48 protein-coding genes and 2 pseudogenes (1 of these 50 cut by a window edge) are annotated in these 56,753 nt (G+C 67.8%); 39 read left to right on the top strand and 11 right to left on the bottom strand.

The window, feature by feature from the left end:
• The 3 genes from NGK70_RS13060 to NGK70_RS13050 form a co-directional block, all read left to right on the top strand.
• A protein-coding gene (locus tag NGK70_RS13060) for a shikimate dehydrogenase (RefSeq protein WP_251973623.1) crosses the window boundary here: on the top strand, window positions 1–716 show its 3' portion. Its footprint begins 190 nt before the window's first position; 716 of the gene's 906 nt are visible here — the last part of the coding sequence; its start codon lies beyond the left edge, outside the window; it ends in the stop codon at window positions 714–716.
• Between the two features lie 86 nt (window positions 717–802).
• Window positions 803–1,693, top strand: a complete 891-nt coding sequence (locus NGK70_RS13055) for a 4-hydroxyphenylpyruvate dioxygenase (protein ID WP_251973622.1) — start codon at window positions 803–805, stop codon at window positions 1,691–1,693.
• A gap of 21 nt (window positions 1,694–1,714) precedes the next feature.
• Window positions 1,715–2,704, top strand: a complete 990-nt coding sequence (locus tag NGK70_RS13050) for a sugar phosphate isomerase/epimerase family protein (protein ID WP_251973621.1) — start codon at window positions 1,715–1,717, stop codon at window positions 2,702–2,704.
• A 15-nt stretch (window positions 2,705–2,719) separates the two neighbouring features.
• Here NGK70_RS13050 and NGK70_RS13045 read toward each other — a convergent pair whose 3' ends face one another.
• Window positions 2,720–3,835: a patatin-like phospholipase family protein gene (locus NGK70_RS13045; protein ID WP_251973620.1), complete on the bottom strand. Its 1,116-nt coding sequence runs from the start codon at window positions 3,833–3,835 to the stop codon at window positions 2,720–2,722.
• A gap of 18 nt (window positions 3,836–3,853) precedes the next feature.
• The gene (locus tag NGK70_RS13040) at window positions 3,854–6,298 is read right to left on the bottom strand and encodes a PBP1A family penicillin-binding protein (RefSeq protein ID WP_251973619.1); all 2,445 of its coding nucleotides are present in this window, start codon (window positions 6,296–6,298) and stop codon (window positions 3,854–3,856) included.
• Window positions 6,299–6,569: 271 nt separating this feature from the next.
• On the opposite strand from NGK70_RS13040, the gene NGK70_RS13035 reads away from it, so the two are divergent.
• From NGK70_RS13035 to NGK70_RS13025, 3 genes are read left to right on the top strand one after another with little or no spacing between them, the layout of a single operon-like run.
• Window positions 6,570–7,547, top strand: coding sequence for a chemotaxis protein CheX (locus NGK70_RS13035; protein WP_251973618.1), 978 nt, complete (start codon window positions 6,570–6,572; stop codon window positions 7,545–7,547).
• Between the two features lie 15 nt (window positions 7,548–7,562).
• Window positions 7,563–8,735 (top strand): FIST signal transduction protein, encoded by a 1,173-nt coding sequence (locus NGK70_RS13030; RefSeq protein WP_251973617.1) that lies wholly within the window; start codon window positions 7,563–7,565, stop codon window positions 8,733–8,735.
• 5 nt (window positions 8,736–8,740) lie between these two features.
• Window positions 8,741–10,627 carry a putative bifunctional diguanylate cyclase/phosphodiesterase gene (locus NGK70_RS13025; protein ID WP_251973616.1) on the top strand — a complete coding sequence of 629 codons (1,887 nt, stop codon included), beginning with the start codon at window positions 8,741–8,743 and terminating at the stop codon, window positions 10,625–10,627.
• 73 nt (window positions 10,628–10,700) lie between these two features.
• Here NGK70_RS13025 and NGK70_RS13020 read toward each other — a convergent pair whose 3' ends face one another.
• Entirely contained in the window at window positions 10,701–12,674 is a 1,974-nt protein-coding gene (locus tag NGK70_RS13020; protein WP_251973615.1) for an AfsR/SARP family transcriptional regulator, read from the bottom strand.
• A 334-nt stretch (window positions 12,675–13,008) separates the two neighbouring features.
• Between NGK70_RS13020 and NGK70_RS13015 the strand changes: the two genes are divergently transcribed.
• The 8 genes from NGK70_RS13015 (at window position 13,009) to NGK70_RS12980 (ending at window position 20,691) form a co-directional block, all read left to right on the top strand.
• Window positions 13,009–13,881 (top strand): caspase family protein, encoded by an 873-nt coding sequence (locus tag NGK70_RS13015; RefSeq protein WP_251973614.1) that lies wholly within the window; start codon window positions 13,009–13,011, stop codon window positions 13,879–13,881.
• Window positions 13,882–14,042: 161 nt separating this feature from the next.
• Complete coding sequence (locus NGK70_RS13010; protein ID WP_251973613.1) at window positions 14,043–14,933, top strand: hypothetical protein; 891 nt, start codon at window positions 14,043–14,045, stop codon at window positions 14,931–14,933.
• Between the two features lie 443 nt (window positions 14,934–15,376).
• A complete protein-coding gene (gene legP, locus NGK70_RS13005) occupies window positions 15,377–16,609 on the top strand; it encodes a Dot/Icm T4SS effector Zinc-dependent metalloprotease LegP (RefSeq protein ID WP_251973612.1) in 1,233 nt (410 codons plus the stop codon).
• 27 nt (window positions 16,610–16,636) lie between these two features.
• On the top strand, window positions 16,637–17,356 hold the full coding sequence (locus NGK70_RS13000; RefSeq protein WP_251973611.1) for a hypothetical protein: 720 nt from the start codon (window positions 16,637–16,639) through the stop codon (window positions 17,354–17,356).
• Between the two features lie 7 nt (window positions 17,357–17,363).
• On the top strand, window positions 17,364–18,287 hold the full coding sequence (locus NGK70_RS12995; RefSeq protein WP_251973610.1) for an ATP-grasp domain-containing protein: 924 nt from the start codon (window positions 17,364–17,366) through the stop codon (window positions 18,285–18,287).
• A 46-nt stretch (window positions 18,288–18,333) separates the two neighbouring features.
• Window positions 18,334–18,690 carry a YbaY family lipoprotein gene (locus tag NGK70_RS12990; protein WP_251973609.1) on the top strand — a complete coding sequence of 119 codons (357 nt, stop codon included), beginning with the start codon at window positions 18,334–18,336 and terminating at the stop codon, window positions 18,688–18,690.
• An 86-nt stretch (window positions 18,691–18,776) separates the two neighbouring features.
• Window positions 18,777–20,456 (top strand): metallophosphoesterase family protein, encoded by a 1,680-nt coding sequence (locus tag NGK70_RS12985; RefSeq protein ID WP_251973608.1) that lies wholly within the window; start codon window positions 18,777–18,779, stop codon window positions 20,454–20,456.
• Window positions 20,457–20,466: 10 nt separating this feature from the next.
• Window positions 20,467–20,691: a hypothetical protein gene (locus tag NGK70_RS12980; RefSeq protein ID WP_251973607.1), complete on the top strand. Its 225-nt coding sequence runs from the start codon at window positions 20,467–20,469 to the stop codon at window positions 20,689–20,691.
• 30 nt (window positions 20,692–20,721) lie between these two features.
• Here the strand turns inward: NGK70_RS12980 and NGK70_RS12975 are convergent, their stop codons facing one another.
• Window positions 20,722–21,735, bottom strand: a complete 1,014-nt coding sequence (locus tag NGK70_RS12975) for an IS701 family transposase (protein ID WP_251969112.1) — start codon at window positions 21,733–21,735, stop codon at window positions 20,722–20,724.
• 320 nt (window positions 21,736–22,055) lie between these two features.
• On the opposite strand from NGK70_RS12975, the gene NGK70_RS12970 reads away from it, so the two are divergent.
• The 9 genes and pseudogenes from NGK70_RS12970 to NGK70_RS12930 all read left to right on the top strand — a co-directional run bounded on the left by NGK70_RS12970 (window position 22,056) and on the right by NGK70_RS12930 (window position 32,909).
• Entirely contained in the window at window positions 22,056–24,686 is a 2,631-nt protein-coding gene (locus tag NGK70_RS12970; protein WP_251973606.1) for a VWA domain-containing protein, read from the top strand.
• 20 nt (window positions 24,687–24,706) lie between these two features.
• A pseudogene (locus NGK70_RS12965) lies at window positions 24,707–24,913 on the top strand (transposase); the annotation flags it as partial.
• Window positions 24,914–25,113: 200 nt separating this feature from the next.
• Entirely contained in the window at window positions 25,114–26,211 is a 1,098-nt protein-coding gene (locus NGK70_RS12960; RefSeq protein WP_251973605.1) for an ABC transporter ATP-binding protein, read from the top strand.
• An 87-nt stretch (window positions 26,212–26,298) separates the two neighbouring features.
• Window positions 26,299–27,345 (top strand): ABC transporter substrate-binding protein, encoded by a 1,047-nt coding sequence (locus NGK70_RS12955; protein ID WP_251973604.1) that lies wholly within the window; start codon window positions 26,299–26,301, stop codon window positions 27,343–27,345.
• A 44-nt stretch (window positions 27,346–27,389) separates the two neighbouring features.
• On the top strand, window positions 27,390–28,670 hold the full coding sequence (locus NGK70_RS12950; RefSeq protein WP_251973603.1) for an ABC transporter permease: 1,281 nt from the start codon (window positions 27,390–27,392) through the stop codon (window positions 28,668–28,670).
• 16 nt (window positions 28,671–28,686) lie between these two features.
• On the top strand, window positions 28,687–29,511 hold the full coding sequence (locus NGK70_RS12945) for an ABC transporter permease (RefSeq protein WP_428985594.1): 825 nt from the start codon (window positions 28,687–28,689) through the stop codon (window positions 29,509–29,511).
• Window positions 29,511–30,371 carry an isocitrate lyase/PEP mutase family protein gene (locus NGK70_RS12940; protein WP_251973602.1) on the top strand — a complete coding sequence of 287 codons (861 nt, stop codon included), beginning with the start codon at window positions 29,511–29,513 and terminating at the stop codon, window positions 30,369–30,371. Before NGK70_RS12945 ends, NGK70_RS12940 begins: the two co-directional genes overlap by 1 nt.
• Entirely contained in the window at window positions 30,371–31,357 is a 987-nt protein-coding gene (gene speB / locus NGK70_RS12935; RefSeq protein WP_251973601.1) for an agmatinase, read from the top strand. The genes NGK70_RS12940 and speB overlap by 1 nt, the downstream gene beginning before the upstream one ends.
• A 61-nt stretch (window positions 31,358–31,418) precedes the next feature.
• The gene (locus NGK70_RS12930; protein ID WP_251973600.1) at window positions 31,419–32,909 is read left to right on the top strand and encodes an NAD-dependent succinate-semialdehyde dehydrogenase; all 1,491 of its coding nucleotides are present in this window, start codon (window positions 31,419–31,421) and stop codon (window positions 32,907–32,909) included.
• A 41-nt stretch (window positions 32,910–32,950) separates the two neighbouring features.
• On the opposite strand, the gene pqqE is transcribed toward NGK70_RS12930, so the two are convergent.
• The 3 genes from pqqE to pqqC are packed head-to-tail and all read right to left on the bottom strand — an operon-like array spanning window position 32,951 to window position 35,209.
• Window positions 32,951–34,159, bottom strand: a complete 1,209-nt coding sequence (pqqE, locus tag NGK70_RS12925) for a pyrroloquinoline quinone biosynthesis protein PqqE (RefSeq protein ID WP_251973599.1) — start codon at window positions 34,157–34,159, stop codon at window positions 32,951–32,953.
• A 10-nt stretch (window positions 34,160–34,169) separates the two neighbouring features.
• Window positions 34,170–34,496 carry a pyrroloquinoline quinone biosynthesis peptide chaperone PqqD gene (pqqD, locus tag NGK70_RS12920; protein WP_251973598.1) on the bottom strand — a complete coding sequence of 109 codons (327 nt, stop codon included), beginning with the start codon at window positions 34,494–34,496 and terminating at the stop codon, window positions 34,170–34,172.
• Window positions 34,493–35,209 (bottom strand): pyrroloquinoline-quinone synthase PqqC, encoded by a 717-nt coding sequence (gene pqqC / locus NGK70_RS12915; protein ID WP_251973597.1) that lies wholly within the window; start codon window positions 35,207–35,209, stop codon window positions 34,493–34,495. Before pqqC ends, pqqD begins: the two co-directional genes overlap by 4 nt.
• A gap of 339 nt (window positions 35,210–35,548) precedes the next feature.
• On the opposite strand from pqqC, the gene NGK70_RS12910 reads away from it, so the two are divergent.
• Window positions 35,549–36,775, top strand: a complete 1,227-nt coding sequence (locus NGK70_RS12910) for an IS110 family RNA-guided transposase (protein ID WP_251969340.1) — start codon at window positions 35,549–35,551, stop codon at window positions 36,773–36,775.
• 13 nt (window positions 36,776–36,788) lie between these two features.
• Here NGK70_RS12910 and pqqB read toward each other — a convergent pair whose 3' ends face one another.
• Entirely contained in the window at window positions 36,789–37,739 is a 951-nt protein-coding gene (gene pqqB, locus NGK70_RS12905; protein ID WP_251973596.1) for a pyrroloquinoline quinone biosynthesis protein PqqB, read from the bottom strand.
• 86 nt (window positions 37,740–37,825) lie between these two features.
• Window positions 37,826–37,900, bottom strand: a complete 75-nt coding sequence (gene pqqA / locus NGK70_RS12900; RefSeq protein ID WP_251973770.1) for a pyrroloquinoline quinone precursor peptide PqqA — start codon at window positions 37,898–37,900, stop codon at window positions 37,826–37,828.
• A gap of 417 nt (window positions 37,901–38,317) precedes the next feature.
• Between pqqA and NGK70_RS12895 the strand changes: the two genes are divergently transcribed.
• From NGK70_RS12895 to NGK70_RS12875, 5 genes are all read left to right on the top strand, one after another.
• A complete protein-coding gene (locus NGK70_RS12895) occupies window positions 38,318–39,718 on the top strand; it encodes an ATP-binding protein (protein WP_251973595.1) in 1,401 nt (466 codons plus the stop codon).
• Window positions 39,715–40,377 carry a response regulator gene (locus NGK70_RS12890; RefSeq protein ID WP_251973594.1) on the top strand — a complete coding sequence of 221 codons (663 nt, stop codon included), beginning with the start codon at window positions 39,715–39,717 and terminating at the stop codon, window positions 40,375–40,377. The genes NGK70_RS12895 and NGK70_RS12890 overlap by 4 nt, the downstream gene beginning before the upstream one ends.
• Before the next feature lie 97 nt (window positions 40,378–40,474).
• On the top strand, window positions 40,475–41,212 hold the full coding sequence (locus tag NGK70_RS12885; RefSeq protein WP_251973593.1) for a riboflavin synthase subunit alpha: 738 nt from the start codon (window positions 40,475–40,477) through the stop codon (window positions 41,210–41,212).
• Window positions 41,209–41,829, top strand: coding sequence for a DUF1415 domain-containing protein (locus tag NGK70_RS12880; protein WP_251973592.1), 621 nt, complete (start codon window positions 41,209–41,211; stop codon window positions 41,827–41,829). Before NGK70_RS12885 ends, NGK70_RS12880 begins: the two co-directional genes overlap by 4 nt.
• A gap of 96 nt (window positions 41,830–41,925) precedes the next feature.
• Window positions 41,926–42,480 (top strand): PaaI family thioesterase, encoded by a 555-nt coding sequence (locus NGK70_RS12875; RefSeq protein WP_251973591.1) that lies wholly within the window; start codon window positions 41,926–41,928, stop codon window positions 42,478–42,480.
• A 34-nt stretch (window positions 42,481–42,514) separates the two neighbouring features.
• On the opposite strand, the gene NGK70_RS12870 is transcribed toward NGK70_RS12875, so the two are convergent.
• Window positions 42,515–42,859: a zinc ribbon domain-containing protein YjdM gene (locus NGK70_RS12870; protein ID WP_251973590.1), complete on the bottom strand. Its 345-nt coding sequence runs from the start codon at window positions 42,857–42,859 to the stop codon at window positions 42,515–42,517.
• A gap of 85 nt (window positions 42,860–42,944) precedes the next feature.
• Between NGK70_RS12870 and NGK70_RS12865 the strand changes: the two genes are divergently transcribed.
• The 8 genes and pseudogenes from NGK70_RS12865 (at window position 42,945) to NGK70_RS12830 (ending at window position 51,001) form a co-directional block, all read left to right on the top strand.
• The gene (locus tag NGK70_RS12865) at window positions 42,945–43,286 is read left to right on the top strand and encodes an ArsR/SmtB family transcription factor (protein ID WP_251973589.1); all 342 of its coding nucleotides are present in this window, start codon (window positions 42,945–42,947) and stop codon (window positions 43,284–43,286) included.
• 122 nt (window positions 43,287–43,408) lie between these two features.
• Window positions 43,409–44,452, top strand: coding sequence for an ArsJ-associated glyceraldehyde-3-phosphate dehydrogenase (locus NGK70_RS12860; protein ID WP_251973588.1), 1,044 nt, complete (start codon window positions 43,409–43,411; stop codon window positions 44,450–44,452).
• A gap of 7 nt (window positions 44,453–44,459) precedes the next feature.
• Entirely contained in the window at window positions 44,460–45,722 is a 1,263-nt protein-coding gene (gene arsJ / locus NGK70_RS12855; RefSeq protein ID WP_251973587.1) for an organoarsenical effux MFS transporter ArsJ, read from the top strand.
• Between the two features lie 2 nt (window positions 45,723–45,724).
• Window positions 45,725–46,762: pseudogene (arsB, locus tag NGK70_RS12850) on the top strand (ACR3 family arsenite efflux transporter); the annotation flags it as partial.
• Window positions 46,763–46,860: 98 nt separating this feature from the next.
• Entirely contained in the window at window positions 46,861–47,913 is a 1,053-nt protein-coding gene (locus NGK70_RS12845) for a permease (RefSeq protein ID WP_251973586.1), read from the top strand.
• 49 nt (window positions 47,914–47,962) lie between these two features.
• The gene (locus NGK70_RS12840; RefSeq protein WP_251973585.1) at window positions 47,963–48,196 is read left to right on the top strand and encodes a thioredoxin family protein; all 234 of its coding nucleotides are present in this window, start codon (window positions 47,963–47,965) and stop codon (window positions 48,194–48,196) included.
• A 51-nt stretch (window positions 48,197–48,247) separates the two neighbouring features.
• Window positions 48,248–49,702: a permease gene (locus tag NGK70_RS12835; RefSeq protein ID WP_251973584.1), complete on the top strand. Its 1,455-nt coding sequence runs from the start codon at window positions 48,248–48,250 to the stop codon at window positions 49,700–49,702.
• A 60-nt stretch (window positions 49,703–49,762) separates the two neighbouring features.
• Entirely contained in the window at window positions 49,763–51,001 is a 1,239-nt protein-coding gene (locus NGK70_RS12830) for a Bcr/CflA family efflux MFS transporter (RefSeq protein ID WP_251973583.1), read from the top strand.
• 10 nt (window positions 51,002–51,011) lie between these two features.
• On the opposite strand, the gene NGK70_RS12825 is transcribed toward NGK70_RS12830, so the two are convergent.
• Window positions 51,012–51,782, bottom strand: a complete 771-nt coding sequence (locus tag NGK70_RS12825) for an FCD domain-containing protein (protein ID WP_251973582.1) — start codon at window positions 51,780–51,782, stop codon at window positions 51,012–51,014.
• Between the two features lie 260 nt (window positions 51,783–52,042).
• Between NGK70_RS12825 and NGK70_RS12820 the strand changes: the two genes are divergently transcribed.
• The gene (locus tag NGK70_RS12820) at window positions 52,043–54,871 is read left to right on the top strand and encodes an FAD-binding and (Fe-S)-binding domain-containing protein (protein WP_251973581.1); all 2,829 of its coding nucleotides are present in this window, start codon (window positions 52,043–52,045) and stop codon (window positions 54,869–54,871) included.
• Window positions 54,872–54,996: 125 nt separating this feature from the next.
• Window positions 54,997–56,694 (top strand): lactate permease LctP family transporter, encoded by a 1,698-nt coding sequence (locus tag NGK70_RS12815; RefSeq protein WP_251973580.1) that lies wholly within the window; start codon window positions 54,997–54,999, stop codon window positions 56,692–56,694.
• The last annotated feature ends 59 nt before the right edge of the window (window positions 56,695–56,753 follow it).

The following is a 56,753-nucleotide window of genomic DNA, read 5'->3' as shown; positions in this document are numbered from 1 at the left end:
CGGGCCTGCTGGACGCCGCGCGCAAGATCGGCTTCGCCGGCCTGAACATCACCTACCCCTGCAAGCAGGCGGTGATCCCCCTGCTCGACGAGCTCTCCGACGAAGCCCGGGCCATGGGCGCCGTCAACACCGTGGTGATCCGCGACGGCCGCCTCACCGGCCACAACACCGACGGCTCCGGCTGGGCACGGGGCTTCCGCCGTGCGCTGCCCGAGGCCGATCTGTCACGCGTCGTGCTGCTGGGTGCCGGCGGCGCGGGTGCGGCGATCGCCCATGCCGCGCTGCGCCTGGGCGTGGGTGAGCTGCGCATCGTCGATGCCGACCTCGCCCGTGCCACCGCCCTGGCGCTGGAGCTGAACGCCCGCTACGACGGCCAGCGCGCCCGTGCCTGCCAGAGCGCCGAGGAGGCCATGCCCGGCGCCACCGGGCTGATCCACGCCACGCCCACCGGCATGGCCAAGCTGCCCGGCCTGCCGCTGGATGCGGCGCTGCTGCGACCGGACCTGTGGGTCTCCGAAGTGGTGTACTTCCCGCTCGAAACGGCCCTGCTGCAGGCCGCGCGTGCCATCGGCTGCCCGATCAGCGACGGCGGCGGCATGGCAGTGGGCCAGGCGCTGGGCGCCTTCGAGCTGTTCACCGGCCGCACCGCCGATGCCGCCCGGGTGGAGCGCCACTTCCACCACCTGCTCGCCGAGCGCGAGCGCCAGAACGGTTGACGCCACTGCGCACCGGTGGCACCTTGCCGCCCACAGCCAACCCGGCTTGACCGGTCGACGACACCCAAGACGAGGATCTGCCCGACATGAACCGTCCCGCCCCCCTCCCGAAGGATTCCCGCGAAGCCCTGGGTGAGTTGCCCAACCCGCTCGGGCTGCAGGGCATCGAGTTCATCGAGTACGCCACGGCCAAGCCGCAGACGCTCGGCCAGAGCCTGGAGCGGCTGGGCTTCCGGCCGGTGGCGCGCCATCGCTCGCGCGAGGTGCTGCTGTACCGCCAGGGCGACATGAACATCATCGTCAACGCCCACCGCGCACCGGAGGACCCGCCGCTGCCGGACCGTGCCGCCATAGCCGCGGTGGCCTTTCGCGTGCGCGACGCCGCCAGCGCCTACCGGCGCGTGCTGGAGCTGGGCGCCTGGGGCGTGCCCACCCAGGTCGAGGTGATGGAGCTGAACATCCCCGCCATCCATGGCGTGGGCGCGAGCCGCATCTACTTCGTCGACCGGGTCGGCGAGTTCTCGATCTACGACGTCGATTTCGTGCCCATCCCCACGGTGGACCCACGCCCGCCGGCCATCGCCAACCTGCACCTGTTCGGCATCGTGCAGTACATCGGCTTCGACCGGCTGGCCGATTGGTGCGCCTTCTATGGCGAGCTGTTCGGCTTTGCCGAGCTGCCGGCGGAACAGAGCTTCGGCGTGCTGACCCAGGGCCGCATCCTGGCGAGCCCTTGCGGCACGCTGTACTGGCAGCTGATCGAGCCGGCGCCGGATGCGATCGACATCGACCCGGAGGAACTGCTGCAGCGCGTGGCCTTCGGCACGCCGGATGTGCTGGCCTCGGTGGCCGTCCTGAAGGCGCGCGGCGTGGACTTCGTCGAGTCCCCCTCGGGCGTGCACAGCGGCAGCCGCGGCGCGCTGACGCGGCCGTCGGACACCGGCCCGACCTTCGAGTTCGTCCACGACCCGCGCTGAGCAGCCTCCGGAGAACGCACCATGAACCTGCAGCGCAGCGTCGCTTCGGCCCACATCGCCGATTTCGGCATGGACACCATCACCCTGGCCGGCCCGCTGGAGGCCAAGCTGGCGGCGATGAAGGCGGCCGGCTTCGGCCAGGTGATGCTCGCCGCGCGCGACATCGTCGGCCACCCGCAGGGCATCGACGCCGCGGTGGCGGCGGTCAAGGCCTCGGGCCTGCGCGTCACCGGCTTCCAGGTGCTGCGGGACTTCGAAGGGCTGAGCCGGGGGCCGGGCCGCCCCAACCCCGGCGGTCCCCCTCGGGGGGCGGGCGCCGCAGGCGACCTGGGGGCCACGGATACCGGGCACCTGCACGGCTACAAGGTCGACATCGCCAAGCAGATGATCGGCATGGCCCGCGCGCTGGGCGCCAAGGTGCTGCTGGCCTGCAGCTCGACCTCCCAGCACGCCAGCGGCGACCTGGACGTGATCGCCCGTGACCTGCGCAAGCTGGCCATGCTGGCCCTGCCGCAGGGCATCAAGGTGGCGTTCGAGGCGCTGTCCTGGGGCCGCCACATCAACGAGATGCACCAGGCCTGGGAGGCGGTGGAACGTGCTGACATGCCCAACCTCGGCATCGGTGTCGACTCTTATCACGTCTTCGCCACCAACACGGCGCTGCAGTGCCTGGACGACGTCGACCCGGCCAGGATCTACCTGGTGCAGCTGGCCGACTTCATGTGGCAGGAGACCCGCACCGCGCAGGAGCGCATGGAGACGGCGCGGCACTTCCGCGTCTTCCCCGGCGAGGGCGTGCACAGCCAGGCGCTGGCCGAGCTGGTGCGCAAGCTCGACGCCATGGGCTACCGCGGCGACTACAGCTTCGAGGTCTTCAACGACGACTACCAGCAGCTGCCCCTGCCCTACGTGGCCGAGCGCGGCCGCAACTCGGCCATGTGGCTGGCAGAGAGCGTGCTGCGCCGCAGCGTGCCGCTGCCGGGCCAGATGCGCCTGCGCAGCGTGGCCTGAACAGCGGGGCCCGGGTCAGCCAGCGCACCCAGCCAGTGGCCGCACCCGGTCGATCGGGCAGCCGGCCGCGATCCAGGCCTCGAACTCGTCGGCCAGGCGCTGGCTCTCGGCGACCGCCTGGCGCCAGTGGCGCACCCGCTGCTCGGTGGGCAGGGCTTTGAAATCCTGCCGGTCGGGCAGCTTGCCGCCGGGCAGGGTCGCCACCCAGGCCGGGTCGGGGCAGAGCACGATCAGGTTGTCCAGCCACGGGCTGGCTCGGTGGCGGCGCTTCCAGGCCTTGTCCAGCCAGCCGGGGATCAGCTGCGGCGAGAAGTGCGGGTACAGCACCAGCCCGGCGCTTGCCTCGTCCACCGCCAGGCCGGACCAGGGCCAATGCAGGTGGTAGTCGGTGATGCCGCCATCCCAGTAGGCGCCCGATGGGCCGCCCGGGATGTCGTGCACTGCGCGCAGCCAGAACGGGATCGAGCCGGATGCCAGGATGCTCGGCTGCAGGTTGTCGGCCGTGAGCGCCACCTGTGCGGTCGGGTAATCCGACAGGACCAGCGGCAGCGGCTCGCGCGGGTCGGAAAACACCACCCGCTGCAGCCAGGCGCCCAGGGCGCGGCGGCTCATTGCATTGGTCGCGTAGGCGCCCAGATAGCCCGCGACGGTGCGCCCGCGCTGCTCGCGGTGCAGCAGCCCATGCCGGCCGCGGCTCGTGACCACGTGCAGGCGCAGCCGGGGGTGGTTCAGGATCTCGCCGGCACGGTCGTCGAAGTGGGCGCGCAGCAGCTCGCCGAAGCGCAGGCTGACGTTGGTGGCGGTCTGCGCCTGCCCGGTGGGCGGGTCGTAGCTCTCGGCGATGTAGTCCTCGGCCAAGCGGCGCAGGGCGGCGTCGGCATCGTCCAGCATCGCGCAGGCCATGCGCCAGGCGCCGATGCTGGCACCCACCAGGTGCACGCTCGGGCCCGGGCCGCGCAGCCAGCGGCCGAACAGGAAGCGGTCCAGCGGGTTGAGCGCGAGGCCCTTGGGCCCCCCTGCCGCCGCAGGCACCGCACGCACGTCCTGCGGGCGCAGGCCATGTTCACGCAGATGAGCCAGCGCGCGCGGGCCGGCATGCAGGCTCAGGGCCGGGGGGGCAGCGATCGTCACAGGCGCATTCGGCGCGAATCAGTGGCCACTGGCCGCCGGGGGCGCCAGGGGGACCGCTGAAGCCGGAAGGCCGGCCGAGGGCGCACTCGCTGCCTCGGCAGCCGCATCCGCGGCGGTATCCATGCCGATGCTGCGTACGAAGCCGCCACTGACGTACTCGCTGTAGAGCCAGTCGCCGCCGCTGTCGGTCACGCCGTCCGGCACGGGCATCGAGGCCACCGGCACGCCGCGCAGCGCCCGGTCCATGTAGCTGATCCAGATCGGTAGGGCCAGGCCACCGCCGGTTTCTTTCGCACCCAGGCTGCGCGGCTCGTCGTAGCCCAGCCAGACGACCGCCGCCACGCTGGGCTGGAAGCCAGCGAACCAGGCGTCCACCGAGTCGTTGGTGGTGCCGGTCTTGCCGTAGAGGTCCGGCCGGCGCAGCGCGCCCTGGGCCCGTGCCGCGGTGCCGCTGCGCGTGACCTCCTGCAGCAGCTGGTTGGTGAGGAAGACGTTGCGCGCCGGCAGCACGCGCAGCTCCTCGCTCAGCGGTGGCGCAGGCGGCGCCTCGTAGACCACCCGGCCCTGCACGTCGGTGATGCGCTCGATCACCAGCGGGTCGACCTTGAAGCCCCCGTTGGCCAGCACCGCAAAGGCGCCGGCCATCTGCATCGGCGTGGTGCTGCCCGCGCCGAGTGCCAGCGTGAGGTTGTCGGGCTGCTTGGCGGCATCAAAGCCAAAGCGGCTCACCCAGCCAAGGGCCTGCGTCAGGCCGATGTGGCGCAGCAGGCGGATGCTCACCAGGTTCTTGGACCTGGCCAGCGCCTGGCGCAACGTCAGCGGGCCGGCGAACTCGCCGTCGTAGTTCTGCGGGTTCCAGGCGCCTTCGACATCGGCGTTCTCCAGCGGCGCATCGTTGATCAGCGTGGCGGGCATGATGCCGTGCTCCAGCACCGCCGAGTACAGGAAGGGCTTGAAGCTCGACCCCGGCTGGCGCCAGGCCTGGGTGACGTGGTTGAACGGCTGGCGCGTGAAGTCGAAGCCCCCCACCAGCGCGCGCACCCGCCCGGTCGCCGGGTCCAGCGACACCAGCCCCCCCTGCACCTGCGGCCACTGCGACACCGACCAGGCCGGCACCTGCGCCGCCGTTCCCGTGGCCGCCTTGCCGCCCTTGGCGCCCTGCAGCACCACCCGCAGGATCGCACCACGCGTGATCGCCAGCGGCTTGGTCGCCTTGGGCGCCAGGGCCGCCTGCACCCAGCGCAGGCCATCGCCGGTGATCGAGATCACCTCGCCCGTGGCCAGCTGGGCGCTGATCTCCTTCGGGCTGGCCTGCAGCACGATCGCCACGCGCAGCTCCTCGTCGTCGCGGTGGTCCTTCAGCGCCTGCGCCACCGCCGCGCTGCCCGGGCCGGCATCGGCGCTCAGATCCTCCTGGTCCTCCGGACCGCGCCAGGCCTGGCGGCGGTCGTGGTCCAGGATGCCGCGCCGCAGTGCCGCCCAGGCGGCCTGCTGGTCCGCCGCGATCAGCGAGGTGGTGACCTTGAAGCCCTCGGTGTAGGCCCGCTCACCATAGCGCTCGAACACCGAGCGCCGCGCCATCTCGGCCACGTACTCGGCGTGCACCGAGGTGGCCTGACGCGGCCGGATTACCAGCTTCTCGGCCCGGGCGGCGTCGTGCTCGGCCTGGGTGATCTTGCCGGTCACCAGCATGCGCTGCAGCACCACGCGCTGCCGGTTGGTGGCGCGCTCCAGGTTGGTGATCGGGTTGGCGTAGGCCGGGTTCTGCGGCAGCCCCGCCAGCATGGCCGATTCGGCGATCGACAACCGGTCCAGCGGTTTGCCGAAGTAGGCCTGTGCCGCCGCGCCAAACCCGTAGGAGCGGTGCCCGAGGTAGATCTGGTTCAGGTACAGCTCCAGGATCTGATCCTTGCTCAACTGCTGCTCGATGCGCAGCGCCAGCATCACCTCCTTGAGCTTGCGCTCGACCGTGCGCCGCGACGACAGGAAGAAGTTGCGCGCCACCTGCTGCGTGATGGTGGAGGCGCCCTGGCGCATCCCGCCGGTCAGCGCGGCCCAAGCGGCCCGCCCCAGTCCAACCGGGTCAACGCCGTGGTGCTCGTAGAAGCGCGCGTCCTCCACCGCGATCACTGCGTCCTTCATGCGCTGCGGGATCTGCGCGACCGGGATGAACTGCCGCCGCTCCGAGCCGAACTGGGCGATCTCCACGCCATCGCGCGTCACCACCTGCAGCGGCTGGCGCGGCTGGTAGTTGATCACCTGGTCCAGCGAAGGCAGTTGCGGCAGGATGGCCGCGGCAGCCACCCCCAGCAGCAGCAGGCTGCCTGCGGCCAAGCTGCCCAGCACAATGGCCGCCCGCCGCGCCCGCGGATCGGCCTGCAGACGCCGCCAGGCAACGGCCAACCTCTCCCTCCACGACGGGGCTGGAGAGAAGTCGGAACGCGGATTTTCTTGATCGGACATCGAGGGCGCGTGAAAGCTGGCCAGGGAAACGGCCCGCGGATTGTCGCCGCTGCGGGCCACACGGCAGCCAGACCCTGGGCGGGGCAGCAACCAGAACGCACCCCACGGCGCCCGCCCCACCGGCCATCAGGCGACGGCTGCCACAGCCCCTCACACTTTTTTCGTATCAGGCGCTTCAGCTTGCCGCCGCAATGGCCGATGTCGCGTCATCGACCCGTCAGAGCGGCCGGCCCGCCGGGCACGCCCCGCAGGACTCAACAGGAACCCACGCATGAACGACACCGCGCAACTCATCAGCAAGGTCCTGGTGCTGGAAGGCGACAGCGCCTGCCACGACCGCATCAAGGCCTTCTGCGAGGACAACCACCTGCTTCCGCTCAAGGCCTATGCCGACAACGTGATGTCCGTCCTGAAGAGCAACGTGGATCTCGGCGCGATCTTCCTTTCCGAGCGCTTCAACGACCAGAGCGACGGCGGCATCCTGCTCGGGCGCAGCATCCACGCCGCCCGCCCCGAGCTGCCGATCTTCCTGCGCCGCAACGAAGGCACGCCCATCGACCTGAGCGACCTGCCCGAGCCGGACCGCGACTGCTTTAGCGCCGGCTACACCGCCGCGCGCATGCACGAGCTGCAGCCCAGCATCGACCGCTGCATCTTCAGCCTCGTCTACCCCCACGCCCTGGTGCGCGGTATCGAGGAGCTGACGCTGGTGGCGCTGCGCAACCAGTTCATCGACATCGAAGTCGACGTGCAACCTCCGCAGGTGGTGCGCGACCGCATCATCTTCGGCGAGCTGTTCAGCCTGATGCCGCTGGAGAGCGACTGGGGCCGCGGCTACCTGATGCTGCAGACCGAGGAACAGGCCCTGATGGACTTCGTGCGCCAGGGCAAGACCCTGCTGCCGGCCGACTACGACAGCTTCCGCGACGTCAACAACGTGCTGGCCGACATCACCAACCTCGTCTGGGGCACCTTCAAGAACCGCTTCGTGGTCAACGACACCGGCTCCGGCCACCTGACCCAGGTGCCCATCATCGTCAACCACCAACATCGCTACATCTCCTTCGGCAGCGACGACCCCCAGCTGTGCTTCCGCTACACCCTGCGCGACCCCGACCCCGCCAACCCCGTGCGCGTCGTGCTCGACCAACGCTTCGTCTTCAACCTGCGCTGGCTGCCGGACAACTTCCGGGAGAACGAGGCGGCGATCGATGCGCTGGTGCACTCGGGGGGGTTGGAGTTGTTTTGACACGGGTGATCTGCCATGCACATCGAACTGTCACGCCGCCTCGCCAGCCAGGGCTGGTCCTTGCAGGGATCCGCGCTCTCGGCGCCCGCCCAGTGGGTGCTCTACTTCGGGCCGACCGACGCGCTGCATGACGGCGCCATCGCCCGCGAGCTGCACGAGTGCCACCCGCAGGCCATCATCACGGGCTGCAGCACCGGCACCACCCTGCTGGGTGCGGATGTTGCGGACGACGAGGTCTGTGCCGCCGCGCTGCGCTTCGACCACACGCGCATCGCGGCGGCCAGCGCGCCGCTGGCCCGGGCAGCCGACTCCCGCGGCTGCGGCCAGCACCTCGGCCAAGCGCTGACCGCACCGGACCTGGCGCTGGTCGTGGTGCTTTCACAGGGGTCGGTGGTCAATGGCAGCGAACTGCTGGCCGGGCTGAGGGACCGCCTCGACGGCCCCGGCAGGGCGGTCCCGATCGTCGGCGGGCTGGCGGGAGACGGTGGCCGCTTCCAGACCACGCTGGTGGGCCTGGGCGAGCACGTCGCCGCCGACCAAGCCGTGGCCATCGGCCTGTATGGCCAGCGCCTGCAGCACGCTGCGAGCGCCGTGGGCGGCTGGGAGTCCTTTGGGCCACCTCGTCGGGTGACCGGTGCAGATGGCAACGTGCTGCGTGAGCTGGACGGTCGCCCCGCGCTGGACCTGTACGAGCGCTACCTCGGCGAGGAAGCTGCCGGCCTGCCCGGCACCGCGCTGCTGTACCCACTGCGCATCTGGCCGCCCGGGCAGCCCGAGCTGGGGGTCGTGCGCACCGTGCTGGCCATCGACCGCGAGGCACGCACCATGACCTTCGCCGGTGACCTGCCGCAGGGCTGGTCCGCCCAGCTGATGCGCGGCCACCATGAGCACCTGGTCGACGGCGCCGAGGCCGCCGCCCGCACCGCCGGGCAGGCGCTGGCCTGTCCGCCGGCCAAGCCGACCACCGGCGACACCCTCGCCCTGGTGGTCAGCTGCGTGGGCCGTCGCCTGCTGATGGGCCAGCGCACCTGCGACGAGGCCGAAGTCACCGCCGCAGCGCTGCCCGCCGGCGCACGGGCGATCGGCTTCTACTCCTACGGCGAGCTGGCACCCAGCGTTCCTGGCGGTGCCTGCGACCTGCACAACCAAACCCTGGCGGTCACCCTGATCGCCGAGTCGGCCGGCTGAGCCCCATGCACAAACTCCTCGTCAAACAACTGCAGCGTGCCCGATGCGGCGAGGGCCAGGTCGACCTCGACCGCCTGTGCACGTTGGTCTCGTCCGCCTACGACGACGATGAGCGCGACCGGCAGCGCATCGCCCGCGCCAACCGCCTGATGGGCGAGGAGATCGACGAAGCCCACCGGCGGCTCGAAGCCGTGGTCGACTCGCTGCAGGTGCAGAACACCCGCTTCGAAGCCGCCCTGGAGAACATGAGCCAGGGCCTGTGCATGTTCGACGTACAGCAGCGACTGGCAGTGTGCAACCGCCGCTTCGCGGCGATGTTCGGCCTCGACGCCGCCGCCCAGGTCGGCCGGCGCCTGGTCGAGGCGCACAGCGACTGCGATCCACAGGGCCAGCCGATCTCGCCCTATCTCGCCCTGATGCACAGCGCACGCCGCACCGCCCTGCAGCGCGACTGCACCGACGGGCGCATCCTCGTGGTCACCCACGAGCCCCTGCCCGACGGCGGATGCGTGCAGACCTACGACGACGTGACCGCCTGGCGGCTGGCCGATGCCCGCATGGCGCGCATGGCCTCGCACGACGCCCTGACCGACCTGCCCAACCGCGTCCTGCTGCGCGACCGCATCGACAACGCGCTCGCCACGCGGGCGGCTGACCGCCACGTAGCGCTGATGTGCCTGGACCTCGACCGCTTCAAGGCCGTCAACGACAGCCTGGGGCACCCGGCCGGTGACGCGCTGCTGCTGCAGGTCACCCAGCGGCTGCGCCAGCACGTGCGCGCCAGCGATACCATCGCCCGCCTGGGCGGGGACGAGTTCGCCATCCTGCTTGACCAGCTCAGCCCGGTAGCGAATCCTGAAGAACTGGCAGAACGGCTGGTCCATGCGATCGAGCAGCCCTATGACCTGGACGGCCAGACGGCCAACATTGGCGTAAGTATCGGCATCGCCCTGGCACCGCGCGACGGCGAAGACGCGGTCACCCTGGTCAAGCGCGCCGATCTGGCCCTCTACAACGCCAAGGCCAGCGGTCGCGGCCGCCACAGCTTCTTCGACCCAGCCATGGACGAAGCCGCCCAGGACCGTCGCACGCTCGAGATCGATCTGCGTCGTGCGCTGGAGGTGGGTGAGTTCGAGTTGCACTACCAGCCCTTGTTGCACGTAAACAGCCAACAAGTCAGTGGTTTCGAAGCGCTGCTGCGCTGGCGCCACCCCCAGCGGGGCCTGGTGCCACCAGGCGACTTCATCCCGATGGCCGAGGACCTCGGCCTGATCGTGCCCATCGGCGACTGGGTGCTGCGCCGCGCCTGCCGGGATGCCGCCCAGTGGCCCACCCCGCTGCGTGTGGCCGTCAACGTCTCCGCGCGTCAGTTCACCCTCGGCCAGGGGCTGGTCGACAGCGTGCGAACGGCGCTGGCCGACGCCGGCCTGCGTGCCGAGCGGCTGGAGCTGGAGATCACCGAATCGGTGCTGATGGATCACAACGCGGCCACCCTGGAAGTCCTGCACGCACTGCGCGGCGACGGCGTGCACATCGTGATGGACGATTTCGGCATCGGCTACTCCTCGCTGGCCTACCTGCGCAGCTTCCCCTTCGACAAGGTCAAGATCGACCGCTCCTTCGTCCACGAAGTCAGCCACAAGGCCGACGCGCTGGCCATCATCCGCGCCGTCAGCGGCCTGTGCAGCAGCCTGGGCATCGCCAGCACCGCCGAGGGCGTCGAGACCGCCGAGCAGCTGAACCTGGTGGCGAGGGAGGACTGCACCGAGGTGCAGGGCTACCTGTTCAGCCGACCGGTGCCTGAAGGCGACATCCCGACCTTGCTGGCCCGGCTGGCCGGGTTGGGTGAGGTGGCCCTGGCGGTCGTGGTGGCCAGCGGTCAGGACAGCTGACCGCCACACACCCGGCCCTGGGCACAGCTCGCCGGGCAGGGAAAGGCCTTCCAGGCAGCCCGCCCCCCGTCGGTCAGGCCGAAGGCAGAGACGCCCCCCAGCGCTCTACACCGGCCAGCCGGTCGGCCGCGAGACTCTTCAGACGCAGCAACGCCTGGTAGCCGGCTCCGTCTTCCCGCCCGTGGAACCGCTGCTGCGCATGGTGGAACACCAGGATCGCCTCGGTGGCCTGCTGGTTCTTCAGGTGCAGCGACATCAGCAGCTCATAGCCCCGTGCCTGGTCCGGTTGAATCGCCACAGCACGCCGAATCAACGCGATCCGGTCTGGCCCGATGGCGTCACTGCCCAGCAGGCTGGCCTGCGCGGCGGTCCACGTCGAGCGAACGAAGTCCTGCCGCAGGCGCTCACGGAAGGTCGTCACCGCAGCGCTGTCGTCTTCGGGCAGAAAATCTCCCGCGTAGGTCGCCAACACGGCCCACAGCTGCTGAGCATCATCGCCAGCGTGCCGCAGGGCGGACTGGAATCGCAGCGCGTCGACCCCACAGCACTGCGGATCGATCGACACCTCCCCCTGCTGCAAGTGCAGCCAGGGGATCACATCGGCCTCGGCAGGACTGCCGAGCCGCCTCAGCCTCCACAGCGCCACCTTGAGGTTGTGACGCGCCTGGTCACCCTCCGCATCCGGCCACAGGCAATCACACAGACTTTCCGCACGCACGTGCAGCCCACCCAGCGCAATCAGGGTGCGCAGCAACGTCGACGCCCGTCGCCCACGACCCCAGCCCCGATCCGGCAGAACGCGGCCGTCCACGGCCAACTGAAAAGAGCCCAGCGTCGTGATCTCGACGCGACAGCGAACGGGCCAAGCGCCTGTTGTGCCGCGACTGCACCCGGAACGCCACTCAGATGCCCAGGCGTTTGACCGATGCAGAGGCAGCGGCAGCGGATGCCCCGCGAACACCTGAGTTGCCTCCTCGCGCGCAGCCGCAGCTTCCCGCTGCTTGCCCTGGAGCTCCTGCCAGCGTGCGCGTTCCAGAAGCGCGGAGATCAGGTGGAGTCCAAACCCACGACGGCGCCAGTCCTGCTCATGCTGTTCGAGGACCACCAAGGCCTCGGCTCCTAACCCCTGGTCGAACAGACTCTGTGCAAGCAACAGGGCGGGCACCAACCGGGCCGCGGCGCTTCCGCTCGACACACCCTCCTCCATCGCCAGGCGCGCATGGGTCGCCGCATCGACCGGGCGGCGTGAGACCAGATCGGCCACACCCAGCGCGTAGTGCATGTAGCTCTGGTAGTAGCTGCGTTGGGCTGGAATCACAAGTGTGCGGAGTCCATCGGCGGCCCGTTCGCATGCCTCGCTGTCGCCCCGCCTGGCCAGGTCGAGTAGCCGGTGCGCCTCGAACATGAGCCGAAAGTGCATCGGCAGACCTGCCTGGATGCGTCCCTCGTCGAGGTCCTGGAGCAACTCGACCTCCCTTGGGCCGCATTCAGCACCCAGCGCGCGCGCCAGAAGCGCCGCGCTGCCGAGGTACAGGGCAGGAATCGAGGCGCGTTTCTCGGGTGGAACCAAGTACGCGGCATCGCGAATCACAGCCTGCGCCGCGTGCAGATCTCCGAACAACAACTGCAGATGCGCCTCGGCCGCTGCTCCCAGGAGACGTAACGGCGTCGAGTCCGCGCGCCTGACGGCAAGATGCATGCGCGGCAGCGCCGCTTGTGAGGCGAAGAGGTCAGCTAACCCCCGCAGTTCTGCCGCCAGTATGTGAACGCACAACGCACCACCAGCCACACCGGAACAACCAGCCGCCAGCACCTGTTCGCCCAGTGCGATCCAGTCGTTCGATGCCTCCAGGCCCCACCCTCGTTCGGCAACTCTCATCAGCGCCACGATCACGGCTGCTGCGGCCTCGGTTGTCTCGCCTTCGGCCAGCGCCCTCCTGATCTCGCGAGCCGTTTCGACATCGCCGTCGAAGAACCGGTGCATCACCGGCACGGGCGCTGCACATGCCGTCTCCATTTCGAACCAAGGGCGCAACGCGTCGCCCATTGCCGTCTCACCCGCACGAGTCATGACGCCACCCCTACTTTGCCTGGAGGCAACCTCGATCTCCAGTCCGTCTGCTGTTGATTCTCCGAGCGACGCCCCCCCTCCATCTTGAGTTCGCTCAATACAACTGGAACGTCTCGACTCGCGCGACACACCTTGAAACAAACCACCCTCCAAGAGGTGACTTGCCCGTAACCCAACCGGTAGAAGAATAAAAAAACGGTGATCAAGTTGGCGTGAAAACAGTTGGATCCGCGTCTGTGCAGCAGTGATCGGAAAAAACGATTCGACCTGTCGAAAGCCCTTGTTCAATGCAAGACAAAGGAGTGGTGAAATGGCAAAGAAGGCATTATTGGTAGGCATCAATGACTACTCGCCCGCGGGTACTGGCGGTCCGGACCTGCGCGGATGTGTCAACGACGTTCGTGATGTTGCAACCACGTTCAGCGTCATGGGCATCGTTCCGGCAAATCCTGCTTCCATGCGGATCCTCACCGATGCGAGGGCGACCCGCGCCAACATCCTGGCCGGTCTCAAATGGCTGGTCACCGGGGCAAAAAGAGGCGATACCTTGGTTTTCCACTACTCTGGGCACGGCTCACAAGTCGTGGATGTGGGAGGAGATGAGCCCGAAGCGGCTCCCAAGAAGGACGAGACGATCTGCCCTCACGACTATGCGACTGCAGGAATGCTCAGGGACGATGACTTGCGGGGCGTAATTGCCGGTCTCGCAGCAGGGGCAAATCTTGATGTGATCCTGGATTCATGCCATTCCGGCACCGGGACACGGGATATGGCCGCGTTGGCAACCATGCCGGATGAGCAGTCGGTCGCCTACCGCTATATCGAGCCGCCACTGGATTACGGCTTCTTCCTGGAAGCCGATCCAACCCTGCCGAGCCATGGCATTCTGAAGCCCACCGTGAACACGGAAGGAGCGCGGGAAGCGGTGGTAGTAGCCGGGCTGAACCATGTCCTCTGGGCAGGCTGCCGCGAGTATCAGACCTCCGCCGAAGCCAACATTGGCGGAGCATTCCGCGGTGTGTATACATACTGCTACTGCAAAGTGCTGCGCGGTGCCGGGGTGGGCATCACCCGCGCCAGACTCGACGCCCAGGTCTCTGCCCTCATCCGGAGCATGGGCTACGCCCAGGTGCCGCAACTTGAGGGCACAAGGGCATCGTTCGCCGAACGGGTTTTCACCTGAAGGCCGTTTTCCGTACTGCAGTTGGAAGTCCATGCGCCGTTGGGCTGGCGTCAGGCAGTTGCCCAAGTCGAGTAAATCAGGGAGTACCTCAGCCAAGGCCGTCCCGTCCAGCGGCCATTTTTACTGGGCGTCCTCGACGCCCTTCATGAATGGGAGCAATCATGTTGATCACATTGGATATCTTCTCCGGGCGCCCCAATCCTTCCTGGCTCTTGTCGGCCAAGGATGCGGACAAGTTGCTGCAGCGTGTCGCAGGCCGTGCCGTGCAGGATGAAACGGCCGTGGAGAGCGTGTTGGGGTTCCGCGGATTCGTGGCGGCAGCCCAGGGCGACGACAGTCTGCCCGCGGAACTGCTCTCCAGTTTCCGACTGGGCGGTTTGCTGCCGGCGGATGTCACACTCGGTGACGACAGGACGCCTGCACTCACGGCCGATGAGAGTGACGACGCGGTGCGCTGGTTGCTGCATACCGGCCGCCATGTGCTGGACGACGAACTCCAAGCCTACGTGGCCGACGTTCTGAATACCCGGTCTCTGGGAGACGCGCCCGCGGAACCTGCCGCCGAAGACGAGGGAAGCCTGCAGGAGGATGCCGGTGATGCCCGCGCGCCCTGCGTGATCGCCAACACAGCCTACAACGCAGCGTTCTGGAATCGACCGGACGTTCAGCCGAAGAACAACTGCTACAACTATGCGATGAACCATCGGTCCGACACCTTCGCTCAGCCGGGTCGTATTTCTGGACACCCAATTGTCCCTCCAATTACTTGTGCAAGCGTATCCACCGCTGCAGCATGGGACGGTTGCAAGGCCACCTGCAGCGGGTCCAACAAGAATGTGGCGTTGGTGGTATGGCCAGGCCACGATTACCATTGGTATCGCCGTCATTCAAATGGTTTCTGGGGCCACAAACCAGGCTCGACCGCAGCCCGCAACACTGACAACCGAGGTAGGGTGATCGGCGGGGCCCTTACCCCGCAGAACTGTGATCGTGGTCCCTATGTCCATTTTTGCGGCTACCGTTACTCACCGACCGGCATGCGGGTCAGGTGAAAGTGACAGGGGAGCCCTGTAGCAGGAGATTTTTACATGAGAATAGAAATTGATATCTACAGCGGCCGCCCCAACCCCGGTTGGAATCCCACGCCCGACGAGGAGGTGCAGTTGCGTCGCCTCCTCAGGAGGGTCACCGCTCCCTCGGAGGCCCCAGCCCCAGAGGATCTTGGCTACCGCGGGTTTCTTGTACTCGATGCCACCGACGCAACCAGTCTGGGATCACAGTTGCGGGTCTACCGCGGCAGGATCTACAGCGAAGCAAGGGGTGCCCGCAGGGCGTGGGCGGACTTCGGGGGAGTGGAAGATTGGTTGCGTCAGCAGGCTATCCACCACGGCCTCGGGGATCTGTTGCCCTGACACACGGTCGGGATTCAGCCGCGTTCCGTATCGCAGATCCGTGATTCTTGAAAAAGTTACCACTCGTACAAAGGAGAGATCAAATGGTCAGACCATCCAACCCGACACAACCTTCTGGACACTGCTCCGGCGAGTACTGCTCCAGCGACGAGGTGCGCACCGGTTTCTTCCAGGGTGTGGTCATGCCGCGCCGAGCGATGCAGTACGCTGTCGTGGACGGCATGGCGGTGTTCGAGGGTGACATCATTCTGGGCTCCGCCGAAGAGATGGAATTGGTTGCAGACGCCGTGCGTGGGGGCACGGCAGCGCCGGCAGACCTCGGCGAACTGGCGCGGGGATGTGTGATCACCGGCCAGAACTTCCGCTGGCCGAACGCCACCATCCCCTACACCATTGACCCGGCCCTGCCCAACCAGCAACGCATCACCGATGCCATCGCCCACTGGCAGACCAACACCCGCATCCGCTTCGTGCTGAGGACTGCGGCCAACGCCGGGCAATATCCCAACTACCTGACCTTCCGGCCCGGTAATGGCTGTTCATCCTATGTTGGCATGCGCGGCGGCCAGCAGTTCATCAATTTGGCCGACGGCTGCAGCACGGGCAACACCATCCACGAGATCGGCCACACGGTCGGGCTTTGGCACGAACAGAGCCGTGAGGACCGCGACAATTTCGTGCGCATCGAGTGGCAGAACATCACCCCAGGCGTCGAACACAACTTCAACCAGCACATCACCGACGGCGACGACATCGGCGCCTACGACTTTGGCTCGCTCATGCACTATGGGGCCACGGCCTTCTCGAAGAACGGCCAGCCCACCATCGTCACCCTCGGCGGACAGGCAATCGGCCAGCGCAACGGACTGAGTCCGAACGACATTGCTACGGTTCATGCCATCTATCCGCCGCCTAAAGTCGTCGTCAAAGACATCAATGATCTGAGTCAAGTCAAGAGGCGCAAGGATACAAAGGACACCAAAGACCGCATTGAACAAAAGCTGCGCAAGGACACAAAGGATCGCACTGACGGTAAGTTGAGGAAAGACGTCAAAGACCGCAAAGACCGCGACATGGTGCAGCCCCCCTTCCCGCCTGTGCCGCCGATCCGCGATGTTCAGCCGATTGAGGACCGAATCGCCGAGTTGGAAAAGCAGATACAGCAGCTGGGGCATTTCATTGACCCGTCGCTGCGACCCGATATGTCTTTGTCCCCCTTGAGCGACGAAGCGGATGCCGAAGCTTCCGAGTTGGATGCGATCGGCCAAGAACTCCAGCAACTCGCCGATCAGTTCAAGACCGGCGAGGGTGGTTGACCCAGATCGATCGGAGAGGCGTCGCTCATGTGGCTGGTGTTGTCCGCACAAGAAGATCCGGGCGTCGATGCTTTGGCTGAACGACTGCGTCAACGTGGCCTTGATCCATTGATCCACGCGAGTCCCGAGGATATCGGTCTGGCCCGTTGGTCCTATCGGACCGGCGGCACAGTCGAGTCCTCGGAGGTCTTGCTGCCGAACGGAATCAACGTAGCTTCGTCGTGTCTGCGCGGCGTCCTGAACCGCCTGTATGCCGTTCCGGCCTCGGCCCTCGCCCAAGTGGAGAGGGCTGATCGTGGCTATGCGACTGAAGAACTGCTGGCTCTGTACACCAGTTGGCTATACGGACTCGCCTGCCCCGTCATCAACAGGCCTACTGCAACCGGCTTGTGCGGACCTTGGCCGGACCGGTCATGGTGGGTAGCGCGCGCACTCTCTGCCGGCCTGCCGGTGGCCGCATGGCGCTGGCAGGGGGTGGCTGTCGACACGGGGCAGGACAGCGAAGGGCCGGACACAGAAACACTCCTCCTGCTCGACGGGCAAGTGGTGGAGGGTCGTGCTCCGGTTGATCTCCTGCCTGCTTGTACTCGGTTGGCCGAACGATCCAAAACTCGCCTCCTCGGCCTGACGTTTCTTGTTACCCCCACCGCTGGCTGGCAGTTCTTCGACGCCACGCCCATGCCGGACCTGTCATCGTCCGGGAATGCCCTGGCCGACGCTGTGGCGAGTGCGCTGACACGGACGTGAATCGACCATGATCCTGCTCTGCGGCATCCCTTCCGAGGTACCCCTCGCACTGTTGCAGTCGCACCTTGAGCGTCTGGGTGCGACCGTCGTGAGCTTCAACCAGCGGCGCTCACCCTGGGCAGAGTTTGGCTTCGGGGTAAGTCCTTCCGGGGTACGGGGCTGCTTGACCGTGGATGGCCAGGTCATCCGACTGGAGGACGTGCGTGGGGTCTATACGCGCATGATGGACGAGCAGTTGATTCCCGAGTTCAAGGATGAACCGAAGGGCTCTGCGGCCCGGCAGCGTGCACAGGACGTGTGCATCGGCCTCGTCACGTGGATGGAGATCGCTCCCGCCCGAGTGGTCAATCGCGCCTCGGACATGGCTTCGAACGGCTCCAAACCGTATCAGAGCCAATTGATTCGGCAACATGGGTTCGCCTTGCCGCAGACCCTGATCACGAATCGACCAGAGGAGGCAATCGACTTCCGGGAACGCCTGGGCCGGGTTGTGTATAAATCCATCAGCAGTGAACGCTCCATCGTTCGCGAACTGCGCGACGAAGACCTGACCAGGTTGGACCGGATTCGGGCATGCCCAGTGCAGTTCCAGGAGAAGGTGGAAGGCCTTGACGTCCGCGTGCATGTGGTCGGCACGCGCATCTTTGCCACGGCGGCCCATGCCCAGGCAGACGATTACCGATACGCCGCTTCGGAGGGACCGCCGCCAAGACTCGTCCCCTACACACTGCAGGACGAGCTCGCCGAGCGCTGCCTTCATGTGACGGCAGGGCTCGGCCTGCTCTTCTCCGGAATCGACCTGCGGATTGCGCCCGATGGGCGGGTCTGGTGCTTTGAAGTCAACGCCAGTCCCGGGTACAGCTTCTATGAGGCGAATACAGGCCAACCGATCTCCGAGGCCTTGGCACATCTGCTCCTCGGCAGGGATTGACGGCGCAAGGCCCTGAACTTCTGTCCTCCCTTCTGCAAGGCCCGTCATGCTCCTCCATGGAAAAGCCCTGTTCGATACCGGTGCTCCGGCTTTTCGGGATGCCGACCTGATCATTCTTCTTGAGGACACCTCCCTTGCCGACGCTCCTGCCACGCTGGTGGCCCGTACCGTCCTGAGAAACACGCATTGGTCGGGCGACCCGCACGAAACACTGCCATTCACTCTGGATATCCCAGCCACCGCGAAGCACGGTTGCCGCTACGAACTCCGGGCGCACCTCGACAGGCTTCAGACCGGACAGGTATCGCGAGGCGACTTCATCACAACGCAGTCTCATCCGATCGACCTTGCAGCCTTGCCAGCGCAGGCGGATGTCATCTTGAGGCTGCACTGGCTGAAGTGAGCAGAGAGGGCGTCGCCCAACTCCCCTCAGTTGGACTCCACTGAGTCGCTTGATCCGTGAATCTCCCATTTCAGCATTGCATGGTCATGAATCTCCAGATTGCGTATCAACTGATCGTTGCCTTGGTACTTCTGACCTCCATCAGCATCCGCGCCGAGGAAACCAACTCGATCGATCAGACAGCGACCATTTCCTCCGATACCCCGCGCAGGAACGTCCAGTGTGTCTTTGTGCGGCCTCAAGGCGCCTCATCAGTCCCCGCCACCTGCATTGCGGTGCACGAGCAGACCGGCCGTGTGTTGTCATTCTGCAAAGGGGTGAGCCGATGCGTGCTCGGGACTCCAGGGCTTCCAATCATCAATGGTATTCGGATCTGGAGTCCCGACTCAACGCGCCAGTCCCCGGTCTACCCAATCGGTCTACCTGCACAGGTGGTGTTTCCGCTCCTTCCAAGATTGGCTACCAACCGCAAGGGCCCGTGGTTGACCGACGTGACATCGTCATCGGTGGTCATTCGCTGGGAGACCGATGTGCCTGCCAGGTCCGTCATCCACATCGCCACACCGCCCGGTCCAGCTGTTCGCAGCGTGCCGCGCTGGGTGGGGGGAAGCGCAAAGTGCGACGACTCCGGCAAGAACTGCGTCCACTCGGTTCGGGTCACGGGGCTTGCGACGAACAGTCGCTACTCCTTCCTGATCGGAGACGTGAAACCAGCACTGCGTCCTGCCCCGGGCCTGTCGATTGGCCAACACCCTGCGGGAAGTATCGTGACTGCGCCGACGGCAGGTGACTTCAGTTTCTCGGTGCTCGGAGATGTTCAAGCGCAAACCTCGTATCACTGGACCGTCTGGAAAGATGTGTCTGCATTTTCCGCGGCGCTGCAAATAAATATGGGTCGTAACGGCGGGCCGGTCTTTCACACTGGCGACATGACACAGAAATTCGGCGAATCGGAAGCAGAGACGCGAAAGCGCTGGTCGGAGTTCTTTGCCAATGGATCATTGTTGTTAAAAGACAACCCATTCTATCCGGCCATAGGCAACAACGATGATTCGTCATCATTCAAGAAATACTTCGGGACTGAGGGGCCCGCTGCTCCGGCGACCTACTACTCGGTCGACTACGGGCGCACGCACTTCGTCGTGCTTGCCGAACCAGGCGAACCAGGATTGGGATCATGCGGCAGCTCCCCCTCTTCCCAAGTGCAGTGGCTGCGCAATGACTTGGCGAACGCCTCTGCACGCCTCGATATCGACAACATCATAGTGATCGCGCACCATGGACCCAGGGGGTATGGTGGATACTACGGTCACAACATGGAACTCCTTGCGTGTCTGGAGTCCATGTTCATGGACGACTCCGGCCCGACCGACTTCTTCAAGAAACTACGGTTGGTGCTCAGCGGACATCATCACTACTACCAGCGAATCGAGCACGAGCACATCGTTTCCGGCCTGCGCCGCAAGGTGCAGTACGTGACCGTAGGGACTGCGGGAGCGGTTCACCGTTGCCCGGATAACAGCCCGGAGGTCAAGATGATGAGTCCGATCTGTCCGGACGCTGATGGAACCAATGATTATCAGAGTGTCGTTGTCCGAGTCCGTGGGCCAATGATTGAACTCCGGACATACAATTTTGCATACGACAAAGTCACTGGTCAGAAGGTGTCGCGAGGTCCAAGAAATAAATGGTACTCCATGATTGATTGTGTCGCGTTCGATGCCAATGGTGACGAAATCCAAGATCAGGCCACGTGCCAGGAGTAGCGGAGGAAACATGGCAACGAGAGTGCTGTTCACTGGTAGGGTCGATCACCGCTTCGCGTGGCTTGGAAACGACGCGGAAGATCAAGTCGACATCCTTCAGGAGTTGATTTCCCAGATCGATCTCGCGACGAGCACCATTGAGGTCAGCAGCATGACCTTCAATTTCAGTGACGACGGCACAGCCGGCAGCGCCAAAGTAAAAGTCATAGGACTTACGCAGGGTCACTTCAGCTAGCGCAATGATTCGCCATTTCGACTCAATATGTCAGATGGGTGCCATGCGAATGGTTGGTGACCGAAGTTCCTTCTTGAGGAATTCCGAGAGGATTCCCTTCTTCAGGCTGTAGATGTTTGTCTTCAGCGCTTTGGCCGTCTCGCAGAGGTGGACCCAGGCCAATATCGCGCAGGCGATGTGATTCTTCTGTGACCGGGCCATTCTGCACTGACATTTTTCGATGCCAAGAACCTGCTTGATCTCCCTGTGGTACTGCTCAATCTTCCAGCGCACGGCACACATCTCATGCGTATCGTCCGTCGAATCTTGAGATAGGTCGTTTGTCACAACCCAGTCCGTGCGATTGGTATCAACCACAACCCGGAACAGTTTCAGCTTGATGTCACTGGGAAACTTGAACAGTTTGACGTGTTTGCCATGCACATGTTCTTGGGCACTCCACTGCAGCGTACTGACCGCCTTGTAGGGCTGCTGGCCTTGGCTGTCGTCAACCTTGCGATTGCTCTTGAGCGGGCAGTAGAAGTGCTTGCCCGCCCGGTGGATGTGCTTCATCAGATCCATGGTGGCGTACCAGGAGTCCATCAGCACGGTGCGAAAGGGCAGCTTCTTGTGCGCCATGGCATTGTCGAACATCTCCTGGACATGATCCAGCTTGGACTTGCCGTCTTCGTCAGGCGCATAGATGCGCCAGTCGATGATCCAGTAGTGGCCGGTCTTGATGTTCACGTACAGGCAGTTGACCACCCCAATGCCCTTGATCAGGCCGTGGGCGTTGCCGCTGTACTGTTTGCGCACCAGCTCGATTTTGTGCGAGTGGTTCTTGTCCAGAACGCTGTCATCGAAAACCAGGCAGGCATCGTCGTCAAATTCGATGTTTCGTCGGGCCAGATTCCAGACATCGGCCGGGCTGATATTGGCAGCCTGCAAGTAGCGATTTATGGCGTCATGAGAAAACCTCTGATGGTGATCCGCAAAATAGGTCTGCGTGTAGTTGATTTGTGTGGATATCAGAAATTGGCAGTAGTCTCGGCTCGTGGGTTTCATGGTGAATATATTATCACAAATACCACGAAATCGGCGCCGATATATTAAATAATCTAGTTTGATTTAAACGTTTGCGTAAGTCCTAAGTCATCGCGGAGCGGCTTGCGCAGAAGGCGGCGTCCGGGGTTTCCGTGCGCATCTTTGGAAATGCCGGGCACCGATGGCAGCGCGGCTATCTCACTGCGCAACGCGGTCCAGTGCAGGTTGCTGACGAGAATCTCCCAGCACTCGTGGCACGTGTGAGCTTTCAGTCTGAGGCCACGGCAGCACCGGCAGGATTCGCGGTCGACACGGGCGCGCTATTCGGTCCGAAGGGGGCAATGACCTACGGTTGGGATACAGACGTCACCGCCGACGTGGGTCCAAAGGGCTTGCCCTCTGCTGACTTTGTATCTCCCTTGCTACGTGAGTGCTACGCAGCGCGCAACAGCCTCGGTCCGCGAACCTGGCGGATCCTTTTGGAGCGGGACGAGTACTACTACGTGCGGGTCGTGTGTGGTGAAGCCGCGTACGGGTCGCGCAACGTGGTACTCGTTCAAGGTCAGACAGTGTTCTCCAGGCCAGTCTCGGGAACGACAACCTTCTTCGAGTACCTCTCGGCTGGCCCTGGTGAGTTCGTCGTATCGACCGCCGAGGGCGGCACTGATGACGCCAACAACCCGGTCGCACGAAGGATACGTGCAGCCTCCGACGGAACACTCACAATCCAACTCGGTAAGAGTGGCGAGAGTGGCTGGAGCAGCTTGGCCTATGTCGAGATCTTTCGCGCGAGTTCTGCTCACCCAGCTGGCGACGACGGCACCGACTCGGCGCGCGTGCAGCGCCGTGGGATTCATCACGCGAAGTTCTTCGTCTTCGACCACAAGCGCCTCTGGTGTGGGTCTCACAACATAACTCCGGTCGACCCCGCGTGTCCGCCAGTGCGTAGCGAAGATGCCATTCTCACCGACGAACCCGGAGTGGTGAAGGCGTTCGTGAACGAATTCAATCGCTGGTGGGGTGCTGGAGCCGGTGCGCCGGACCCAGCCGTCGCTCGCACGCTGGTATTCAAGACGCCTACGCCTACTGAGCACCTCGTTCCTGGCGTCCACCTCCCTGGCATCTACTCTTGGAAGGTACGCTTTTCTCCATCGACCACTGTCTCGCCGGGCATCGACCTCTTCAAGGTCATCGACGATCACCTCGCGAGCGCGACGCAAGACGTTCTAGTTTTGATGGAGCAGATTACCGAAGGAGGGGATTTCGATGGGTTCGCAGGTCCGAACGATGTCATTGCCCGGCTCAAAGGGCTCGGCTCTGCGGGATTGCAGGTCCATGGCGTTGTGGGTAACGAGGTATTCCCGTCGTCTCTGGCTGGGCCTGGGCTCGACATAGAGCGCGCGGAAGATATACACAACAAGGCAGTTCTCGTCGATACGCTTCGTGACAACGAGACGCTCCGCCAGGGGCGTGTGCTCTGCGGTTCGATGAACATCTCGCAGAGTGCTATGCACACGAGCCATGAGCAGACGCTTGTTATCGCGGACCCGGCGATCGCGAACCAGTACCTCCAATGTGCGGCAGGTTTCTTCGCCGACCACGGGAATGCGCTCGCGCGCAAGGTCGACGTGGTGATCGTCGTCGATCGCTCCGGCTCGATGAACTCCGTCCTCCCCGATGGCGTCACGAAGATGGAAGCGGCACGCGCGGCAGCAGGAGTTTTCCTATCGCTTTTGGACCTTGAAGGAAACCACCGTGTAGGGATCGTTCCCTTCGGTGCCGCCGTCGACACGATGGCGGAGCGCGCTTTGGGACCGTTGGACTCATCGACGACGGCCGCGTTTGGCTCGGCGATCGCAGCCATCAACACAGGCGGGACGATTGGGGGCGCGACTTGCTACGGACTTGCACTAACCGCTGCGTGGGAACAACTCACGGCCGTCGCGGAGCCCGCGTCACGGCGTCTGGTGGTTTTCCTTTCGGACGGCAAGCAGAACCGCGCCCCTTGGGCCATCGATCGCTACCCCACGCTTGTCGCGAACAACGTCGAGATACACACCACTGCATTCGGAGATCTCTCGACGTCGCCCGAAGGCGCGAACGCGGTTCTCCACGACATGGCGACCGCGAGCGGTGCGACCTTCGCACAAGTCGACAACGACGACATTCACCTACGAAAACGCTTCGCCGACGTTGCCCGCGACGCGCAGGATCTCACAACGATCCTCGAATCCTCCTGGGAGGTCACCCCTGGACTGGTAACCAAGCAGACTTTCCCCTCGGACCTCCCGCAGGGTCGGCTCGTGATTGCATGGCTATGGAGCTCGCACGGCGGTGGGCTGTCGACGGTCACCCTCCGTACGGCATCGGGCAGGACTCTCACTCGAAACAGCCCCGGTGTCCGCGTTCGTCGCGGCGCTGGACACGAGGTGTGGCACGTAGATATCAACCGCGTCGGGCGAGATGACGAAGTCCTGGGCGAGTGGGCAGCGACTGTGCAGGCCAATTATCTCGAACGCGCGCGTTTCCGCTTGGACATGTGCGTCTACGCGACTGAAACCGGCCTGGCACGGATTCAGGCTGAGATCGCGAACCTGGAAGGAAGTACGCGCGAGTTGCGCGTTCGCGTCTGGGATGGCCGATTGCTCGCAAAGGGCGTCCGCGTCTCCACCATGCACGCGCCGCCCGGTCCTTTGCCCCTGCAGGCTCGCTCCGAGCCGATTGCGCTAAAGGATCTCTCAGCTGGCCGCCGCGCTTGGCGCGGAGTTCGTGGAGTTCAACTCCCAGCTACTCCCGGACCTCACGCTGTGCACATCGTTGTCGAGGGTGTTGCCCGCGCCAAACTCACAGATGGCGTAAACCGTGAAGTGCCGTTCCGCCGCGAACTCACGCGCCACTGGCACGCGAGTATCCCGGTACTTCTCAAACCCCACATCGACTTCGTGGCTCTGCGCAAGCGGCGGATTCGATAGATGTCGAGTCCCGCGAGTTCATAGACCCGCTTGTTGAACAGTTCAGGCCGTTGGGCCTGCCACTGCTTGAGCGCCTGGTCGAGAGCGGCCAGAGCATTGCGGCGGCGGCCAGGACGCTGGGCGTGGTCGACCAGACCCTGTTCAACTGGGTCAAGGCCAACCGCCAGGGCAAGCTCACCGGCGTTGACAGCAAGCCCGTGAGCGCCGAGCAGATGGAGATTGCCAGGCGGTCTCCGGGTCGCCTCGTTTTCCCTGTACCGGCCCCCCGCCCAGCACAGTGCCAGCCCATTTCCCCCACCGTGTACATGGTCGACACAGGCGTGTAACACCTACAGTGCGCACCGCTGAGCAGTGACAGACTGCACGGTGCGCCGGGTCGCATCCGGGCGCGATGACTTTCGCAACCGGACGACGTGACCCGACCACGATGAGCAGCTCGCAACCGCTGGTGCGCTTCAAGGGCGTGCAGAAGACCTACGACGGCCTGAGTCTGGTCGTGCGTTCACTGGACCTGGACATCCGGCGTGGCGAGTTCCTCTCGCTGCTCGGGCCCTCCGGCTCGGGCAAGACCACCTGCCTGATGATGCTGGCGGGGTTCGAGTCGCCCACCGCCGGGGAAATCCTGCTGGACGGGGCGCCGATCACCCGCACGCCGCCGCACCGGCGCAACTTCGGGATGGTGTTCCAGAACTACGCGCTGTTCCCGCACATGACGGTGTCGGACAACGTGGCCTACCCGCTGACGGTGCGCAAGGTGCCGAAGGCGGACATCGCCAGCCGCGTCGAGAAGGCGCTGGGCATGGTGCAGCTGGTTGGCAAGGGCGACCGCTACCCCTCGCAGCTCTCCGGCGGGCAGCAGCAGCGCGTGGCACTGGCCCGCGCGCTGGTGTTCGAGCCGCAGCTGGTGCTGATGGACGAGCCGCTGGGCGCGCTGGACAAGCAGCTGCGCGAGCACATGCAGATCGAGCTGAAGGAGCTGCACCGCCAGCTGGGCGTCACGTTCGTCTACGTGACACACGACCAGGGCGAGGCGCTGACGATGAGCGACCGCGTGGCGGTGTTCAACGACGGCGAGATCCAGCAGATCGACGCGGTGGAGGAGCTGTATGAGCGCCCCGCGAACCGCTTCGTGGCGGGCTTCGTCGGGGACAACACGGTGCTGGCCGGCACGGCCGGTGCGGCCGAGGGCCGGCTGTGCGAGCTGGTGCTGCCCACGGGCGAGCGCCTGGCGGGCATCAACGTCAACGGCGCCGATCCGGGCCAGGCAGTGGTCGCCTCGGTGCGGCCTGAGCGCATCGAGGCGCTGCTGCAGCCGCCCGCCGAGGGCAGCGAGCTGAGCTCGAACGTGGTGCAGGCCGCGATCAGCGACGTGATCTATTTCGGCGATCACCTGCGCCTGCGCTGCGCCATCGCCGGGCAGGCCCAGGCGACCGTGAAGGTGCCGCTGGGGTCGGCCATGGCGCCGCACGCCGGTCAATCGGTGTGGTTGCGCTTCCCGAGCGAGTTCCTGCGCATCTATCTTTGAGAGCGGCGAGCAGCCGCCAAACCCACGACAGGTCCCACCTGGCACTTTCCAACCTGCCCCCCTGTCCTTCACCCGAGGAGTCCGTTGATGAACAAGCAAGTCCCCGTGTCCCTGGCCGCCGTTGCGCTGGCTGGCCTGATGTCGCTGCCGGCGTTCGCGCAGAGCCAGTTGACGGTGGTCAACTTCGGCGGTGCCAATGGCAACGCGCAGAAGAAGGCCTACTACGAGCCCTTCGAGAAGCAGACCGGCAGCAAGCTGGTGACGGTCGAGTACAACGGCGAGCAGGCCAAGGTCAAGGCCATGGTCGAGGCGAAGAATGTGACCTGGGACGTGGTCGAGGTTGAGAGCCCGGACATGGGCCGTGGCTGCGACGAGGGCCTGTTCGAGAAGCTGGACTACAGCAAGATCGTCGACAAGGCCGCGCTGGCCCCGAAGGCCGCCGTGACCGAGTGCGGCGTCGGCATCTTCGTGTGGTCCACCGTGATGGCCTACAACGCCGACAAGCTCAAGGACGCACCCAAGACCTGGGCCGACTTCTGGGACACCAAGAAGTACCCCGGCAAGCGCGGCATGCGCAAGGGCGCGCGCTACAACGTGGAATTCGCGCTGATGGCCGACGGCGTCAAGCCCGAGGACGTCTACAAGGTGCTGGCCACCAAGGAAGGCGCCGACCGCGCCTTCAAGAAGCTGGGCGAGCTCAAGCCGAGCATCCAGTGGTGGGAAGCCGGCGCGCAGCCGCCGCAGTTCCTGGTCGCCGGCGACGTGGTGATGTCCACCGCCTACAACGGCCGCATCGACGCCGCCCAGCGCGAAGGCAAGAACCTGCGCGTGCAGTGGGTCAACCAGATCTATGACCTGGAGTACTTCGGCATCGTCAAGGGCTCCCCCAACAAGGACAACGCCTACAAGTTCCTGAAGCTGGTGCTGAGCGCCGACCATCAGGGCGAGTACGCCAAGAACATCGCCTACGGCCCGACCAACACCCAGGCGCTGGCCAAGCTCGACGCCAAGACGCTGGGCAACCTGCCCACCGCCACCGGCAACATGAAGGGCGCGATCGAGTTCAACATCAAGTTCTGGGCCGACCAGGGTGAGGCGCTGGAGAAGCGCTTCGCCGCCTGGGCCACCCAGTAATCCGCTCCAAGTAATCCGCCGCCAGACGACAGGGGCCAGCGCTCATGAGTACCTCCGCGGTGACCGCCCTGCCGGCGGTCGGATCGCCTGAGCTGCAGCGCTCGCTGCAGCGAGCCGACCGCCGTCGGCGCCTCACCGCGGTGGGGCTCACCCTGCCCCTGCTCGTCTTCCTGCTGCTGACGCTGCTGGTGCCGATCGGCGCCCTGCTGGGACGGGCGATCGAAAACCCCGAAGTGGCCCGGGCCCTGCCCCGCACGGGCGCAGCATTGGCCGGCTGGGACCACAAGTCCGAGCCGAGCGCCGCCGCCTTCGCCGCGGTCGCCCAGGACCTGGGCGCGCTGGCGGAGGGCTCGGACGCCGGTGCCCTGGCCCGGCGCCTGAACAGCGAGGTGCCCGGCGGGCGCTCGCTGATCATGGGCACCTACCGCGCGGTGCACGGCGACTGGAAGGACCAGCCGCTGACCGATGCCGCGGCGGTGCGCGAGCGCATGGTGACGCTCGACGAGCGCTGGAAGGAGCTCAAGTACTGGCAGGCCATCGGCAAGAACGCCGAGCGCTGGACGCCGGACTACCTGCTCACCTCGGTGGACCTGCGGCGCGGCGTGGGAGATGGCCTTTTCAGCGGCATCGAACGCGTCGACCCCGACCAGCGCGTGTTCACCGGCATCCTGCTGCGCACCTTCGAGATCAGCCTGGAAGTCACGCTGCTGGCCCTGCTGCTGGCCTATCCGCTCGCCTACTGGCTGTCGACGCTGTCCGCCCGCCAGGCCAACGTGCTGATGATCCTGGTGCTGGTGCCGTTCTGGACCTCCATCCTGGTGCGCGTGGCCGCCTGGATCGTGCTGCTGCAGCGCGAGGGGCTGGTCAACAAGGCGCTGCTGTCGCTGTCGGTCATCGGCCAGCCGCTGGAGCTGCTGTTCAACCGCACAGGGGTGATCATCTCGATGACGCACATCCTGCTGCCCTTCATGATCCTGCCGCTGTACAGCGTGATGAAGTCGGTGCCGCCCACCTACCAGCGCGCCGCCGTCTCGCTGGGCAGCACGCCCTGGGCCGCCTTCTGGCGCGTCTACGTGCCGCAGACCTACGCGGGCATCGGCGCGGGTGCGCTGCTGGTGTTCATCCTGGCGATCGGCTACTACGTCACCCCGGCGCTGCTGGGCGGGCCGAACGACCAGATGATCAGCTACTACATCGCCCAGTACACCAACGTGGACGTCAACTGGGGCATGGCCTGCGCACTCGGCGCCGTGCTGCTGGTGGCCACGCTGATCCTGTATGCGGTCTACCGCAAGATGGCCAAGGCCGAACTGAGCCTGGGTTGAACCGGGGGAGATCGCGATGCAACTGCCCACCCTTCCTGTGTTCCCCGCTTACTACACCCTGTTGGACAAGGCCGGCTGGTGGGCGCTGCGCGCCTTCGGCGTCGCGCTGCTGGCCTTCCTGCTGCTGCCGATCCTGGTGATCGTGCCGCTGAGCTTCTCGGCCAGCTCCTTCCTCGCGTACCCCATGCCCGGCTGGAGCCTGCAGTGGTACGAGAACCTCTTCACCTCCGCCGAGTGGGCCCGCGCCGCCAAGAACAGCTTCATCGTCGCCCCGGCCGCCACGGTGGTGGCCACCGTGCTGGGCACGCTGACGGCGGTCGGCCTCGCGCGGGTGCAGTTCCCCGGCAAGGGCCTGCTGATGAGCGTGCTGATCGCGCCGATGGTGGTGCCCATCGTCGTGGTGGGCGTGGCCACCTACCTCTTCTTCGCCCGCATCGGCCTGGCCGACACCTACATCGGCCTGATCATCGTTCACGCCGCGCTCGGCGCGCCCTTCGTGGTCACCACCGTGCTGGCCACGCTGCAGGGCTTCAACCACAACCTGGTGCGGGCCTCGCTGAGCTGCGGCGCCACCCCGCTGGAATCCTTCTTCCGCGTCACGCTGCCGGTGATCGCCCCGGGCGTCATCTCTGGTGCGCTGTTCGCCTTCGCCACCTCCTTCGACGAGGTGGTGGTCACCCTCTTCCTGGCCGGCCCACACCAGGTGACGCTGCCTCGCCAGATGTTCACCGGCATCCGCGAGAACATCAACCCGACGATTGCCGCGGTCGCCACACTGCTGACGATCTTCACCACCGCGCTGATGCTGGTGCTGGAGTGGATCCGCGGCAAGCGGCGGTGATGCCCCCCACGGCGATGGGGTCGGTGGATCAGCCCGCCCAGGCACGCGCCTTCCGCGCGCTGCACCAGCGGCCGGGCATCTTCGTCATGCCCAATGCCTGGGACGCCGGCAGCGCCCGCCTGTTGGCGGCGGCCGGGTTTGCAGCCCTGGGCAGCACCAGTGCCGGCATTGCCTTCTCGATGGGCTGGCCCGACGGCGACGCGCGCATGACGCGCGAGCGGATGCTCGCGCAGGTGCAGGCCATCGCCGCAGCCGTGCCCCAGCCCGTCAGTGCCGACCTGGAGTCGGGCTACGGGGCCACGCCGGACGAGGTCGGCCAGACGATCCGCCTGGCCTGGCAGGCCGGCGTGGTGGGCGCCAACCTCGAGGACGCCACCGGCCAGCCCGCCCGCCCGCTGTTCGACCTCCCGGAGGCGGCCGAGCGCCTGCGCGCCGCGCGCGCGGCGGCCGACGCGCTGTGCCCCGACTTCACCCTCACCGCCCGCATCGACAGCTTCCTGGTCGGCGCCCCTCAGCCACTTGACGACGCCCTGCGCCGCGCCGAGGCCTACCGGGCAGCGGGCGCGGACTGTCTCTTCGTGCCCGGTCTCCGCGATGAAGCGACCATCCGCACCCTGGTCGAAGCCGTTGGCCTGCCACTGACCGTGGTCATGGGCCTGACCGGCAACCCGCTGACGGTGCCCCGGCTGCAGGAACTGGGCGTGCGCCGCGTGAGCATCGGCGGCAGCCTGGCGCGCGCCGCCTGCGGCCTGATCCGCCGCGCCGCGGAGGAGATGGCCGTCCACGGCAGTTTCGGCTTCGCCGATCAGCAGATCCCGGATGGCGAGCTGTGCCGGTTCTTCGCCGAGGAGCAGCCCTGATGAACCCGCCACCGCTGCTGAACCAGCCCCTGTCCGGCAACGCCATGCCCCGCTTCGGCGGGGTGGCCACCATGATGCGGCTGCCCACGGCCACCACAGCCACCATGGCGGCGGGGCTGGACGCGGCCTTCGTCGGCGTGCCGCTGGACATCGGCACCTCGCACCGCCCGGGCACTCGCTTCGGGCCGCGCGCGATCCGCGCCGAGTCGGCGCTGATCCGCCCCTACAACCTGGCCACGGGCGCGGCGCCCTTCGACGCACTGCAGGTGGCCGACCTGGGCGACGTGCCCATCAACACCTACTCGCTGGAGAAGTCGGTCGAGATCATCAGCGGCTTCTACCGCGACCTGCTGGCCCAGCCCGGGCGCAGTGGTCGGCTGGTGCGCCCGCTGACGCTGGGGGGCGACCACACGATCGCCCTGCCGATCCTGCGCGCGATGGCCGAGCACCACGGCCCGGTGGCGCTGATTCACGTCGATGCCCACGCTGACGTCAACGAGGACATGTTCGGCGAGCGCATCGCGCACGGCACGCCCTTTCGCCGCGCGGTGGAGGAAGGCCTGCTGCGCAGCGACAAGGTCTGGCAGATCGGCCTGCGGGGCAGCGGCTACGCGGCCGACGACTTCGACTGGCCGCGCCGCCAGGGCTTCACCCTCGTGCCCGCACACGAGGTCTGGTGGACCTCGCTGGCCCCGCTGATGGCGCAGATCCGCCAGGCCATCGGGCCCGAGACGCCCTGCTACCTCAGCTTCGACATCGATGGCATCGACCCCGCCTACGCCGGCGGCACCGGCACGCCGGAGATCGGCGGGCTGACCGTGCCGCAGGCGCTGGAGATCATCCGCGGCTGCCGTGGGCTCAATCTGGTGGGCGGCGACTTGGTGGAAGTCTCACCGCCTTACGATCCCACCGGCAACACCGCGCTGCTGGGTGCCAACCTGCTGTACGAAATGCTCTGCGTGCTGCCCGGGGTGCCGCTGCGCTGAGGCACAGCGAACCTGGCCGACACGCCTTCCCTAGCCTTCATCCCTCTCAGGAGACGCCACCATGAACCTGCCAACCTCGCCGCTGGCCCTGCTCGCCGACCCCAGCCTGCTCAAGACCGACGCGCTGATCAACGGCGAGTGGGTCGCCGGCAGCAGTCGCTTCGACGTCACCGACCCGGCCACCGGGCTGAAGCTGGCCGACGTGGCCCGCCTGGGCGCGACCGAGACCGAGGCCGCGATTGCCGCCGCCAACGCCGCCTGGCCGGCCTGGCGCGCCAAGACCGCCAAGGAGCGCGCTGCGATCCTGCAGAAGTGGAATGCGCTGCTGGTCCAGCACGCCGAAGACCTGGGCCGCATCATGACGGCCGAGCAGGGCAAGCCGCTGCCGGAAGCCAAGGGCGAGGTGGTCTACGGCGCCAGCTTCGTCGAGTGGTTTGCCGAGGAGGCCAAGCGCGTCTACGGCGAGACCATCCCGACCACCGACGGCAACAAGCGCTTCCTGGTGCTCAAGCAGCCGATCGGTGTGTGCGCGGCCATCACGCCCTGGAACTTCCCGATCGCGATGATCACCCGCAAGGTCGCTCCGGCGCTGGCCGCCGGCTGCCCGGTGGTGATCAAGCCGGCCGAGCAGACGCCGCTGTCGGCCCTGGCCTGCGCCGAGCTGGCACAGCGCGCCGGCATGCCCCCGGGCGTGTTGAACATCCTCACCGGCGACGCCGACAGCTCGATCGCCATCGGCAAGGTGCTGTGTGAGTCCGACGTGGTGCGCCACCTCAGCTTCACCGGCAGCACCGAAGTCGGCCGCATCCTGATGAAGCAGTGCGCGCCGACGATCAAGAAGCTCGGCCTGGAGCTGGGCGGCAACGCGCCCTTCATCGTCTTCGACGACGCCGACATCGACAGCGCCGTCGAGGGCGCGATGGTCAGCAAGTACCGCAACGCCGGCCAGACCTGCGTCTGCGCCAACCGCCTGTACGTGCAGGACGCGGTCTACGACCAGTTCGTCGAGAAGCTGGCCGCCAAGGCCGGGGCGATCAAGGTGGGCAACGGCTTCGAGGCCGGCGTGACCCAGGGCCCGCTGATCGACGAGCAGGCGCTGGCCAAGGTCGAGTCGCACGTGGCCGACGCGGTGAGCAAGGGCGCCACGGTGGTGGTCGGCGGCTCGCGCCTGGCCGGCCCGCTGGGCGAGCGCTTCTACACCCCCACCGTGCTGGCCAACGTCACCTCCGAGATGCTCTGCGCCCGCGAGGAAACCTTCGGCCCGGTGGCGCCGGTGTTCCGCTTCAAGACCGAGGCCGAGGTGATCGAGATGGCCAACGCCACCGAGTTCGGCCTGGCGAGCTACTTCTTCAGCCGCGACATCGGCCGCATCTTCCGCGTCGGCGAGGCGCTGGAGTACGGCATGGTGGGCATCAACACCGGCCTGATCTCGGTGGCCGAGGTGCCGTTCGGTGGCGTCAAGCAGTCCGGTCTGGGTCGCGAGGGCTCGCACCACGGCATCGACGACTACATCGAGCTGAAGTACCTCTGCCTCGGGGATATTCTGAAGTAACCCCCTCGTTGCGGCCGGCCTCGCGCCGGCCGCACATCGGTCTAACGGCAAGTCGTCAGCTTCAAGGACGACGCCCGGTCGCGGAACACGATCGGCTGCGCGGGCGGTTCGCCGGCGGCGGCGCGGCGCTCGGCGTCGGCCACCGCTTCTTGCACCAGGTGATGGTGCGGGCTCTTGCTGCACACCGGGTCGGCGGCGTCCACGTCCTTGGAGAGCATGTAGGCCTGGCAGCGGCAGCCGCCGAGGTCGCGTTCACGGTGCTCGCAGCTGCGGCAGGGGTCCTTCATCCACCCGGTGCCGCGGAAGCGGTTGAAGCCGGGGCTGTCGAACCAGATCTCGCGCAGGCTGGCCTCGCGCACGTTCGGGAAGCTCAGGCCCGGCAGCATGCCCGCGGTGTGGCAGGGCAGCGCGGTGCCGTCGGGCGCGATGTTCAGGAAGGTGCTGCCCCAGCCGTTGACGCAGCGCTTGGGCTGGCCTTCGTGGTAATCCGGGGCGACGAAGAAGAGCTTCATCTTCCCGGCCAGGCGCTCGCGCCAGGCGTCGGTCACCGCTTCGGCGCGCTTGAGTTGGTCGTGGGTGGGCAGCAGGTGGGCGCGGTTCACCTCGGCCCAGGAGTAGTACTGGGTGTTGGCCAGCTCCAGGTACTCGGCGCCCAGCTCGGCGGCCATCGCGATGATGCGGTCGACGTGCTCGATGTTCAGGCGGTGGATCACCACGTTCATCACCATCGGCCAGCCCTGGTCGCGGATCATCTTGGCGACGCGCTGCTTCAGGTCGTAGGTGCGGGTGTGCGAGAGGAAGTCGTTGATTTCCTTCGTGCTGTCCTGGAAGGACAGCTGCACGTGGTCCAGCCCGGCGGCCTTGAGTGCGGCGGCGCGCGCGGCGGTCAGGCCCACGCCGGAGGTCAGCAGGTTGGTGTAGTAGCCCAGCCGGCGCGCCTCGGCCACCAGCTCTTCCAGGTCGTCGCGCAGCAGGGGCTCTCCGCCGGAGAAGCCGCACTGCACCGCGCCCAGCTCGCGCCCCTCGCGCAGCACGCGCAGCCAGTCGGCGGTGCTCAGCTCCTGCTCGTGGCGGGCAAAGTCCACCGGGTTGTAGCAAAACACGCAATGCAGCGGGCAGCGGTAGGTCAGCTCGGCCAGCAGCCACAGCGGCGGGCCGGGGCGGTCCAGCACGGAGGCCAGCCCCGCCAACGGCGAAGGTGACGTGGGTGACGAAGCAGTGGCTACCAGCGATTCAGGCGCGATCGTCATGGCCGGCCCGTCAGTTCCATTCGACCCAGCGCTGCTGCCGCGCCATGCCGGCAAAGGCGGCGATCTCACCCGCCAGCCCGCTGGTCGCAAAGGCCTTCTCCACGCTGGCGACGATGGCCGCCCAGGACCGTTGCCCGTCGCAGCGGTTCAGGATCTCGCCCGCACTCTGGTTCAGCCTGACCATGCCTTCCGGGTAGAGCAGCACGTGGCAGTTCTGCACCGGCTCCCACTGGAAGCGGAAGCTGCGGCCGATGCGGGGCACCGCAGCCGCCCAGGCGGGGTCGTCGGCCAGCGCCGCGCCGCCCGTGGCGGGAGCCGACGTCGGCGCTGCCGTCATGCGTTCACCCCGTAGCGCTGCGCCATCGCGTCGTTCATGGCCCAGAGGATGTCGAGCTTGAACTGCAGGATGTCCAGCGCGCGCTGCTGCAGCGCCCGGGTGTTGAAGTGGTCCAGCGTCACCGCCAGGCCCTGCTCCACGTCGCGCCGCGCCTGGCTGACGCGGTTGCGGAAGTACTGCAGGCCCTCGGACTCGATCCAGGGGTAGTGCTCCGGCCAGGTGGCCAGACGCTGCTTGTGGATTTCGGGCGCGAAGAGCTCGGTCAGCGACGAGCACACCGCCTCCTGCCAGGGGACGCGGCGGGCGAAGTTGACGTAGGCGTCCACCGCGAAGCGCAACGCGGGGATCGCGTGGCGCTCGTCCATCACCTCCTCGCGGCTCAGGCCCACCGCCTCGGCCAGGCGCAGCCAGGCCTCGATGCCGCCAGCGTCACGGATCGTGCCGTTCGGCCCGGTGATCTCGAAGCCGTCGTGGTCCAGGATGCGCTGGATCCAGCCGCGCCGCACCTCGCGATCCGGGCAGCTGGCCATGATGGCCGCGTCCTTGACCGGAATCGCCACCTGGTAGAGGAAACGGTTCGCCACCCAGCCGCGCACCTGCTCGGGCGTCGCACGGCCGGTGTTCAACATCACGTTGAACGGGTGGTGGATGTGATAGGCACGGCCGCGCTCGCGCAGCTTCGATTCAAACTCAGCAGGGGTCCAGGCGGTCATTGGAGCCCCTCGTTCGACGGATACGTCGACCGATCCCCCGAGGGGATTCGGGCCGGCTTGGGGGCGGCCCGGCGCTCGGCCCGCAGCTTCTGGTCACACATGTCAGTTGCTCCACCGCGCTTCGCGCGACCCGCGACGCATGAAACGGGCGTGTAATGCGGTGGCGGCGTCCGGCGCAGAGGTCGGTTCGTACTTGGTGTCTCGAACCCGTATGTCAGTTGGACCCGCGGCTCCACGAGCACCCCGCACTGTCGCCTTGGGCTTCGCGCCCCTGAGCACGCATCCTAGAGTTCGATGACGTGGGCCGCATGCCGATGTCGCCGCGGACTGGAGGCGATCATGGAAGTGATCTACCCGCGCTGCGCCGGACTGGACGTGCACAAGGAGACGGTGGTGGCGTGCGTGCGCATCGCCCGCGACGGCCCACCCTTGCAGGAGGTGCGCACCTTCCAGACGACTACCTCGGGCCTGCTGGCCCTTGGCGACTGGCTCGACTCCTTCGGCGTCGAGCACGTCGCCATGGAGGCCACCGGCGTGTACTGGAAGCCAGTGTGGCACGTGCTCGAAGGCCACTTCGAGCTCGTGCTGGCCAACGCCGCGCACGTGAAGAACGTTCCTGGCCGCAAGACCGACGTCAACGACGCGATGTGGCTGGCGGACTTGCTGGCCCACGGCCTGATCCGCGCCAGCTTCGTGCCGCCGGTGGCGGTACAGGAACTGCGCTCGCTCACGCGCACCCGCAAGCAGTTCGTGCGCGAGCGCAGCGCGCACGTCCAACGCATCGAGAAGGTGCTCGAAGACGCCAACTTGAAGCTTGGCGTCGTGCTGGCCGATATCGTGGGCAAGAGCGGCCGGGCCGTGTTGCAGGCCCTCATCGGCGGCGAGCGCGATCCCGAGCGCCTGGTCTCGCTGGTCAGCGTGCGCGTCAAGGCCAGCCGTGCCGAGTTGCTCGAAGCGCTGCGCGGCCGCGTCAGCGCTCACCACCGCTTCATGCTCAAGCTGCACCTGGGGCACATCGATGCGCTGGATCAGGCCATCGCCGCCATCGAGAAGGAGGTGGGTCAAGGGCTGGCGCCCTTTCGGCACGCCGCCAAGCTGCTGAGCACCATGCCGGGCCTCAGCGAGGTCAGCGCCCATGTGGTCGTGGCCGAGATCGGTATCGACATGTCGCGCTTCGCCACCCCGGCTCATCTGCTGTCCTGGGCCTGCATGTGCCCGCGCAACGACGAGAGCGCCGGCAAGCGTCGCAGCGTTCGCTTGCGCCGTGGCGGCAGGTGGCTCAAGACCACCCTCGTGCAAGCCGCCTGGGCAGCCATCAAAGTCAAGGGCAGCTACCTGCAGGCGCAGTTCCACCGCCTGCGCGCTCGTCGCGGCGCCAAGAAGGCGATCATCGGCGTGGCCGCCTCGATGCTCACCGCGGCTTGGCACATGCTGCGCGACGGCACCGAGTGGCATGACCTCGGCGCCGCCCACTTCGATCGCGCCGACGCCCACAAGACCGCCACCCGACTGGTGCGCAGGCTTCAGCAGATCGGTTACGCCGTACAACTCACGCCGGCTGCATGAAGATAGTTTCATCCTAGATCTCCAAAGTCCAACCGTCCTCGCAGACCTCGATGCGATGCGCAGCCAGTTCGGCGCGCTGCGGCGAGTCCTCGTCGAGGATCGGGTTGGTGTTGTTGATGTGGATGAGCAGACGGCGGGTGGATGCCGGCAGGCGGTCCATCCACTCGATCATCCCGCCCGCACCGCTTTGCGGCAGGTGGCCGATGTCGCGCGCGGTCTTGCTCGACAGGCCCAGGCGGATCATCTCGTCGTCGGTCCAGAAGGTGCCGTCCACCAGCACCGCGTCGGCCGAGGCCATCGCGTCGAACACCGCCGGGCTGATCTCGCCCAGGCCGGGCGCGTAGAACAAGCGGCGGCCGCTGCGGTTGTCGGTGATCGTCACGCCGATGTTGTCGCCCGGCACGCCCGCCTCGCGGTGCGGCGAGTACGGCGCCGCCTTGCTGGTCAGCGGCAGCGCACGCAGCGTCAGGCCGTTCGCACCGCCCACGCCGGGGACTTCGAAGGGCGCTCCGTCCAGCGCGATGCGCTCGCGACGCACACCGCAGTAGTGGCCGAGCACATTCAGCAGCGGCAGGCCGGTGGTGAGGTCCTCGTAGACCGGGTCGGTGCACCACAGTGGCAGCGGCTGGCCGCGCTCGCGCAGCATCAGCAGGCCGGTGCTGTGATCGATCTGCCCATCGATCAGCAGCACGCCGGCAATCGCCGTGTCACGCTGGCGCCGACCCGGCTGCAGCGCCGGGTTGCTGCGGATCTGCTCCAGCACATCCGGCGAGGCGTTGAAGAGGATGCCCTCGGTGGCTTCAGGGCCACCGTCCGAGCCGTCATCCGGCCGGACGAAGATCGACGACTGCGTGCGCGCCTTGGCCCTCAGCGTGCCGGCGCGCCAGCCGGCGCAGTTGGCGCAGTTGCAGTTCCACTGCGGAAAACCGCCGCCGGCCGAGCTGCCCAGGATGGTGATGCGCATGGGATCGTCGATCAGGGATCGGGGAGTTCAAAAGCAAATGGCGCCGCCGGCCCACGAGACGCGGCGGCGCCGGGGAACCGCTCAGTTCAGCGTGCGGCCACGTACATCGTGATCTCGAAGCCGAAACGCAGGTCGGTGGCGACGGGGGTTTGCCATTGCATGGTGAGAACTCCGTGGAACGAGGGTGAGGGGGAACGGAACAGGAGACGACGCCGTCCGGTGGAGCCGGTGGCAGCGGGGATCGAAGACCCCGGAACGCATCTTCCCCGCTCGCTCGCGGCGCACACAGCCGGCCCGGCATGAATCGCGGCTCATGAAAATCATGAATCTCGCGGCGCACCGGCCAGCGCCAACCCCAGCGGGTCATCGCCGCCGCGCGGCACGCATACCATCGGCGCCGTGTTACAGGTCCCGCCCTCGCCACCGCCCCCCCCGGCCAGCCTCGCCCCGTCAGCGCCCGTCGCCGTGCATCTGCTCGACACGGGGGATCGCCACCGCGTGCACGTCGAGCAGCACGGCCACCCGCAAGGCCGGCCCGTGCTGCTGCACGGCAAGGCCGACCCTGCGAGGATCCCGCCATGACCCTGCGCCTGAAGATCCACCTCATCGTCGGCGCGCTGATGCTGGCCTTCATGGCCGCGATGTTCGGACTGCAGCTGCAGTCGATGCGCGCCTCGGTCAACGAGGAGATCGCCGCCGCCCACCGCGTGGCGCTGCAGATGCTCAACCGCATCACCTGGGCCTACGCCGCCCAGGGCACCCCGGCGCTGCGCCACTACCTGCAGGGGCTGGGCCGGGTGCGGGCGCACGACATCCTGCTCTTCGATGCGGCCGGCAACGAGCTGTACCGCTCGCCGCCTTCACCCTACAAGCAGGGCCGCGATGCGCCGCAGTGGTTCCAGGCGCTGGTGGCGCCGCAGACGCTGGCGCAGTCGATCAGCTTCCCGGACGGGCGGCTGGAGCTGCGCGCCGACGCCTCGCGCTCCGTGCTCGACGCCTGGGACGAGCTGACCCGCCTGGCCGGCGTGGCCCTGGCTGCGCTGCTGCTGGCCAATGCGCTGGTGTACTGGCTGGTGGGCCGCACGGTGCGCCCGTTCGGGCACATCGTCCAGGCGCTGGAGGGGCTGCAGGCCGGCGGCTTCGACCGCCCGATGCCCCCGCTGCCGCCCCTGCCCGGGCGCGAGGCGCACGCGATCGGCGAGGCCTACAACCGCATGCTGGAGCAGCTGCGCCACCACCTGGAGACCGAGCGGCGCGCCGACCGCGCCGAGGCCCAGCTGGCCGACAGCCGCGAACTCACGCGCTGGATCGACCAGCACGTCGAGGCCGAACGCCGCCTGATCGCCCGGGAGCTGCACGACGAGCTTGGGCAGAGCGTCACCGCCATGCGCAGCCTGGCGCTGGGCATCGCGCGGCGCACGCAGACGGGCGACGCCCCCTCGGCGCAGGCCGCGCAAACCATCGCCGACGAGGCCTCGCGGCTGTACGACGCCATGCACGGCATCATCCCGCGCCTGACGCCGCTGGTGCTGGACCACTTCGGCCTGGTCGACGCCCTGGGCGACCTGGCCTCGCGCACCCGCCGCGCCCACCCGGACCTGCAGTTGACGCTGCACACCGACCTGGGCGAGCGCCCGGTCGATGCCGAAATGACCCTGGCGCTCTACCGCGCCGCCCAGGAGGGCCTGACCAACGCGCTGCGCCACGGTGAGGCCACGCAGGTGCGCATCGACCTGGTGGCCCGTGCCACCCCCGTCGAGCAGGTCGAGCTGTGTGTCACCGACAACGGCCACGGCCCCCCGGCCGAGCCCCGCTCCACCCGCGGCCACCACGGCCTGGCGTGGCTGGGCGAACGGGCCCAGTCGCTGGGCGGCAGCCTGAACCTCGAACCCGTCCCGCCGCGCGGTGCCCGCCTGCGCCTCAGGCTGCCCATGCCATCATCCGCGCCCCCGATCGAACCTGGAGACCCGATGCGATGACGACCCGCGCAGACCCCGCCACACGCGTCACCCGTGTGATGCTGGTGGACGACCACGCGCTGGTGCGCATGGGCTTTCGCATGCTGCTCGGCGAGGCCGACTGCGAGGTGGTGGCCGAATGCGGCACCGGCGAACAGGCCTGCCAGACCTACCCCAGCGCCCAGCCCGACGTGGTGGTGATGGACCTCTCGATGCCCGGCATGGGCGGCATGGAGGCGCTGCGCCGCATCCTGGCGGCCGACCCCAAGGCGCGCATCCTGGCGCTGTCCGCCCACGAGGACACCGCCCACCCCCAGCGCGCCCTGCGCAGCGGCGCGATGGGCTACCTCGCCAAGCGCAGCGCGCCCGAGTCCCTGCTGCAGGCGGTGGCCGCCCTGATGCGCGGCGAGCGCTACGTGGACCCGCAGACCGCCCAGGCGCTGGCCGTGGCCCAGCTCGACGGCGGCTCGGCCCACCCGGCGGACCGACTCTCCGAGCGCGAGTTCGCCGTCTTCATGCAGCTCGCCCGCGGCCAGAGCGTGGCCCAGATTGCCGACCACCTGAAACTCTCGCCCAGCACCGTGGGCACCCACCTCTACAACGTCAAGCAGAAGCTCGGCGCCGGCAACCAGAGCGAGCTGACGCTGGTGGCGCTGCGCTGGGGGCTGCTGGACGCCTGAACGGCCGGGCGGCGGCCGCGCCGCGTTGGACCTCGGTGCGGCCCGGGCAAGCGGCGCTGGTAAGCTCGCCGCCAACCCAGGCCCCCACCACGACACCATGTTCACCGGCATCGTCCAAGCCGTCGCCACCATCGTGGCCATCAACGACCAGCCCGGTCTGCGCAGCTTCACGCTGGAGTTTCCGCCCGGCTTCATCGACGGCCAGGAGATCGGCGCCAGCGTCGCCTGCGACGGCGTGTGCCTCACCGTCACGCGCCACCAGGGCGAATGCCGGGCCGACTTCGACGTGATGCAGCAGAGCCTGGCGCTGACCACGCTGGGTTCGTTCGGCGTGGGCGGGCGCCTCAACGTCGAGCGCGCCGCGCGCGACGGTGTCGAGATCGGCGGCCACCCGCTCTCCGGCCACATCGACTTCCAGGCCCGACTGGACAGCATCCGCCAGCCGCAGAACAACCACGTGCTGCGCATCGCCGTGCCGGCGCCCTGGATGCGCTACGTATTCCCGAAGGGCTACATCGCGGTCAACGGCGCCAGCCTGACCGTGGCGGAAGCCGGCCGCGAGACCGACGGCAGCGGCTGGTTCGAAGTCTGGCTGATCCCCGAGACGCTGCGCCAGACCACCTTCGGCGCGCGCCAGAGCGGCGATGCGCTGAACATCGAGATCGAGCGCGGTACCCAGGTGATGGTCGACACGGTGCGCGCCACCCTGGAAGAACGCCTCGGCCCGCTGCTGCCCGCCCTGGAAGCCCTGCTGCGCGAGCGCGGCGCCAGCATCGAGGCCCTGGCCGGCATCCCCGCGGCCCTGCCCGCCCCCACCTCCGAGAGCAGCCAATGACCAACCCAAGCACCCCGTCCGAACCCCATCCCGCGGTAGTGCCGGCCGTCGTCCCTGGCATCAGCGAGGACCTCCCCAACGACGAGGCCAGCGTGCTCGCCGCCACGCGCACCTGGCTGGAGCGGGCCGTGATCGGCCTGAACCTCTGCCCCTTCGCCAAGGCGGTACACGTCAAGCAGCAGATCCGCTACGTCGTCAGCCAGTCCACCGAGCCCGAGCAACTGCTGGGCGAACTGGAGGCCGAGCTGAAGCTGCTGGCCGACGCCGACCCCGAGCAGGTCGAGATGACCCTGCTGATGCACCCGCGCGTGCTGCAGGACTTCATCGACTACAACGACTTCCTGGACATCGCCGACCAGGCCCTGGAGCGCATGGAGCTGGATGGCGAGCTGCAGATCGCCAGCTTCCACCCCGACTACCAGTTCGAGGGCACCGCCTTCGACGACATCTCCAACTTCAGCAACCGCTCGCCCTACCCCACCCTGCACCTGCTGCGCGAGAGCAGCATCGACGCGGCGGTGGAGGCCTTTCCGGACGCCGCGGACATCTACGAGCACAACATCGAGACGCTGGAGAAGCTCGGCCGGCGCGGCTGGATCGAGCTGTTCAAGGCCTGACACCTGCGAGACAGAAGGCCCTGCGCCGCGCAGGTACCTTGCGCTTCCCGCCATGATGGCGCCCGAACGTCCGGGACTGCCCGAGCAAGGAACCGCATGAGCACCGCCAGCCACCAACTGCACGACGAGATTGCTGCCACGCTGGAGCGATGGCGCGCCGATGAGGCCCGCGTGCGCCAGCACCTGGCCGCGCCAGGCATCTCGCGCCCCGAGCAGGTCATGGAGAAGACGGGCCTGCAGATGTTCGAGGCCATCGGCAGCGGCGAGTTGCCCTCGGTGCCGATCGGCGCCGCGCTGGACTTCTTCCCGATCGAGTTCGAGCCCGGCCGCATGGTGTTCCAGGGCCACCCGAGTGCGCGCTTCTGCAACCCGATGGGCACGATCCATGGCGGCTGGATCGCCACACTGCTCGACTCGGCGGTGGCCTGCGCCATCCACACCACCCTGCCAGCCGGCCGGAGCTACACCACGGCCGAGCTGAAGGTCAGCTACCTGCGCGCCCTGACCCCGGACGTGCCGCTGGTGCGCGCCGAGGGCAAGATCATCAGCGCTGGCAGGCAGGTGGGCTTTGCCGAGGGCCGGCTCTACGGGCCGGACGGGCGGCTGTACGCCCACGCGACGACCACCTGCGTGGTGCTGCAGCCGCGCTGAAACACCGGCCCGCCGCGGCGGGCCAGCCCGGTGGTCAGGCCTTCTTGATGTACTCGGACTTGAGCTGCATCGAGCCGAACCCATCGATCTTGCAGTCAATGTCGTGGTCGCCCTCGATGAGGCGGATGTTCTTCACCTTGGTGCCGACCTTCACGACCGCCGAGCTGCCCTTGATCTTCAGGTCCTTGATGACGGTGACGCTGTCGCCGTCGTTGAGCACGTTGCCGTGGGCGTCCTTCCAGACGCGCTGCACCTCGGCCGCTTCCGCGGGGGCCGCCTCCCGGCTCCATTCGTGGCTGCACTCCGGGCAGATGTAGTTCGCGCCGTCCTCGTAGACGAAGGTGGACTGGCACTGGGGGCAGGGAGGCAGCGGAGTCATCGGGTCGGATCGCAACAGTGATTCAGCCGGCAGTATAGGTTTGCGCCCCTGGCTTTCCGCCGATCATTTCCATACACTTCGAACGATGGAAGAAAAAGACGCCGTCCTCTCCCTGGCCGCCCTGGCCCAGGCCATGCGCCTGCGCGTGTTCCGCGCGCTGGTGGGCGCCGGACCGCAGGGGCTGACGCCGGGTGCGCTGTCGGCACTGCTCGACGTGCCGGCCTCCACGCTGTCCTTCCACCTGAAGGAGCTGATGCACGCCGGGCTGGTCACGCAGGAGCGCGATGGCCGCAACCTGATCTACCGCCCCTCGATCCAGCAGATGAACGACCTGCTGGCCTACCTCAGCGCCCACTGCTGCCAGGGCGAGCCCTGCGGCGCCGCCGAGGTGGCTGGCACGCCGGCAGGGGGCTGCGCGGGCTGCTGACGTCCCGCTGCGCCCGTACGTGAGCGCCCTGTGTGTCACCGAATGGTCATACGTCATTTCTAAAATAATCGAATCATTCGAGGTTCCAGTTCTGATTTCCAGTTTCTGATGGAGTTGCGATCGTGAGAGTCGGCATCAATGGCATGGGGCGCATCGGGCGGCTGGCGCTGCGGGCGGCGATGGGCGCGGCGGAGCGGCCCGCGGACGACCCCCGCGCGGACAACCGGCTGGAGGTGGTGCACCTCAACGAGCTGAAGGGCGGCGCCGCCGCCACGGCGCACCTGCTCGAATTCGACAGCGTGCAGGGGCGCTGGCGCAACCGCATCGCCGCCGACGGCGACGCCGCGCTGTGGATCGGCGAGCGCCGGCTGGGCTTCTCCTCGCACGCCACCGCTGCCGAGATCCCCTGGGGCGACCTGGGCGTGGACGTGGTGCTGGAGTGCACCGGCAAGTTCCTGACGCCGGACACGCTGCAGGGCCACCTGGACCGCGGCGCCAAGCGCGTGATCGTCGCGGCGCCGGTCAAGGTGGGCGACGTGTTGAACGTGGTCGTCGGCGTCAACGAGCACCTGTACGAGCCCGCGCGCCACCGCATCGTGACGGCCGCCTCCTGCACCACCAACTGCCTGGCGCCCGTGGTGAAGGTGGTGCACGAGGCCCTGGGCATCCGCCACGGCCAGATCACCACCATCCACGACCCGACCAACACCAACCTGATGGTCGATGCGCCGCACAAGGACCTGCGCCGCGCCCGCAGCGCGATGCTGAGCCTGGCGCCCACGACCACCGGCAGCGCGACGGCGATCGCGCTGATCTACCCCGAGCTGAAGGGCAAGCTCAACGGCCACGCGGTGCGCGCGCCGGTGCTGAACGCCTCGCTGACCGACTGCGTCTTCGAGCTGCGGCGCGAGACCACGCCGGCCGAGGTGAACGCGCTGTTCGCCCAGGCCGCCCAGGGCGTGCTGGCCGGCATCCTCGGCTACGAGGAGCGCCCGCTCGTCAGCGCCGATTACGCCCGCGACACGCGCAGCTCGATCGTCGACGCGCCCTCGACGATGGTCACCGACGGCACGCTGCTGAAGGTCTACGCCTGGTACGACAACGAGATGGGCTACGCCTGCCGCATGGTCGACCTTGCCTGCCACCTGCAGCGCCAGGGCCTCTGAGGCGGCCATGAACCACGAGCACGCGCAGGGGCTGAGCGCCGGATCCGCCCAGGCCGGGCGAGGGGCGAGGAACTACGCCATCGTCACCGCCGCCTACTGGGGCTTCACCCTCAGCGACGGTGCGCTGCGCATGCTGGTGCTGCTGCACTTCCACCGCCTGGGCTACTCGCCCTTCACGCTGGCCTTCCTGTTCCTGCTCTACGAGGCGATGGGCGTGGTGGCCAACCTGGTCGGCGGCTGGCTGGCCACGCGCTACGGCATTGCACGCATGCTGGCGGTGGGCTTGGCCACGCAGATCAGCGGCTTCCTGCTGCTGTCGGCGCTGTCGCCGGGGTGGACCGCGGCGATGTCGGTGGCCTGGGTGGTGCTGGCCCAGGGCGTCTGCGGCGTCGCCAAGGACCTGACCAAGACCGCCAGCAAGTCGGCGATCAAGCTCACTGCGGGCGAGGCGTCGGGCCAGCTCTTCAAGTGGGTGGCCTTCTTCACCGGCAGCAAGAACGCGATGAAGGGCGTCGGCTTCTTCCTCGGCGGCGTGCTGCTGCAGGCGGTGGGTTTCCAGCAGGCGCTGTGGGGGATGGCAGCGCTGCTGGCACTGGTGCTGGTCGGCGTCCTGGCCTTCGTGCCACCGCTGATGGGCAAGAGCCGCGCGTCGACGTCGGCCCGGGAGCTGTTCGCCAAGAACCGCGGCATCAACCTGTTGGCCGCCGCCCGGGTGGTGCTGTTCGGCGCGCGCGACGTGTGGTTCGTCGTCGGCGTGCCGGTTTTCCTGTACTCGGCCGGCTGGAAGTTCACGATGGTGGGCGGCTTCCTGGCGCTGTGGACGATCGGCTACGGCGCGGTGCAGGCCCTGGCGCCGGCCCTGGTGCGGCGCAGCGACGACGGGCTCAGTGCCGAGGTGCCCGCCGCCCGCCTGTGGTCGGCGCTGCTCGCGCTGGTTCCGATGGTCCTGACCGGGCTGGTGGTAGCCCGGGTGCCGCACCTGGAGTGGGTTGTCGTCGGTGGGCTCGCGGTGTTCGGCATCGCCTTCGCGGTCAACTCCTCGGTGCACTCCTACCTCGTGCTGGCCTATGCCGGGTCGGAGAAGGCGGCCGAGGACGTCGGCTTCTACTACGCCGCCAACGCGCTGGGCCGCTTCGCCGGCACGCTGATGTCGGGCCTGCTCTACCAGTGGACCGGCCTGGTCGGCACGCTGGCCGGCTCGGCGCTGCTGCTGGTGGCCTGCTGGGGGATCACTCTGGCCCTGCCGACGCGGCCCCCCCTGAGGACCTGACCATGACCGATGCCCCCGCCCCCGCCCCGATGAGCGTCTTCGAGCGCTACCTCACCGTCTGGGTCTTCCTGTGCATCGTCGTGGGCATCGCCCTCGGCCAGTGGCTGCCCGGGCCCTTCCAGACCATCGGCCGCATGGAGGTGGCGCAGGTCAACCTGCCGGTGGGGCTGCTGATCTGGGTGATGATCATCCCGATGCTGCTGAAGATCGACTTCGGCGCGCTGCACCAGGTGCGCCAGTACTGGCGCGGCATCGGGGTGACGCTGTTCGTCAACTGGGCCGTCAAGCCCTTCTCGATGGCGCTGCTGGGCTGGCTGTTCGTGCGCCAGGTCTTCGCCCCCTGGCTGCCCGCCGCGCAGCTGGACAGCTACATCGCCGGGCTGATCCTGCTGGCCGCGGCGCCCTGCACTGCGATGGTCTTCGTCTGGAGCCGGCTGACCGGCGGCCACCCGCTGTTCACGCTCAGCCAGGTGGCGCTCAACGACACCATCATGGTGTTCGCCTTCGCGCCCATCGTCGGCCTGCTGCTGGGCCTGTCGTCGATCGCGGTGCCCTGGGCGACGCTGGTGACCTCGGTGCTGCTCTACATCGTCATCCCGGTGGCGATTGCCCAGGCCTGGCGCCGCGCGCTGCTGCGCCGCGGGCAGGACGCCTTCAACACCGCGCTGGCAAAGATCGGCCCCTGGTCGGTGCTGGCGCTGCTGGCCACGCTGGTGCTGCTCTTCGCCTTCCAGGGCGAGGCCATCCTGGCGCAGCCGCTGGTGATCGCCATGCTGGCGGTGCCGATCCTGATCCAGGTCTTCTTCAACTCGGCACTGGCCTACTGGCTCAACCGCCGCCTGGGCGAGTCGCACAGCGTGGCCTGCCCCTCGGCGCTGATCGGCGCGAGCAACTTCTTCGAGCTGGCGGTGGCCGCGGCGATCAGCCTGTTCGGCTTCCAGTCCGGCGCGGCGCTGGCCACCGTGGTCGGCGTGCTCATCGAGGTGCCGGTGATGCTGCTGGTGGTGCGCGTGGTCAACCGAAGCCGGGGCTGGTACGAGGCAGGTTCCCCCGCCCGGCTTGACGGCGCGCAATGCGACCGCCCACCGCTGGCGCATCCTTCAGTCAGGCTGCCGGAGGGCCGGCAGGGAGTTGGTGAATGACAGCACTCGCATGGGTCCGGCACGCTCGCGCGTGGCCCCGGCTGCATCCGCAGGCCTTCCTGCTGCTGTCGGCGCTGGTGTGGTGGCTGCTCTACCGCTCACTGACCCCAGCCGCGGAGGCGCTGGTCGCCGCTCTGCCGGTGGCGCGTGACAGCCACCTGGGCGGCGCGCTGCAGTTCTTCTTCTACGACACCCCCAAGGTGCTGCTGCTGCTCACAGCGGTGGTGTTCGTGATGGGGATGGTGAACTCCTACTTCACCCCCGAGCGCACCCGCGCGCTGCTCGCCGGGCGCAGTGAAGGTCTGGCCAACGTCCTGGCCGCCACCCTGGGCATCGTGACGCCGTTCTGCTCCTGTTCGGCCGTGCCACTGTTCATCGGCTTCGTGCAGGCGGGCGTGCCGCTGGGGGTGACGTTTTCCTTCCTGATCTCGGCGCCGATGGTCAACGAGGTGGCGCTGGCCCTGCTGTTCGGCCTGTTCGGCTGGCGCATCGCGCTGCTCTACCTGGCGCTGGGGCTGACGGTGGCGATCGTGGCCGGCTGGGTGATCGGCCGGCTGCGCATGGAGGCGCACCTGGAGGACTGGGTACGCGACATGCCCCGGCTGCAGGCCACCGCCCAGGCCGACGACCTGGATCTGGCCGATCGCATCGGCGCCGGCCTGGTCAGCGTGCGCGAGATCGTCGGCAAGGTCTGGCCCTACATCCTCGCCGGCATCGCCATCGGTGCGGCGATCCACGGCTGGGTGCCGCAGGACTTCATGGCCTCGATCATGGGCAAGCAGGCTTGGTGGTCGGTGCCGCTGGCGGTGCTCATCGGTGTGCCGATGTACAGCAACGCCGCCGGTGTCATCCCGATCGTGCAGGCGCTGCTGGCCAAGGGCGCCGCGCTGGGCACGGTGCTGGCATTCATGATGAGCGTGATCGCGCTGTCGCTGCCCGAGATGGTCATCCTGCGCAAGGTGCTCAAGCTGCGGCTGATCGCCACGTTCGTCGCCGTGGTGGCCACCGGCATCCTGCTGGTGGGCTTCGTCTTCAACGCCGTGATCTGATCCACGGCCGCCCCCCTCCCTTCATTCCCTGTTCAATGAGGAGAACCCCATGGACGTCAAGGTACTCGGCACCGGTTGTGCCAACTGCAAGCAGACCATTGCTCTGATCGAGAAGGTCGCCAGGGAGCGCGGGGCCGCCATCACCCTGGAGAAGGTGCAGGACATGCGTGACATCGTCGGCTACGGCGTGATGGCCACGCCGGGCGTGGTGATCGACGGCAAGGTCGTGCACGCGGGCGGCGTGCCGAGCCTGGCGAAGATCGAGGGCTGGTTCGCCGCCTGACCCCCGGACCCCAGACCTCAGACCTCAGACCCCGGACACGCGAGGCCCTGCATGGACACCCTCCTGCACCTGCTCGGCGCTGGCGCCGGCAACCTGGCGGCCTACCTGGCGGCCCATGTGCTGCTGTGCCTGCTGCCGGCCTTCTTCATCGCCGGGGCGATGACGGCGCTGATCCCCAAGGCCAGCATCACCCGCTGGCTGGGGCGCGGCACGCCCTGGCGGGTGTCCTACCCCGCGGCGGCGGCAGCCGGCTCGCTGCTGGCGGTGTGCTCCTGCACCATCGTGCCGCTGTTCGCGGGCATCCACAAGAAGGGGGCTGGCCTGGGGCCGGCGATCACCTTCCTGTTCTTCGCACCGGCCGGCAACGTGCTGGCGCTGGCCTACACCGGCAGCATCCTCGGGCCGGAGTTCGCCATCGCACGGCTGCTGCTGTGCGCGCTGTTTGGCATCGGCATCGGGCTGACGATGGCGCTGCTGTTCTGGCGCGACGATGCCTCGCACGACGCCGAGACCGACGCGCTGTTCGCCGAGCAGGCCAGCATCGGCCCGGCCGCCACCGGCGTGCTGCTGTCGCTGGTGGCGCTGCTGATCGCTGGCACGCTGAAGGTGCAGCCGCTCAACGCCACGCTGCTGAGCCTGCAGCTGCCGCTCGCCTGGGCCGAGCCCTGGCAGGCCACGCTCAACGGCTGGGTGCCCTTCGACGCGGCCAAGGGCGAGGAAGGCGTGAGCCTGCAGGGCTCGCTGCTGATCGTGCTGCTGGCCGCCATCGGCGTGGCGGCCTGGAAGGGGCTGGAAACCATCTTCGAGGGCATGGGCCGCTGGACCTGGATCGCGCTGGGCCTGGCGGCGGCCACGCTGCTGGTGGCGTCGCTGCGCCTGGTTCCGGGCGGCGGCGGGCTGCAACTGCAACTCACCGGGCGGGTGCTGGCGGTCGCCGCCGCCCTGCTGGCTGTGCTCACCTTCGCCCGCCGGCTCGATGCCGACGCGCTGCAGGCCTGGCTGTGGGAATCCTGGCGCTTCGTGAAGCAGATCTTCGGCCTGCTGGTGGCGGGCGTGTTTGTCGTCGGCGTGGTGCGCCAGCTGATCGACCCGGCCTGGATCCAGACGCTGGCCGGGCGCAACAGCCTGGGCGCCAATGCGGTGGCCGTGCTGTTCGGCGTGTTCATGTACTTCCCGACCCTGGTCGAGGTGCCGGTGGCGCGCATGTTCCTCGACCTGGGCATGCACCCCGGCCCGCTGCTGGCCTACCTGATGGCCGACCCGGAGCTGAGCCTGCAGAGCATGCTGATGGTCGCAGCGGTGATCGGCCGGCGCCAGACCGCCGCCTACGTCGGCCTGGTGGCGCTGTTCAGCATCGCCGCCGGGCTGATCTACGGTGCCTGGGTCGATGGGGTTGCGCCCGGCTGGATCGGCCTGGGGCTGCTCGGCGCGCTCGCCGGCCTCGCCGCCGCACTCAGCTGGCTGCACGGGCGGCGCCAGGCCGTGGGCGGGGCCCAGGCCTCCTGATCGTGCGGCCTGCGCCCGGCGCTGCGGGCGGGCTGCGCCGGGGTCGACTACCCTCGGCGCATGCCTGACACCCTTCCTGCACCCACCGATCCGCGGCGCGGCGCTCTGCTGGCCAACCTGCTCGCGCAGCTCGCCTTCGGCCTGCTGGCGATGACCATCTGCCTGCCCTCGATGCAGGAGTGGGGTGCGATCTTCGGCGTCGGCCAGCCGGCAGTGCAGCTCACCTTCAGCGCCTACGTGCTCACCTATGGCGGGCTGCAGCTGTTCTACGGCCCGCTGTCGGACCGGCTCGGGCGCCGCCGCATCCTGCTGTTCGGCCTCGCGCTGAGCCTGGCCGGTGCGCTGGCCGCCGCCCTGGCGCCCGGCCTGGCGGTGCTGGTCGCGGCCCGTGCCCTCCAGGGCGCCGGCGCCGCCGCGGGCATGGTGGTGGGCCGTGCGATGGTGCAGGACCTGTTCACCGGCCCCGAGCGCACCCGCGTGATGGCCTACATCGGCATGACGCTGGGCCTGTGCCCGCCGCTGGCCACGCTGATCGGCGGGCAGCTGCATGTACGCTGGGGCTGGCAGGCCAACTTCTGGCTGATCGCGCTGCTGGCTGCGCTGCTGTGGGGGCTGTCCTGGCGCATGCTGCCCAGGCAGGCACACCGGCCGGCCGTGCCGGTGACGCCCGGTGGCGGGGACCACTGGCTGCGCGCGATGGGCCAGGCCTACCTGCAGCTGGCGCGTGAGCCGCGCTTCGTGGCCTACGTCGCGATCCTGGCGATGACCACGGCCACCTTCTACGCCTTCCTGGGCGGTGCGCCGGTGGTGCTGCGCAGCCTGGGTGTCGGGCCTGAGGGCATCGGGCTGTACATCATGTGCGTGCCGATGTCCTACATCGCCGGCAGCTTCCTCACCTCGCGCATCGTGCACCGCCTGGGCGAGCGCCGCATGCTGCGCGCCGGGCAGGCGCTCACGCTGGCCGGCATCGCGCTGATGCTGGGCCTCGGCCTGGCCGGCTGGCACAGCGCGCTGGCGTTGTCGCTGCCGCTGATGCTGCTCGGCGTGGGGCACGGGTTGCTGGTGCCGCCCGCCCTGGCCGGCACCGTGGGCCTGCTGCCGGCCCTGGCCGGCTCAGCCGCCGCGGTGGCGGGCGTCTCCCAGCAGCTCATGGGTGCGCTGGGGGGCTACCTGGTCGGGCTGATGCCGCACCACGGCGTGGTCAACCTGGGCTGGCTGATGCTGGGGCTGGCCGCCTGCGCCAGCGTGCCGATGATGCTCATGCCGCCCGCCGCCCCGACCCGGCCGGCGGGGCACTGAAGCCTTCGGCTCAGATCGCGCCGCGGCGCTGCGTGCGCTCGCGCCGGGCGGCCACCTCGCGCATCGTGCCCAGGGTGCTGGCAATGAAGTCGATGTGCGCCTCGGCCGCCGCCTGGGCCGCGGCGCCATCCCCGGCCTGCACCGCCGCCCAGACGCGGCCATGCTGCTCCAGCAGCTGCGCACTCACGTCGCCGGCGGCGAAGAGGTTGGCGATGTTCTCGTGCACATGCCCCTTGAGCATGTTCATCAGGCTGCCGGTCAGGTGAGTGAACAGTGCGTTGTGCGCCGCGTCGGCCAGCGCCTGGTGGAAGCTGGCGTCGATCTCGGAGGTGCGATCGCGCTCGTTGCCGGCGTGGGCCTGCTGCATCTGTGTATACAGGCGGCCGATGCGCTCCCGGTCGCCCTCGGTGGCGCGCTCGGCCGCCAGCCGGGCCACCGTGCCTTCGAGCATGCGGCGGAACTCCAGCACATCGCCCTGCAGCTCCGGGTGGCGCACCAGCATGTCCTGCCAGGGCTGGGTGAAGCCGGCGTCCAGCCGCTCGGTGACGTAGGTGCCCCCGCCCTGGCGCGACAGCAGCAGGCCGCGGGCGGCGAGCTTCTGAATCGCCTCGCGCAGCGAGGGGCGTGACACCCCCAGCTGCTCGGCCAGCTGGCGCTCGGGCGGCAGGCGGTCGCCGGGGCGGAAGCTGCCTTCGAGCAGCAGCGTTTCGAGCTGCGCCACGATCTGGTCGGACAGCTTGCGGGTGTTCAGCGGCTGGAGGGCGGGCAGCGGTGCGGGCATGCGATGTTCTGATTGGTCATACCAATGATATCAAACCTACGTAGTACCGCTGAGACTGTAAGTAATATTGGTCTTACCAATGACCAATTTGCAGGATTTTAGGTGTAAACCCTAGGCGTTATGGATTGACGATTGCTCTCGGCAACCGTTTAATGCGACCCACAGCGCCACTCTAGTGGACTGACCAATTAACCAAACGTCGATCGACCTGCCGGAACACGCCGCAGCGGGACGCGATCGGCCTGCCGCGCGATCGCCCGATGTCACCGCAACACGCCGCCTTTCTGGAAGCCCTGCGCCCGCACGTGAGCGCCGAGCGACTCATCACCGACCCGGCCCGCACGCTGGCCTGGGGCACCGACGCGAGCTTCTATCGCCTGCTGCCGCAGATCGTGGTGCGCGCGCTGAACGAGGCCGAGGTGGCCCAGGTGCTGCGCCTGGCGCACTCCTTCCGTGTGGCGGTGACGCTGCGCGCGGCGGGCACCAGCCTGTCCGGCCAAGCGGTGACGGACTCGGTGCTGGTGCTGATCCAGGAAGGCTGGACGGGCATCGAGGTGCTCGACGGCGGCGCCCGCATCCGCCTGCAGCCGGGCGTGATCGGCCAGCATGCCAACGACGCGCTGCGCCGCTTCGGCCGCAAGATCGGCCCGGACCCGGCCTCCATCGCCACCGCGCGCATCGGCGGCATGGCGGCCAACAACAGCTCGGGCATGTGCTGCGGCACGGCGCAGAACGGCTACCACACCCTCGCCGCGCTGCGGGTGATGCTGGGCGACGGCACGCTGCTGGACACGGCGGACGCGGCCAGCGTCGCGGCCTTCCGCCTCAGCCACGCCGACCTGCTGCGCGGGTTGGAGACCCTGGCCGAGCGCATCCGCGCCAACCCAGCGCTGGAAGCCAAGGTGCGCCGCAAGTACCGGCTGAAGAACACCACCGGCTACGGCATCAATGCGCTGATCGACTTCATCGACCCAGTGGACATGCTGGCCCACCTGATGATCGGCTCCGAAGGCACGCTGGGCTTCATCGCCGGCATCACCTATCACACCGTACCGGACCACCCGCACAAGGCCTCGGCCCTGGTGCTGTTCGATGAGCTGGAAGCGGCCTGCCAGGCCGTGAGCGCGCTCAAGGCCCAGGGCGCGGTGGACGCGGTGGAGCTGGTGGACCAGCCCAGCATCCTGGCGGTGCAGGGCAAGGCCGGGCTGCCGGACTTCCTCTACGGCGTCACCACCGCCGCCACCCCGCGCGCCGCCGCCCTGCTGATCGAGACCCGCGGCGCCAGCGCCGACGAGCTGGCCACGCACTGTGCGCAGATCAACACCGTGCTGGCCGGCCACACGCCGGCAGCGCACAGCGGTTTCTCGACCGACGCGGCGGTGTGCGAGACCTACTGGGCGGTGCGCAAGGGCCTGTTCCCGGCCGTGGGCGCCACCCGGCCGGTGGGCACGACCTGCGTGATCGAGGACGTGGCCTTCCCGGTCGAGCGCCTGGCCGAAGGCGTGCTGCGCCTGCGCGCGCTGCTGGGCCAGCATGGCTATGACGAGGCGCTGATCTTCGGCCATGCGCTGGACGGCAATCTGCACTTCGTCTTCGCGCCCGGCTTCGACAGCGACGCCGAGGTGCAGCGCTACAGCCGCTTCATGGACGACGTGGGCCAGCTGGTGGCGGTGGAGTTCGGCGGCTCGCTCAAGGCCGAGCACGGCACCGGCCGCAACGTCGCGCCCTTCGTGCGGCTGGAGTGGGGCGACGAGGCCTACGAGGTGATGGTCGACCTCAAGCAGCTGTTCGACCCCGCCGGGCTGCTGAACCCGGACGTGATCATCAGCCGCGACGAGCAGATCCACCTGAAGGACCTGAAGCGCCTGCCCGCGGCGGACGATATCGTCGACAAGTGCATTGAATGCGGCTTCTGCGAGCCGGTGTGCCCGTCCAACGGCCTGTCGCTGACGCCGCGCCAGCGCATCGTGCTGTGGCGGCGCATCCAGCAGCTGCGGCGCGACGGCAGCGACGCTGCGCTGCTGGCCGAGCTGGAGCAGCAATACGGCTGGCTTGGCCTGGACACCTGCGCCACCACCGGCATGTGCGCCACGCGCTGCCCGGTGGGCATCAACACCGGCACGCTGGTCAAGAAGCTGCGCGGCCCGACTGAACGCCCTGCCCTGGCCGAGACGCTGGAGCGCCACCTCGGCGCCGTGGTCGGCACCGCCCGCGCCGGGCTGGGCGTGCTCAAGCTGGCCCGTGGCGTGCTGGGCGCCGACCGGGTACACAGCCTGAACGAGGCGGTGCACCGGGTCATTCCGGTCGTGCCGGTGGCCCCGGTAGCCACGCCCGGCCCGGCCGGTGCCCTGCCCGCGGATGTCCCCGCCAGCGCGGGCGAGCCGCTGGTCTACTTCGCCAGCTGCGTGAACCGCGCCTTCGCCGAGAACCCGGGCGGCGGCGACACCCTGGCCGACGCGGCCTTCCGCCTGCTGCGCAAGGCCGGCTGGGCGCCGAAGCTGCCGGCGCACATCGCCACGCTGTGCTGCGGCCAGCCCTTCGAGAGCAAGGGCGCGAGCGATGCCGCGCTGGCCGCCCTGCGCCGCACCGAAGCCGCGCTGCTGCAGGCCAGCGACAGCGGCCGCGGGCCGGTCTACCTGGACAACGCGCCCTGCGCGCTGCGGCTGATCGAGGCGCAGCGCGCCGGCCAGCTCGACGCCCGCCTGAAGCTGCACGACGCCGTCAGCTTCCTGAACGACCAGGTGGTGCCGCGGCTGAAGCTGACCCCGCAGGTCGACCAGCTCGCCGTGCACGTTCCCTGCAGCACCAGCAAGCTGGGCGCCGGCGCCAAGCTGGTGGCCCTGGCGAAGCAGTGCGCGGGCGAGGTGACGGTGCCCGACATCGCCTGCTGCGGCTTTGCCGGCGACATGGGCTTCAACCGCCCCGAGCTGAATGCCAACAGCCTCAAGCGCCTGAAGCCGCTGCTGCCCGAGGGCTGCGGCTGCGGCGTCTCGGCCAGCCGCACCTGCCAGATCGGCCTGGCCAGCCACAGCGGTATCCCCTACCGCAGCCTGGAGGCGCTGCTCGACGACTGCGCCAGCCCGGCCTGAACCTGATCCTGACCCCGATCCCGGTCCCGCTTTCCTGTTCTCCGTTTTTCTCCCCTCCCCGCCCTTCCCGTTCTTCCTGAACTTGTCCCTCCACCCGGCAGCGGCCGGGTGGCGTTGGAGTCCCCATGCCTGAAACCTGGCTGCAAAACTACGACCCGGCCGGCAACCTCGCGATTTCCGCGCTGGTGGCCGTGATCCCGGTGGTGTTCTTCTTCTTCGCGCTCGCGGTGCGCCGCATGCGCGGCCACGTGGCCGGCTCGATCACCGTCGGGCTGTCGCTGCTGATCGCGGTGCTGTTCTACGGCATGCCGGTGGACATGGCGCTGGCCTCGGCCGGCTACGGCTTCGTCTACGGCCTGTGGCCCATCGCGTGGATCATCGTGTGCTCGGTGTTCCTCTACAAGCTGACCGTCAAGACCGGCCAGTTCGAGGTCATCCGCGCCTCGATCCTGTCGGTCACCGACGACCAGCGCCTGCAGATGCTGCTGGTGGGCTTCGCCTTCGGCGCCTTCCTGGAAGGTGCGGCCGGCTTCGGTGCCCCGGTGGCCATCACCGCCGCGCTGCTGGTGGGCCTGGGCTTCAACCCGCTGTACGCCGCCGGCCTGTGCCTGATCGCCAACACCGCCCCGGTGGCCTTCGGCGCCATGGGCATCCCCATCCTGGTGGCCGGCAAGGTGACGGGCATCGACCCCTTCCTGATCGGCAAGATGGCCGGCCACCAACTGCCACTGCTGTCGCTGTTCGTGCCCTTCTGGCTGGTGTTCATGATGAACGGCCTCAAGGGCGTGAAGGACACCTGGCCCGCCGTGCTGGTGGCCGGTGGCAGCTTCGCGGTCAGCCAGTACTTCACCGCCAGCTACCTCGGCCCCGAGCTGCCGGACATCACCTCCGCGCTGGTCAGCCTGGTCTGCCTGACGCTGTTCCTGAAGGTCTGGCACCCCAAGGAGACCTTCCGCTTCCTGCCCGCTGGCGGCGTGGGCGCCTCGGCCGTGGCCGGTGCCCCGATGCTCAGCGAGGCGCCGTCGCGCCGCGAGCCGCTGGGCTACAGCGCCGGGCAGGTCATCAAGGCCTGGTCGCCCTTCCTGATCCTGACCGTCATGGTCACTGTCTGGAGCCTGAAGCCCTTCAAGAGCCTGTTCGACAAGGGCGGCGCCCTGGCCGGCCTGGTGTTCAAGTTCGAGATCCCGCACCTGCACAACCTGGTCATCAAGACCGCGCCGATCGTGGCCTCCAACAAGGCCTACGAGGCGATCTACAAGCTCGACCTGCTGTCGGCCACCGGCACCGCGATCCTGCTGTCGGCCATCGTCTCGATGGTGGTGCTGCGCGTGAAGCCGATGGACGGCCTGCGCGCCTTCGGCGAGGTGCTGGCCGAGCTGCGCCGCCCGATCTTCTCGATCGGCATGGTGCTGGCCTTCGCCTTCGTGGCCAACTACTCCGGCCTGTCGTCCACCTTGGCGCTGGTGCTGGCCGGCACGGGCGCGGCCTTCCCGTTCTTCTCGCCCTTCCTGGGCTGGCTGGGCGTGTTCCTGACCGGCTCCGACACCTCGGCCAATGCGCTGTTCGGCTCGCTGCAGGCCACCACCGCCCACCAGATCGGCGTGAGCGACACCCTGCTGGTGGCGGCCAACACCACTGGCGGCGTGACGGGCAAGATGATCTCGCCGCAGTCCATTGCGGTGGCCTGCGCGGCCGTGGGCCTGGTGGGCAAGGAGTCGGACCTGTTCCGCTTCACGCTCAAGCACAGCCTGTTCTTCGCGACCATCGTCGGCGTCATCACCTACCTGCAGGCCTACTGGCTGACCGGCATGATCCCGCAGTGAACCTGGCGGGGGCGGGCCTGGTGCCTCGCCCCTTTGCACCTTGCTTCACAGACGAGAAA

It is taken from the genome of Sphaerotilus microaerophilus, from assembly GCF_023734135.1.
In the GTDB taxonomy this organism is placed as follows: Bacteria; Pseudomonadota; Gammaproteobacteria; order Burkholderiales; family Burkholderiaceae_C; genus Sphaerotilus; species Sphaerotilus microaerophilus.
The sequence above is the reverse complement of the archived record's forward strand: the minus strand, read 5'-3'. Positions and strand labels throughout refer to the sequence as shown.

Excerpts from the sequence above, each read along its gene's own strand:
- NGK70_RS13055 (WP_251973622.1), top strand. The coding sequence starts at position 803 with ATGAACCGTCCCGCCCCCCTCCCGAAGGATTCCCGCGAAGCCCTGGGT.
- NGK70_RS13050 (WP_251973621.1), top strand. The coding sequence starts at position 1,715 with ATGAACCTGCAGCGCAGCGTCGCTTCGGCCCACATCGCCGATTTCGGC.
- NGK70_RS13040 (WP_251973619.1), bottom strand. The coding sequence starts at position 6,298 with ATGTCCGATCAAGAAAATCCGCGTTCCGACTTCTCTCCAGCCCCGTCG.
- NGK70_RS13035 (WP_251973618.1), top strand. The coding sequence starts at position 6,570 with ATGAACGACACCGCGCAACTCATCAGCAAGGTCCTGGTGCTGGAAGGC.
- NGK70_RS13030 (WP_251973617.1), top strand. The coding sequence starts at position 7,563 with ATGCACATCGAACTGTCACGCCGCCTCGCCAGCCAGGGCTGGTCCTTG.
- NGK70_RS13025 (WP_251973616.1), top strand. The coding sequence starts at position 8,741 with ATGCACAAACTCCTCGTCAAACAACTGCAGCGTGCCCGATGCGGCGAG.
- NGK70_RS13020 (WP_251973615.1), bottom strand. The coding sequence starts at position 12,674 with ATGGGCGACGCGTTGCGCCCTTGGTTCGAAATGGAGACGGCATGTGCA.
- NGK70_RS13015 (WP_251973614.1), top strand. The coding sequence starts at position 13,009 with ATGGCAAAGAAGGCATTATTGGTAGGCATCAATGACTACTCGCCCGCG.
- NGK70_RS13010 (WP_251973613.1), top strand. The coding sequence starts at position 14,043 with ATGTTGATCACATTGGATATCTTCTCCGGGCGCCCCAATCCTTCCTGG.
- legP (WP_251973612.1), top strand. The coding sequence starts at position 15,377 with ATGGTCAGACCATCCAACCCGACACAACCTTCTGGACACTGCTCCGGC.
- NGK70_RS13000 (WP_251973611.1), top strand. The coding sequence starts at position 16,637 with ATGTGGCTGGTGTTGTCCGCACAAGAAGATCCGGGCGTCGATGCTTTG.
- NGK70_RS12995 (WP_251973610.1), top strand. The coding sequence starts at position 17,364 with ATGATCCTGCTCTGCGGCATCCCTTCCGAGGTACCCCTCGCACTGTTG.
- NGK70_RS12990 (WP_251973609.1), top strand. The coding sequence starts at position 18,334 with ATGCTCCTCCATGGAAAAGCCCTGTTCGATACCGGTGCTCCGGCTTTT.
- NGK70_RS12985 (WP_251973608.1), top strand. The coding sequence starts at position 18,777 with ATGAATCTCCAGATTGCGTATCAACTGATCGTTGCCTTGGTACTTCTG.
- NGK70_RS12980 (WP_251973607.1), top strand. The coding sequence starts at position 20,467 with ATGGCAACGAGAGTGCTGTTCACTGGTAGGGTCGATCACCGCTTCGCG.
- NGK70_RS12975 (WP_251969112.1), bottom strand. The coding sequence starts at position 21,735 with ATGAAACCCACGAGCCGAGACTACTGCCAATTTCTGATATCCACACAA.
- NGK70_RS12970 (WP_251973606.1), top strand. The coding sequence starts at position 22,056 with ATGACCTACGGTTGGGATACAGACGTCACCGCCGACGTGGGTCCAAAG.
- NGK70_RS12960 (WP_251973605.1), top strand. The coding sequence starts at position 25,114 with ATGAGCAGCTCGCAACCGCTGGTGCGCTTCAAGGGCGTGCAGAAGACC.
- NGK70_RS12955 (WP_251973604.1), top strand. The coding sequence starts at position 26,299 with ATGAACAAGCAAGTCCCCGTGTCCCTGGCCGCCGTTGCGCTGGCTGGC.
- NGK70_RS12950 (WP_251973603.1), top strand. The coding sequence starts at position 27,390 with ATGAGTACCTCCGCGGTGACCGCCCTGCCGGCGGTCGGATCGCCTGAG.
- NGK70_RS12945 (WP_428985594.1), top strand. The coding sequence starts at position 28,687 with ATGCAACTGCCCACCCTTCCTGTGTTCCCCGCTTACTACACCCTGTTG.
- NGK70_RS12940 (WP_251973602.1), top strand. The coding sequence starts at position 29,511 with ATGCCCCCCACGGCGATGGGGTCGGTGGATCAGCCCGCCCAGGCACGC.
- speB (WP_251973601.1), top strand. The coding sequence starts at position 30,371 with ATGAACCCGCCACCGCTGCTGAACCAGCCCCTGTCCGGCAACGCCATG.
- NGK70_RS12930 (WP_251973600.1), top strand. The coding sequence starts at position 31,419 with ATGAACCTGCCAACCTCGCCGCTGGCCCTGCTCGCCGACCCCAGCCTG.
- pqqE (WP_251973599.1), bottom strand. The coding sequence starts at position 34,159 with ATGACGATCGCGCCTGAATCGCTGGTAGCCACTGCTTCGTCACCCACG.
- pqqD (WP_251973598.1), bottom strand. The coding sequence starts at position 34,496 with ATGACGGCAGCGCCGACGTCGGCTCCCGCCACGGGCGGCGCGGCGCTG.
- pqqC (WP_251973597.1), bottom strand. The coding sequence starts at position 35,209 with ATGACCGCCTGGACCCCTGCTGAGTTTGAATCGAAGCTGCGCGAGCGC.
- NGK70_RS12910 (WP_251969340.1), top strand. The coding sequence starts at position 35,549 with ATGGAAGTGATCTACCCGCGCTGCGCCGGACTGGACGTGCACAAGGAG.
- pqqB (WP_251973596.1), bottom strand. The coding sequence starts at position 37,739 with ATGCGCATCACCATCCTGGGCAGCTCGGCCGGCGGCGGTTTTCCGCAG.
- NGK70_RS12895 (WP_251973595.1), top strand. The coding sequence starts at position 38,318 with ATGACCCTGCGCCTGAAGATCCACCTCATCGTCGGCGCGCTGATGCTG.
- NGK70_RS12890 (WP_251973594.1), top strand. The coding sequence starts at position 39,715 with ATGACGACCCGCGCAGACCCCGCCACACGCGTCACCCGTGTGATGCTG.
- NGK70_RS12885 (WP_251973593.1), top strand. The coding sequence starts at position 40,475 with ATGTTCACCGGCATCGTCCAAGCCGTCGCCACCATCGTGGCCATCAAC.
- NGK70_RS12880 (WP_251973592.1), top strand. The coding sequence starts at position 41,209 with ATGACCAACCCAAGCACCCCGTCCGAACCCCATCCCGCGGTAGTGCCG.
- NGK70_RS12875 (WP_251973591.1), top strand. The coding sequence starts at position 41,926 with ATGAGCACCGCCAGCCACCAACTGCACGACGAGATTGCTGCCACGCTG.
- NGK70_RS12870 (WP_251973590.1), bottom strand. The coding sequence starts at position 42,859 with ATGACTCCGCTGCCTCCCTGCCCCCAGTGCCAGTCCACCTTCGTCTAC.
- NGK70_RS12865 (WP_251973589.1), top strand. The coding sequence starts at position 42,945 with ATGGAAGAAAAAGACGCCGTCCTCTCCCTGGCCGCCCTGGCCCAGGCC.
- arsJ (WP_251973587.1), top strand. The coding sequence starts at position 44,460 with ATGAACCACGAGCACGCGCAGGGGCTGAGCGCCGGATCCGCCCAGGCC.
- NGK70_RS12845 (WP_251973586.1), top strand. The coding sequence starts at position 46,861 with ATGACAGCACTCGCATGGGTCCGGCACGCTCGCGCGTGGCCCCGGCTG.
- NGK70_RS12840 (WP_251973585.1), top strand. The coding sequence starts at position 47,963 with ATGGACGTCAAGGTACTCGGCACCGGTTGTGCCAACTGCAAGCAGACC.
- NGK70_RS12835 (WP_251973584.1), top strand. The coding sequence starts at position 48,248 with ATGGACACCCTCCTGCACCTGCTCGGCGCTGGCGCCGGCAACCTGGCG.
- NGK70_RS12830 (WP_251973583.1), top strand. The coding sequence starts at position 49,763 with ATGCCTGACACCCTTCCTGCACCCACCGATCCGCGGCGCGGCGCTCTG.
- NGK70_RS12825 (WP_251973582.1), bottom strand. The coding sequence starts at position 51,782 with ATGCCCGCACCGCTGCCCGCCCTCCAGCCGCTGAACACCCGCAAGCTG.
- NGK70_RS12820 (WP_251973581.1), top strand. The coding sequence starts at position 52,043 with ATGTCACCGCAACACGCCGCCTTTCTGGAAGCCCTGCGCCCGCACGTG.
- NGK70_RS12815 (WP_251973580.1), top strand. The coding sequence starts at position 54,997 with ATGCCTGAAACCTGGCTGCAAAACTACGACCCGGCCGGCAACCTCGCG.